The sequence below is a fragment of the Pseudomonas sp. MM227 genome, assembly GCF_947090715.1.
In the GTDB taxonomy this organism is placed as follows: Bacteria; Pseudomonadota; Gammaproteobacteria; order Pseudomonadales; family Pseudomonadaceae; genus Aquipseudomonas; species Aquipseudomonas baltica.
The window spans coordinates 2,865,001-2,919,838 of the sequence record NZ_OX352319.1; the positions used below are offsets into that span (position 1 = coordinate 2,865,001).

Annotated in this window: 60 protein-coding genes (2 of these 60 running past the window's edge); 30 read left to right on the top strand and 30 right to left on the bottom strand. The window is 63.1% G+C overall.

Annotated elements, in window-relative coordinates:
- Positions 1–1,308 carry the 5' portion of an aminopeptidase P family protein gene (locus tag ONG87_RS12890; protein ID WP_264381395.1) on the bottom strand. Its footprint begins 501 nt before the window's first position, so only the first 1,308 of its 1,809 coding nucleotides appear in the window; its start codon is at positions 1,306–1,308; its stop codon lies off the left edge, out of view.
- 155 nt (positions 1,309–1,463) lie between these two features.
- Positions 1,464–2,027 (bottom strand): helix-turn-helix domain-containing protein, encoded by a 564-nt coding sequence (locus tag ONG87_RS12895; protein WP_122475781.1) that lies wholly within the window; start codon positions 2,025–2,027, stop codon positions 1,464–1,466.
- A gap of 190 nt (positions 2,028–2,217) precedes the next feature.
- Between ONG87_RS12895 and ONG87_RS12900 the strand changes: the two genes are divergently transcribed.
- Genes ONG87_RS12900 through ONG87_RS12925 form a run of 6 tightly spaced genes read left to right on the top strand, consistent with a single transcriptional unit; the run spans position 2,218 to position 8,281 of the window.
- On the top strand, positions 2,218–5,136 hold the full coding sequence (locus tag ONG87_RS12900; RefSeq protein ID WP_122475783.1) for a monovalent cation/H+ antiporter subunit A: 2,919 nt from the start codon (positions 2,218–2,220) through the stop codon (positions 5,134–5,136).
- The gene (locus ONG87_RS12905) at positions 5,136–5,480 is read left to right on the top strand and encodes a Na+/H+ antiporter subunit C (protein ID WP_043186251.1); all 345 of its coding nucleotides are present in this window, start codon (positions 5,136–5,138) and stop codon (positions 5,478–5,480) included. The genes ONG87_RS12900 and ONG87_RS12905 overlap by 1 nt, the downstream gene beginning before the upstream one ends.
- A complete protein-coding gene (locus ONG87_RS12910) occupies positions 5,477–7,156 on the top strand; it encodes a monovalent cation/H+ antiporter subunit D (RefSeq protein WP_192058267.1) in 1,680 nt (559 codons plus the stop codon). Before ONG87_RS12905 ends, ONG87_RS12910 begins: the two co-directional genes overlap by 4 nt.
- Positions 7,153–7,641: a Na+/H+ antiporter subunit E gene (locus ONG87_RS12915; RefSeq protein ID WP_264381396.1), complete on the top strand. Its 489-nt coding sequence runs from the start codon at positions 7,153–7,155 to the stop codon at positions 7,639–7,641. The genes ONG87_RS12910 and ONG87_RS12915 overlap by 4 nt, the downstream gene beginning before the upstream one ends.
- A complete protein-coding gene (locus tag ONG87_RS12920) occupies positions 7,638–7,916 on the top strand; it encodes a K+/H+ antiporter subunit F (protein WP_122475789.1) in 279 nt (92 codons plus the stop codon). The genes ONG87_RS12915 and ONG87_RS12920 overlap by 4 nt, the downstream gene beginning before the upstream one ends.
- The gene (locus ONG87_RS12925) at positions 7,913–8,281 is read left to right on the top strand and encodes a Na+/H+ antiporter subunit G (protein ID WP_264381397.1); all 369 of its coding nucleotides are present in this window, start codon (positions 7,913–7,915) and stop codon (positions 8,279–8,281) included. Before ONG87_RS12920 ends, ONG87_RS12925 begins: the two co-directional genes overlap by 4 nt.
- Here ONG87_RS12925 and ONG87_RS12930 read toward each other — a convergent pair whose 3' ends face one another.
- Positions 8,282–9,298, bottom strand: coding sequence for an ABC transporter substrate-binding protein (locus tag ONG87_RS12930; protein WP_192137908.1), 1,017 nt, complete (start codon positions 9,296–9,298; stop codon positions 8,282–8,284).
- A 70-nt stretch (positions 9,299–9,368) separates the two neighbouring features.
- Complete coding sequence (locus ONG87_RS12935) at positions 9,369–9,836, bottom strand: hypothetical protein (protein ID WP_122475794.1); 468 nt, start codon at positions 9,834–9,836, stop codon at positions 9,369–9,371.
- Between the two features lie 511 nt (positions 9,837–10,347).
- Here ONG87_RS12935 and ONG87_RS12940 point away from each other — a divergent pair.
- Entirely contained in the window at positions 10,348–10,584 is a 237-nt protein-coding gene (locus ONG87_RS12940) for a DUF2789 domain-containing protein (RefSeq protein WP_122475796.1), read from the top strand.
- 21 nt (positions 10,585–10,605) lie between these two features.
- Here ONG87_RS12940 and ONG87_RS12945 read toward each other — a convergent pair whose 3' ends face one another.
- Entirely contained in the window at positions 10,606–11,010 is a 405-nt protein-coding gene (locus ONG87_RS12945) for a TraR/DksA C4-type zinc finger protein (RefSeq protein ID WP_122475798.1), read from the bottom strand.
- Positions 11,011–11,308: 298 nt separating this feature from the next.
- Here ONG87_RS12945 and ONG87_RS12950 point away from each other — a divergent pair, with 298 nt between their 5' ends.
- Positions 11,309–11,953, top strand: coding sequence for a YceH family protein (locus ONG87_RS12950; protein ID WP_122476751.1), 645 nt, complete (start codon positions 11,309–11,311; stop codon positions 11,951–11,953).
- Positions 11,954–11,961: 8 nt separating this feature from the next.
- Here the strand turns inward: ONG87_RS12950 and ONG87_RS12955 are convergent, their stop codons facing one another.
- A complete protein-coding gene (locus ONG87_RS12955) occupies positions 11,962–12,780 on the bottom strand; it encodes a shikimate 5-dehydrogenase (protein WP_264381398.1) in 819 nt (272 codons plus the stop codon).
- 183 nt (positions 12,781–12,963) lie between these two features.
- On the opposite strand from ONG87_RS12955, the gene ONG87_RS12960 reads away from it, so the two are divergent.
- The 3 genes from ONG87_RS12960 to pbpG all read left to right on the top strand — a co-directional run bounded on the left by ONG87_RS12960 (position 12,964) and on the right by pbpG (position 14,774).
- Complete coding sequence (locus ONG87_RS12960) at positions 12,964–13,350, top strand: hypothetical protein (RefSeq protein WP_264381399.1); 387 nt, start codon at positions 12,964–12,966, stop codon at positions 13,348–13,350.
- 112 nt (positions 13,351–13,462) lie between these two features.
- Complete coding sequence (locus ONG87_RS12965; protein ID WP_122475803.1) at positions 13,463–13,651, top strand: hypothetical protein; 189 nt, start codon at positions 13,463–13,465, stop codon at positions 13,649–13,651.
- Between the two features lie 202 nt (positions 13,652–13,853).
- Positions 13,854–14,774, top strand: coding sequence for a D-alanyl-D-alanine endopeptidase (gene pbpG, locus ONG87_RS12970; protein WP_122475805.1), 921 nt, complete (start codon positions 13,854–13,856; stop codon positions 14,772–14,774).
- A 9-nt stretch (positions 14,775–14,783) separates the two neighbouring features.
- On the opposite strand, the gene ONG87_RS12975 is transcribed toward pbpG, so the two are convergent.
- Both ONG87_RS12975 and ONG87_RS12980 read right to left on the bottom strand, forming a co-directional pair.
- The gene (locus ONG87_RS12975; protein ID WP_185794544.1) at positions 14,784–15,749 is read right to left on the bottom strand and encodes a sensor domain-containing diguanylate cyclase; all 966 of its coding nucleotides are present in this window, start codon (positions 15,747–15,749) and stop codon (positions 14,784–14,786) included.
- Between the two features lie 75 nt (positions 15,750–15,824).
- Entirely contained in the window at positions 15,825–16,271 is a 447-nt protein-coding gene (locus ONG87_RS12980; protein ID WP_264381400.1) for a hypothetical protein, read from the bottom strand.
- A gap of 227 nt (positions 16,272–16,498) precedes the next feature.
- Between ONG87_RS12980 and ONG87_RS12985 the strand changes: the two genes are divergently transcribed.
- The 3 genes from ONG87_RS12985 to ONG87_RS12995 are packed head-to-tail and all read left to right on the top strand — an operon-like array spanning position 16,499 to position 19,216.
- Positions 16,499–17,182, top strand: a complete 684-nt coding sequence (locus ONG87_RS12985; RefSeq protein WP_122475810.1) for a response regulator transcription factor — start codon at positions 16,499–16,501, stop codon at positions 17,180–17,182.
- Positions 17,160–18,551, top strand: coding sequence for a HAMP domain-containing sensor histidine kinase (locus ONG87_RS12990; protein ID WP_122475812.1), 1,392 nt, complete (start codon positions 17,160–17,162; stop codon positions 18,549–18,551). Before ONG87_RS12985 ends, ONG87_RS12990 begins: the two co-directional genes overlap by 23 nt.
- Positions 18,552–18,553: 2 nt before the next feature.
- Positions 18,554–19,216, top strand: coding sequence for a response regulator transcription factor (locus tag ONG87_RS12995; protein WP_264381401.1), 663 nt, complete (start codon positions 18,554–18,556; stop codon positions 19,214–19,216).
- Between the two features lie 15 nt (positions 19,217–19,231).
- Here ONG87_RS12995 and ONG87_RS13000 read toward each other — a convergent pair whose 3' ends face one another.
- A complete protein-coding gene (locus ONG87_RS13000; RefSeq protein ID WP_264381402.1) occupies positions 19,232–20,335 on the bottom strand; it encodes a DUF1615 domain-containing protein in 1,104 nt (367 codons plus the stop codon).
- 102 nt (positions 20,336–20,437) lie between these two features.
- Between ONG87_RS13000 and ONG87_RS13005 the strand changes: the two genes are divergently transcribed.
- The 3 genes from ONG87_RS13005 to ONG87_RS13015 all read left to right on the top strand — a co-directional run bounded on the left by ONG87_RS13005 (position 20,438) and on the right by ONG87_RS13015 (position 23,889).
- Positions 20,438–20,836, top strand: coding sequence for a hypothetical protein (locus ONG87_RS13005; RefSeq protein ID WP_192047882.1), 399 nt, complete (start codon positions 20,438–20,440; stop codon positions 20,834–20,836).
- An 89-nt stretch (positions 20,837–20,925) separates the two neighbouring features.
- A complete protein-coding gene (locus ONG87_RS13010; protein WP_264381403.1) occupies positions 20,926–21,696 on the top strand; it encodes a YkgJ family cysteine cluster protein in 771 nt (256 codons plus the stop codon).
- Between the two features lie 81 nt (positions 21,697–21,777).
- A complete protein-coding gene (locus tag ONG87_RS13015) occupies positions 21,778–23,889 on the top strand; it encodes a TonB-dependent siderophore receptor (protein WP_301335537.1) in 2,112 nt (703 codons plus the stop codon).
- Positions 23,890–23,952: 63 nt separating this feature from the next.
- Here ONG87_RS13015 and ONG87_RS13020 read toward each other — a convergent pair whose 3' ends face one another.
- Positions 23,953–25,845 (bottom strand): methyl-accepting chemotaxis protein, encoded by a 1,893-nt coding sequence (locus ONG87_RS13020; protein ID WP_192053379.1) that lies wholly within the window; start codon positions 25,843–25,845, stop codon positions 23,953–23,955.
- A gap of 236 nt (positions 25,846–26,081) precedes the next feature.
- On the opposite strand from ONG87_RS13020, the gene ONG87_RS13025 reads away from it, so the two are divergent.
- Positions 26,082–26,615 carry a cytochrome b gene (locus ONG87_RS13025; protein WP_122475824.1) on the top strand — a complete coding sequence of 178 codons (534 nt, stop codon included), beginning with the start codon at positions 26,082–26,084 and terminating at the stop codon, positions 26,613–26,615.
- Between the two features lie 22 nt (positions 26,616–26,637).
- Here ONG87_RS13025 and ONG87_RS13030 read toward each other — a convergent pair whose 3' ends face one another.
- A complete protein-coding gene (locus tag ONG87_RS13030) occupies positions 26,638–28,125 on the bottom strand; it encodes a YdgA family protein (protein WP_192058238.1) in 1,488 nt (495 codons plus the stop codon).
- Positions 28,126–28,450: 325 nt separating this feature from the next.
- Between ONG87_RS13030 and ONG87_RS13035 the strand changes: the two genes are divergently transcribed.
- Entirely contained in the window at positions 28,451–28,816 is a 366-nt protein-coding gene (locus ONG87_RS13035; protein WP_122475828.1) for a response regulator, read from the top strand.
- Between the two features lie 13 nt (positions 28,817–28,829).
- Here the strand turns inward: ONG87_RS13035 and ONG87_RS13040 are convergent, their stop codons facing one another.
- The 3 genes from ONG87_RS13040 to ONG87_RS13050 form a co-directional block, all read right to left on the bottom strand.
- Positions 28,830–29,522 carry a GNAT family N-acetyltransferase gene (locus ONG87_RS13040; protein ID WP_264381404.1) on the bottom strand — a complete coding sequence of 231 codons (693 nt, stop codon included), beginning with the start codon at positions 29,520–29,522 and terminating at the stop codon, positions 28,830–28,832.
- Between the two features lie 120 nt (positions 29,523–29,642).
- Entirely contained in the window at positions 29,643–30,395 is a 753-nt protein-coding gene (locus ONG87_RS13045; RefSeq protein ID WP_122475831.1) for an SDR family oxidoreductase, read from the bottom strand.
- A 22-nt stretch (positions 30,396–30,417) separates the two neighbouring features.
- Positions 30,418–30,792 (bottom strand): hypothetical protein, encoded by a 375-nt coding sequence (locus ONG87_RS13050; protein WP_122475833.1) that lies wholly within the window; start codon positions 30,790–30,792, stop codon positions 30,418–30,420.
- A gap of 180 nt (positions 30,793–30,972) precedes the next feature.
- Here ONG87_RS13050 and fnr point away from each other — a divergent pair, with 180 nt between their 5' ends.
- From fnr to ONG87_RS13075, 5 genes are all read left to right on the top strand, one after another.
- Positions 30,973–31,707, top strand: coding sequence for a fumarate/nitrate reduction transcriptional regulator Fnr (gene fnr / locus ONG87_RS13055; protein WP_122475835.1), 735 nt, complete (start codon positions 30,973–30,975; stop codon positions 31,705–31,707).
- Positions 31,708–31,783: 76 nt separating this feature from the next.
- On the top strand, positions 31,784–32,332 hold the full coding sequence (locus ONG87_RS13060; RefSeq protein ID WP_122475837.1) for an adenine phosphoribosyltransferase: 549 nt from the start codon (positions 31,784–31,786) through the stop codon (positions 32,330–32,332).
- Positions 32,333–32,439: 107 nt separating this feature from the next.
- Positions 32,440–33,501 carry an SDR family oxidoreductase gene (locus tag ONG87_RS13065; RefSeq protein ID WP_264381405.1) on the top strand — a complete coding sequence of 354 codons (1,062 nt, stop codon included), beginning with the start codon at positions 32,440–32,442 and terminating at the stop codon, positions 33,499–33,501.
- A gap of 52 nt (positions 33,502–33,553) precedes the next feature.
- The gene (locus tag ONG87_RS13070; protein WP_264381406.1) at positions 33,554–34,276 is read left to right on the top strand and encodes a CatB-related O-acetyltransferase; all 723 of its coding nucleotides are present in this window, start codon (positions 33,554–33,556) and stop codon (positions 34,274–34,276) included.
- A 100-nt stretch (positions 34,277–34,376) separates the two neighbouring features.
- Positions 34,377–35,174 (top strand): SDR family NAD(P)-dependent oxidoreductase, encoded by a 798-nt coding sequence (locus ONG87_RS13075; protein WP_264381407.1) that lies wholly within the window; start codon positions 34,377–34,379, stop codon positions 35,172–35,174.
- A gap of 76 nt (positions 35,175–35,250) precedes the next feature.
- Here the strand turns inward: ONG87_RS13075 and ONG87_RS13080 are convergent, their stop codons facing one another.
- Both ONG87_RS13080 and ONG87_RS13085 read right to left on the bottom strand, forming a co-directional pair.
- Positions 35,251–36,132 carry a manganese catalase family protein gene (locus tag ONG87_RS13080; protein WP_192104629.1) on the bottom strand — a complete coding sequence of 294 codons (882 nt, stop codon included), beginning with the start codon at positions 36,130–36,132 and terminating at the stop codon, positions 35,251–35,253.
- Between the two features lie 372 nt (positions 36,133–36,504).
- Positions 36,505–37,404, bottom strand: coding sequence for a DUF808 domain-containing protein (locus tag ONG87_RS13085; protein WP_264381408.1), 900 nt, complete (start codon positions 37,402–37,404; stop codon positions 36,505–36,507).
- A 159-nt stretch (positions 37,405–37,563) separates the two neighbouring features.
- On the opposite strand from ONG87_RS13085, the gene ONG87_RS13090 reads away from it, so the two are divergent.
- From ONG87_RS13090 to ONG87_RS13100, 3 genes are all read left to right on the top strand, one after another.
- Positions 37,564–38,169: a TetR/AcrR family transcriptional regulator gene (locus ONG87_RS13090; protein WP_122475848.1), complete on the top strand. Its 606-nt coding sequence runs from the start codon at positions 37,564–37,566 to the stop codon at positions 38,167–38,169.
- Positions 38,170–38,255: 86 nt separating this feature from the next.
- Entirely contained in the window at positions 38,256–39,071 is an 816-nt protein-coding gene (locus tag ONG87_RS13095; protein ID WP_122475850.1) for an ion transporter, read from the top strand.
- 97 nt (positions 39,072–39,168) lie between these two features.
- Positions 39,169–40,167 carry a sulfate ABC transporter substrate-binding protein gene (locus ONG87_RS13100; RefSeq protein WP_264381409.1) on the top strand — a complete coding sequence of 333 codons (999 nt, stop codon included), beginning with the start codon at positions 39,169–39,171 and terminating at the stop codon, positions 40,165–40,167.
- 42 nt (positions 40,168–40,209) lie between these two features.
- Here the strand turns inward: ONG87_RS13100 and ONG87_RS13105 are convergent, their stop codons facing one another.
- The 10 genes from ONG87_RS13105 to ccmA all read right to left on the bottom strand — a co-directional run bounded on the left by ONG87_RS13105 (position 40,210) and on the right by ccmA (position 47,553).
- Positions 40,210–40,608: a hypothetical protein gene (locus tag ONG87_RS13105; protein WP_122475853.1), complete on the bottom strand. Its 399-nt coding sequence runs from the start codon at positions 40,606–40,608 to the stop codon at positions 40,210–40,212.
- Between the two features lie 9 nt (positions 40,609–40,617).
- Positions 40,618–41,817 (bottom strand): c-type cytochrome biogenesis protein CcmI, encoded by a 1,200-nt coding sequence (ccmI, locus tag ONG87_RS13110; protein WP_122475855.1) that lies wholly within the window; start codon positions 41,815–41,817, stop codon positions 40,618–40,620.
- Positions 41,814–42,305 (bottom strand): cytochrome c-type biogenesis protein, encoded by a 492-nt coding sequence (locus ONG87_RS13115; protein WP_301335538.1) that lies wholly within the window; start codon positions 42,303–42,305, stop codon positions 41,814–41,816. The genes ccmI and ONG87_RS13115 overlap by 4 nt, the downstream gene beginning before the upstream one ends.
- Complete coding sequence (locus tag ONG87_RS13120) at positions 42,302–42,838, bottom strand: DsbE family thiol:disulfide interchange protein (RefSeq protein ID WP_192102298.1); 537 nt, start codon at positions 42,836–42,838, stop codon at positions 42,302–42,304. Before ONG87_RS13120 ends, ONG87_RS13115 begins: the two co-directional genes overlap by 4 nt.
- The gene (locus tag ONG87_RS13125) at positions 42,835–44,805 is read right to left on the bottom strand and encodes a heme lyase CcmF/NrfE family subunit (RefSeq protein WP_192102547.1); all 1,971 of its coding nucleotides are present in this window, start codon (positions 44,803–44,805) and stop codon (positions 42,835–42,837) included. Before ONG87_RS13125 ends, ONG87_RS13120 begins: the two co-directional genes overlap by 4 nt.
- 11 nt (positions 44,806–44,816) lie before the next feature.
- On the bottom strand, positions 44,817–45,260 hold the full coding sequence (gene ccmE, locus ONG87_RS13130) for a cytochrome c maturation protein CcmE (protein WP_264381410.1): 444 nt from the start codon (positions 45,258–45,260) through the stop codon (positions 44,817–44,819).
- Positions 45,257–45,433 carry a heme exporter protein CcmD gene (ccmD, locus tag ONG87_RS13135; RefSeq protein WP_122475865.1) on the bottom strand — a complete coding sequence of 59 codons (177 nt, stop codon included), beginning with the start codon at positions 45,431–45,433 and terminating at the stop codon, positions 45,257–45,259. Before ccmD ends, ccmE begins: the two co-directional genes overlap by 4 nt.
- Positions 45,430–46,194 carry a heme ABC transporter permease gene (locus ONG87_RS13140; RefSeq protein WP_185794566.1) on the bottom strand — a complete coding sequence of 255 codons (765 nt, stop codon included), beginning with the start codon at positions 46,192–46,194 and terminating at the stop codon, positions 45,430–45,432. The genes ccmD and ONG87_RS13140 overlap by 4 nt, the downstream gene beginning before the upstream one ends.
- Before the next feature lie 61 nt (positions 46,195–46,255).
- A complete protein-coding gene (gene ccmB, locus ONG87_RS13145; protein WP_122475867.1) occupies positions 46,256–46,924 on the bottom strand; it encodes a heme exporter protein CcmB in 669 nt (222 codons plus the stop codon).
- Positions 46,921–47,553, bottom strand: coding sequence for a cytochrome c biogenesis heme-transporting ATPase CcmA (ccmA, locus tag ONG87_RS13150; protein ID WP_264381411.1), 633 nt, complete (start codon positions 47,551–47,553; stop codon positions 46,921–46,923). Before ccmA ends, ccmB begins: the two co-directional genes overlap by 4 nt.
- A gap of 171 nt (positions 47,554–47,724) precedes the next feature.
- Here ccmA and ONG87_RS13155 point away from each other — a divergent pair, with 171 nt between their 5' ends.
- The 3 genes from ONG87_RS13155 to ONG87_RS13165 all read left to right on the top strand — a co-directional run bounded on the left by ONG87_RS13155 (position 47,725) and on the right by ONG87_RS13165 (position 52,554).
- Positions 47,725–49,290 (top strand): flagellar hook-length control protein FliK, encoded by a 1,566-nt coding sequence (locus ONG87_RS13155; protein ID WP_264381412.1) that lies wholly within the window; start codon positions 47,725–47,727, stop codon positions 49,288–49,290.
- Complete coding sequence (locus ONG87_RS13160; RefSeq protein ID WP_122475872.1) at positions 49,287–49,607, top strand: EscU/YscU/HrcU family type III secretion system export apparatus switch protein; 321 nt, start codon at positions 49,287–49,289, stop codon at positions 49,605–49,607. Before ONG87_RS13155 ends, ONG87_RS13160 begins: the two co-directional genes overlap by 4 nt.
- A gap of 196 nt (positions 49,608–49,803) precedes the next feature.
- Positions 49,804–52,554: a DUF6543 domain-containing protein gene (locus tag ONG87_RS13165; protein WP_264381413.1), complete on the top strand. Its 2,751-nt coding sequence runs from the start codon at positions 49,804–49,806 to the stop codon at positions 52,552–52,554.
- A 41-nt stretch (positions 52,555–52,595) separates the two neighbouring features.
- Here ONG87_RS13165 and ONG87_RS13170 read toward each other — a convergent pair whose 3' ends face one another.
- The 4 genes in view from ONG87_RS13170 to ONG87_RS13185 are tightly spaced (at most 40 nt apart) and all read right to left on the bottom strand, a layout consistent with a single transcriptional unit that may run on beyond the window.
- On the bottom strand, positions 52,596–52,988 hold the full coding sequence (locus tag ONG87_RS13170; protein ID WP_049858773.1) for a DUF2802 domain-containing protein: 393 nt from the start codon (positions 52,986–52,988) through the stop codon (positions 52,596–52,598).
- The gene (locus tag ONG87_RS13175; RefSeq protein WP_043186096.1) at positions 52,989–53,468 is read right to left on the bottom strand and encodes a chemotaxis protein CheW; all 480 of its coding nucleotides are present in this window, start codon (positions 53,466–53,468) and stop codon (positions 52,989–52,991) included.
- 40 nt (positions 53,469–53,508) lie between these two features.
- A complete protein-coding gene (locus ONG87_RS13180; RefSeq protein ID WP_192053352.1) occupies positions 53,509–54,378 on the bottom strand; it encodes a CheW domain-containing protein in 870 nt (289 codons plus the stop codon).
- Positions 54,378–54,838, bottom strand: the 3' portion of a protein-coding gene (locus ONG87_RS13185; protein WP_122475877.1) for a ParA family protein. The gene runs 328 nt beyond the window's last position; 461 of the gene's 789 nt are visible here — the last part of the coding sequence; the start codon falls outside the window, past its right edge — the gene reads right to left on this strand; the stop codon is at positions 54,378–54,380. The genes ONG87_RS13180 and ONG87_RS13185 overlap by 1 nt, the downstream gene beginning before the upstream one ends.

Below are 54,838 nucleotides of genomic sequence, written 5' to 3' on the forward strand. Positions count from 1 at the left end.
CAGCACCCTGGTGCAATCCGCCCGCTGTTGTGCCGTGGGCGCACCGACCGGAATCATCCGGGTTATGTCGGTAGTGCCACCTAGATACTGGCCACCGGAGTCGATCAACAGCAGACCGTCACCCTCGATCACGGAATGAGCCTGTTCGGTGGCGCGGTAATGCGGCATTGCACCGTTGGCGTTGAACGCCGCGATGGTCGAGAAGCTGAGCGAGACGAAGTTGGGTCGACGCGCGCGCGCAGCCGTCAGCCGCTCGTCGATGGTCAATTCGGTTATACGTTCGCGGCCCCAGGCACCTTCCAGCCATGCGAAGAACTCGCACAGTGCCGCCCCGTCCTGCTCCATGGCATGGCGGATATGTTCCGCTTCGGGTTCGGTCTTGCGCGATTTGCTCAGGGTGGTTGGATTGAGTGCTTCTACCAGGGCCACACCCGTCCCGAGGTTTTCGATGATGCCAACGGTGACGCGGGCCGGGTCGAGCAACAGCTTTTCGTCTACCGGCACAGCGGCCAGCGCCGATGCGATGTCGGTGTAGTCGCGAACCTCGATGCCGTCCTGCTCCAGGCTGTCGCGCACGCTGCTATCGACCCTGGACAGCGCAGTGAACAGCGTGGCCGAGCGCTCGCCGATCAAGGCGAATGCGACGAATACCGGGTTATAGGGTACGTCCGACCCGCGCAGGTCAAACAGCCAGGCGATGTCGTCAAGGGTTGCCAACAAGTGCCAATGGGCGCCATGCGCCTGGATCTGCTCGCGCAGCGTCTTCAGTTTTTCGCCGCGCTCGCGCACAGCGTAGGGTGCGGCATGTGCGTAGATCGATTGCGCAGGCAATGCCGGGCGATCGAGCCAGACCTGAGCGAAAAGGTCGGTATCGGTACGCAGTGACGCACCTGTCTGCTGGAGCTTTTCTCGCAACTGCCGTGCGGCGGCGATTGCCATGACCGCGCCGTCGACTGCAACCGTGCCGCCTGCGCGCACCTGAGTACCCAGCCAATCCAGTGGGCCCGGTTGCCCGGCGATCAGCTTGACCAATTCGATGCCGCTGTCGACGAGTTCGACCCGTGCCTGCTCCCAGTAGCGGCTGTCGGCCCAGAGACCGGCGAACTCGGCGGTCACGATCAGGGTTCCGACCGAGCCCTGGAACCCGGACAACCATTGGCGGGCCTGCCAGTGCTCCGGCAGATATTCGGATAGATGCGGGTCCGCCGAAGGTATCAGCAAGGCATCTATGCCCTCGCGGAGCATGAGCGCGCGCATGTCGCGCAAGCGCTCGGCAACGGGAAAGCGGGCGGAAGGTGTCAGGCTCATTCGGGCTCCGGTTCGGGTGCTGGATCTTTTAGGCAGATGTTGGAGGCAGATCGTGTGGACGGATAATGGCGAAGGCAGCAGCGCGGGGCAACCTCGAGAAAGGACGCTTCGCACCTGCTCGACGGCGTTGCGGCCACCTTGCAGCCTGGAGGAGTTCAGATGACGACGTTACGTACGAAGCGGACAGCCGTTTCGCTGTCGTTGCGGTACGCGTAGGGCTGATTGCTCGGGTAGACGAAAAACTCGCCGGCCGCGAGTTCGCGGGTGCGGCCCGCCAATATGATGGTGAGGCGTCCCTCGCAGACGTAGATCTGCTCGCTCCAACCTTCGGCGTCCGCCTCCGATGCATAGGATTCGCCGGGCTGCAGCAGCCATTCCCAGAGTTCTACCTCCTTGCTGGCCACCGTACTGGCCAGGAGTACAGCCCTGCTGCCCGGCAAGGTGCCGACCCACGCCAGTTCGTTGATACGGCTGGGGTCGCGATTCTCGCCAGGCTGGATGAGGTCGCTGAAGGCAACCTCCAGCGCTTGCGCGACGCGATCCAGAGTGGTCAGGCTGACGTTGTTGTCGCCGGCTTCGATGGCCACCAGCATGCGGCGACTGACACCGGACTGTTCCGCGAGAGCCGCTTGGGAAAGTCCAGCGGCCTGACGCAAGCGCCGCACGTTATGGCTGACATGCTGAAGCACCGAAGCTTTGGAACTGGGGTCTTTGACCAAAGGGTTTCGCGCTCGCTGTGAGTAGTCCCGCTGATCGACGCAATTGTGGCGGAGCTAACGGTGGTAAAAATTTGTCATAAAAAAACAAGTCGTTACAGCATGCCTGTACGATTCTGCCACAGCTTGCGGGTTGGTGATCACCCTGTGAGCCCGTATGATCGTTTTCAATATTCCTGCAGATTAGAAGCCTATGTCCTTGATAGTACTATTGCTTCTGCCCTTCGTAGGCAGTTGCGTGGCAGCCATTCTGCCGCACAACGCGCGCAACGCCGAATCGCTTCTGGCTGGACTGGTAGCCTTGGTCGGCACGGTACAGGTAGCCATGCTGTATCCGCAAATCGCCAACGGCGGTGTGATACGCGAGGAATTCCTCTGGCTGCCCAGTCTCGGGCTCAACCTGGTGCTGCGCCTGGACGGCTTCGCCTGGCTCTTTTCCCTGCTGGTGCTGGGCATCGGCACGCTGGTCGCGCTCTATGCGCGCTACTACATGTCGCCGCAAGATCCAGTACCACGCTTCTTCGCCTTTTTCCTGGCCTTCATGGGCGCCATGCTCGGCCTGGTGATCTCCGGCAACCTGATCCAGATGGTGTTCTTCTGGGAATTGACCAGCCTGTTCTCCTTTCTTCTGATCGGTTACTGGCATCATCGCGCCGATGCACGCCGCGGCGCCTACATGGCGCTCATGGTGACCGGCGCAGGTGGCCTGTGCCTGCTGGCCGGCGTACTGCTGCTGGGTCATATCGTCGGCAGCTACGACCTGGACAAGGTGCTCGTGGCGGGCGACGTCATCCGCGCGCACGGTCTGTATCCGGTCATGCTGACCCTGGTCCTGCTGGGTGCGCTTACCAAGAGCGCACAGTTTCCATTCCATTTCTGGCTACCCCATGCGATGGCCGCGCCTACACCGGTTTCCGCTTATCTGCACTCGGCAACCATGGTCAAGGCCGGGGTGTTTCTGCTGGCGCGGTTGTGGCCATCGCTTTCGGGCAGCGAGCAATGGTTCTGGATAGTGAGTGGAGCGGGAGCATGTACCCTCGTGCTGGGTGCCTATGCGGCGATGTTCCAGAACGACCTGAAGGGCCTGCTTGCCTACTCGACGATCAGCCACCTGGGCCTGATCACCCTGCTGCTGGGGCTCAACAGCCCGCTGGCAGCCGTGGCGGCGGTGTTCCACATTCTCAATCATGCGACGTTCAAGGCTTCGCTGTTCATGGCAGCGGGCATCATCGACCATGAGAGCGGCACCCGGGACATACGTCGCCTGAGCGGGCTATTCCGTCTGATTCCGTTCACGGCCACGCTGGCCATGGTCGCAAGCGCATCCATGGCCGGTGTGCCGTTGATGAACGGCTTCCTGTCCAAGGAAATGTTCTTCGCCGAAACGGTGTTCATAAGCTCCACCGCCTGGGTCGAGATCGCTCTGCCCGTGGTGGCGACGCTCGCCGGTATCTTCAGCGTCGCCTATTCATTGCGCTTCACGGTGGACGTATTCTTCGGTCCGAAAGCGACCGATCTACCCCATGTGCCCCACGAACCACCGCGCTGGATGCGTGCGCCGGTTGAGTTGCTCGTGCTGACCTGCCTGGTGGTCGGCATCTTTCCCGCGCAATCGGTGGCGCCGTTCCTTGCTGCCGCAGCATTGCCGGTAGTGGGCGGCGAGCTGCCCGAATACAGCCTGGCTATCTGGCATGGCTGGAACGCGCCGATGGTCATGAGCCTGATCGCAATGGGCGCGGGGGTGCTGCTCTACGTACTGTTGCGCAATCAGTTCCGTCACGGTCGCCTGCGTTATCCGCCAGTGATCGAACGCTTCAATGGCAAGCGCCTGTTCGAGCGTTCGCAGGTGGTGATGATGCGGCTGGCGCGAAGGGCGGAGCTGCTGTTGACTACCCGACGCCTGCAGGCGCAGTTGTTCATGCTGGTGCTGGTCGCCGTACTGGCGGGGATGGCGCCGATGCTCTACAGCGGCCTGAGCTGGGGTGATCGACCGAAAATTCCAGGTTCGGGCGTGTTCGTGATTCTCTGGATGATTGCCATTGCCTGTGCGCTGGGCGCCGCCTGGCAGGCGAAATACCACCGGTTGGCTGCGCTGACCATGGTCAGCGTGTGCGGGCTGATGACCTGCGTCACCTTCGTCTGGTTCTCGGCGCCTGATCTGGCGCTCACTCAGTTGGTGGTGGAAGTGGTCACCACGGTATTGATATTGCTGGGCCTGCGCTGGCTGCCTCGGCGGATCGAGGAAGTCGCACCGTCACGAGCCACTCTCGACCGCGCCAAGCTGCGGCGCCTGCGCGATCTGGTGCTGGCCCTGGTCGTGGGCGGCGGCATGGCGCTGTTGTCCTATTCGATGCTCACCCGTGCAACACCCAACTTCATTTCCGAGTTCTACCTGAGCCGTGCCCTGCCCCAGGGCGGCGGGACCAACGTGGTCAACGTCATGCTGGTGGATTTCCGCGGTTTCGACACCCTGGGCGAGATCACGGTCCTTGCCGCCGTGGCACTGACCGTGTTCGCCCTGCTGCGACGCTTCCGCCCACCCAAGGAGAGCATGCAGTTGCCTGCGCAGCAGCGCTCGTTGGCACCCGACGTGGTTACCGACCTCATCAACCCACGTGGCGCGGACGATACGGCGCTGGGTTTCATGATGGTTCCAGCGGTTCTGGTCCGCCTGTTGCTGCCGGTGGCCGTGATCGTGTCGATGTACCTGTTCATGCGCGGACACAATCAACCGGGTGGGGGCTTCGTCGCCGGCCTGGTGCTGTCGGTGGCGTTCATCCTGCAGTACATGGTGGCAGGCACGCAGTGGGTCGAGGCCCAGATGCGACTGCGTCCCTTGCGCTGGATGGGTACCGGGCTGCTGTTCGCGACCGTCACCGGATTGGGTGCTATTGCACTGGGCTATCCATTCCTGACGACGCACACCGCGCACCTGCACTTGCCGCTGCTGGGTGACTTGCACGTGGCCAGCGCGCTGTTTTTCGACATTGGTGTATTCACCGTGGTAGTGGGTTCGACCCTGCTGATCCTGACCGCCCTGGGCCACCAGTCGGTGCGCGGTCATCGCCCGTCGAGCCTGCCCAAGGGCATCGCCCCCAAAGGAGCCGTCTGATGGAAGAAGTGATTGCAATCGCGATCGGCGTCCTGGCTGCGTCAGGTGTCTGGTTGATCCTGCGTCCGCGGACGTTCCAGGTGGTCATGGGCCTTTGCCTGTTGTCCTACGGGGTGAACCTATTCATCTTCAGCATGGGCAGCCTGTTCATCGGCAAGGAGCCGATCATCAAGGAAGGTGTGCCGCAGGACCTACTCAACTACACCGACCCCCTGCCCCAGGCACTGGTGCTGACGGCCATCGTCATCAGTTTTGCGATGACTGCGTTGTTCCTGGTGGTGTTGCTGGCATCGCGGGGCCTCACCGGCACTGACCACGTAGACGGCCGGGAGCCCAAGGAATGAGCTGGATGCCCCATCTGATCGTCGCGCCCATCGTGCTGCCGTTGTTCACGGCAGCAGTGATGATGCTGCTCGGAGAAAAACACCGTCCGCTGAAAGCGCGGATCAACGTCATTTCCAGCATGCTGGGACTGGCAATCGCCTGTTACCTGATGTGGTGGGTGCAGGATCAAGGCCAGGCCAGTTCGATTGGCGTGTACCTGCCCGGCAACTGGCAGGTGCCATTCGGTATCGTGCTGGTGGTGGACAGGCTCTCGGCATTGATGCTGGTGCTGACGGGCATCGTCGGGGTCTGCGCCCTGCTGTTCGCCATGGCGCGCTGGGATCGGGCCGGCGCCAGCTTCCATGCGTTGTTCCAGATTCAGCTGATGGGGCTCTACGGAGCGTTCCTGACGGCTGACCTGTTCAATCTGTTCGTGTTCTTCGAAGTGCTCCTGGCCGCGTCCTACGGCCTGATGCTGCACGGCTCCGGCAGAGCCCGAGTATCGGCAGGGCTGCACTACATCGCCATCAACCTGCTTGCCTCGTCGCTGTTCCTGATCGGCGCGGCGATGATCTACGGCGTCACCGGCACCCTGAACATGGCTGACCTGGCGTTGAAGATTCCGCTGGTGCCCGAGGCGGATCGCGGCTTGCTGCATGCCGGTGCGGCCATTCTGGCGACGGCCTTCCTGGCCAAGGCCGGCATGTGGCCGTTGAATTTCTGGCTGGTGCCGGCCTATTCCGCCGCCAGTGCCCCGGTTGCGGCCCTCTTTGCGATCATGACCAAAGTGGGTTTCTACACCCTGCTGCGGCTGTGGACACTGTTGTTCTCCGGACAGGCCGGGGCCTCGGCGCACTTCGGTGGCCAGTGGTTGATCTACGGTGGGCTGGCGACCATCGCCGTGGCCGCAGTGTGCATCGTTGCCGCGCAGCGCCTGGAGCGCATGGCCAGCCTGAGCATCATGGTGTCGGCCGGTATCCTGCTGGCGGCCATCGGTTTCGGGCAGAGTGGACTGATCGGCGCTGCGCTGTTCTATCTGGTCAGCTCGACATTGGCGCTCAGCGCCCTGTTCCTGCTGGCCGAGTTGATCGAGCGCTCGCGTTCGGCCAACGAAATCCCGCTGGAGTACGATGCCGACCCGCTGCCAGCAGCAGTCGAGGCCTTGCATCCACCCAAGGGCATCAACCTGGACGACGAGCAGAAAGCCGTGGTGGGTCAGGTGATCCCATGGACCATGGCCTTCCTGGGTTTGAGCTTCATTGCCTGCGCACTGCTGATCATCGGCATGCCACCCCTTTCCGGGTTCATCGGCAAGCTGAACCTGATTTCCGCACTGTTCAACCCGCAGGGTCTGGGTGTGGCCAGCGAGCAGACCTTGAGCGCGACAGCATGGGCCTATCTGGCGTTGCTGATCCTTTCCGGACTCGCCTCGTTGATCGCGCTGGCGCGGGTCGGCATGCAGCGCTTCTGGACGCCCCACGAGCGGCCTTCGCCGTTGCTGCGGCTCAACGAATGCGTGCCGATCATGGTCTTGCTGGGGCTTTGCGTCGTGTTGGCGATGCGCGCCGAGCCACTGTTGCGGTACACGGCGGACACGGCGGCGATGCTCGACGATCCCAAGCAATACGTGATGACCGTGCTGGGCGCTCAGCCAATACCCAGCCCGACTGCTGCCAGCCTGGAGGGTGAACCATGAGCCGCCTGTTCCCCGCCCCCCTTTTGTCTATGGCCCTTGCCGTACTATGGCTGCTGCTCAATGTGTCCCTGAGCGCCGGGAACCTGTTGCTGGCCGCGCTGCTTGGGTGGCTGGCGCCGTTGCTGATGTCGCCCTTGCGGCCTCAGGCGGTACGGATCCGTCGGCCCATGGTGATGCTGCGACTGCTGCTGCGCGTAGGTGGCGGCGTGCTGGTTTCCAACGTGCAGGTATTCTGGCGGGTATGGACAATGGACGTTCGCGCGCCCCGCTCGGCCTTCATCGAGATTCCGCTGCAGTTGCACAATGCCAACGGCCTTGCCGCCCTGGCGGCCGTCGCCACCGTCATTCCCGGCACCGTGTGGTCCGAGCTGGCGCTGGATCGCAGCGTGCTGCTGATGCATGTGCTGGATCTGGATGACGAGGCGCAGTTCATCAAGGAATTCAAAGACACCTACGAACGCCCGCTGATGGAGATTTTCCAATGAGCGCATTGCTGTCCAATGCCATTGTCGCGAGCCTGTTCATCTTTGCCCTGGCCATGTTGCTGACCCTGGTGAGACTGTTCCGGGGGCCGTCGGCTCAGGATCGGGTACTGGCCCTGGATTACCTGTATATCCTGGCGATGCTGGTCATGCTGGTGCTGGGTATACGCTACGCCAGTGACACCTATTTCGAGGCAGCGCTGCTGATCGCCCTGTTCGGTTTCGTGGGCTCGTTTGCGCTGGCCAAATTCCTGCTGCGCGGAGAAGTCATCGAATGAATTCGGTACAGACACTGCCGTTCTGGGTGGAGGTGGCCACAGCGGTATTGCTGCTGGCCAGCAGCGTGTTCGCCTTCACCGGCGCCTTGGGGCTGCTGCGCTTCAAGGACTACTTCCAACGCATGCACCCGCCCGCGCTGGCGTCGACATTGGGCGCCTGGTGCGTGGCGCTGGCTTCGATCCTGTACTTTTCCTGGCTCAAGCACGGGCCAGTGGTGCATGCCTGGCTCATCCCGATTCTACTGTCGATCACCGTGCCAGTGACCACGCTGCTGCTGGCTCGGGCCGCGCTGTTCCGCAAGCGTACCGCGGGGGAAGCGGTGCCTGCCGAAGTCAGCAGCCACCGCAGCGACAGTGGTCACTGACTACTTGAGGCTGGAGCTGACCTTGCTGGCGACCTCTTCAGGTAGCCATGCCTTCCACACGTCTGGATGATCTTTCATGAACGCCTCGCTGGCCTGGCGAGGCGATGTGCGGGCTTCGCTCATGTCGGCCAGGGCCTTGTTCAGGGGATCGATGGGAAGATCGACCTTGGCGAAGAAATCGACCAGCTGCGGATACTCTTGCTGGAACGCCTTCGACACCCCTATGGACAGCTTGGAAGGTAGAGAGCGGCTCGGCAGCGGCGCAGGGTTGTCGGCATCGGTAAGAGTGCCCCAGGCCTTGGCATCGAAAGGCGGTTCTTCGAGCTGGATAAGCTTGTAACGCCCCAGCAGCGGCGTCGGCGACCAGTAGTAGAAGAGCACCGGTTTGCCGCGGCGGATCGACGACGCGATTTCGGCATCCAACGCAGCGCCGGAGCCAGAACGGAAATTGACATAATCGTCAGTCAGCTTGTAAGCCTTGAGTTTCTGCGCGTTGACGACTTCGGACGTCCAGCCGATCGGGCTATTGAGAAAGCGGCCCTTGTCGGGACTTTCCGGGTCCTTGAAGACGTCCTTGTAGCGCGCCAGGTCGGCGACGCTGCGCAGCTCTGGCGCGAGCGGTTTGATGCCCTTGGCGGCGTCACCCTTGACCACGTATTCGGGAACGAACCAGCCCTCGGTGGCACCCTTGACGGTATCGCCCACACCGATGACCTTGCCCTCGGCTTCGGCCTTGACCCATACCGGGCTGCGCCCCGCCCACTCTTCGGCAATGACCTGGATGTCGTTCTTGGCCAGGGCCGTTTCCAGAGTGATGGTCGTGCCGGGCTGGGTGTCGGTGGGCAGCTCGTAGCCCTTCTCGACGATGTAGCGCAGCAGTTCGGTGATGAAGCTGCCGCTTTCCCAGTTCAGATCGGCGAAGTGTATGGGCGCCGGCTGCGCGTGAGCCGGGATGGCTGCAGTCGATAGCCAGAAGCCGGCGCCACAAGCGGCCAGCCAGGCACGTAGTCCTTTCATGCGGGGTTCCTCGGTAAACAGTCGATGACTTGGGTAAGTCAACTTACTGTAGCGCAGGTTCCCCGAGGCGTTACTCGCTGGCCTTGAAGGCCAACTCACCCTTGCGCCACTTCGCCGCCTTGGCGGTTGCCGCCTTCAAGGTCTTGCCTAGGTTTTCCTCGATGCGCTCGTGGGCGGCGAATACCAGCATCACCGTCTGGCCTTCCTTGAACACGATGCCCTCGCCCTGCGCCATGCTGACGAAGGCATACTCGCCGAGCCCGTAAACGGTAAGCTTGATGTCGCGAAACTTGAGTTCGAACTTGCCACCTTCGCGACTGGGCAAGACCGCGGCGCGAAAATGGTCGCCTACTTTGAGTTCGAGCCTGGGTTTGTCATCGACCACCAGTGCGGACTCGGTATCGAGTTCGGCCATATAGATGCCTTCAGCGCTTTGTTCGGTGACATAGACGAAACGCGACTGAAAGAGTTTGACCAACTTCGCACGCAAGTCGCCGAGCACAAACAGTGCGTGCATATCCAGATTACTTACTGCCAATGAAGAATCCTCAAATCGAAACACAGACTACCGAACGCTGTTCGCGTGGTAATAACCTGAAGACGCGGGGAGCGCCGAACGGTCGGCGGCACGTGCAATGACTGCCACCGACCTGCTAACGAAAGACTAAAGGATCGAACCTTGATCCGGGATGCGCAGCGTCGACCCTGCAGCAGGGAAAATTGCCGATGACCGCGAAGGAAAAAGGCAGGCCTGGCCATGTGTGGCTGAGCGGCGCCGGAGCTGCATCGAGCAGCCGGCGACCAACATGATCCGAGCGATGATGCGCATGACGGTGATCTGCCGCGAATAGTACCGAATCGAACCCCGCCGCGGTCAAGAAGTTTGTTGCATGGCTGCGGCCTGGACGGAAAACGGGGCACCGGCCAGTGCTTCTGTCCGTCAGTACTGCAGACAAATCCGGCATCGCAAGCGAACTCTGGCGAGGGCCTCGCCTCAGATACTGGGTAACCTTTCAATCATGGCTGGAAACGGCCGCAGAGGAGTCATCATGGATCTGCCGAACCCAAGCCTTACTGGCCTTTTCGATCAACTGGGCCTGGCCAGCGACGAGGCCGATATTCAGAAATTCATTGCCGAGCATCAGCTGGATCAAGACACCAAGCTGATAGATGCGCCCTTCTGGAGTGAACAGCAACGCAACTTCTTGAAAGAAGAGCTGCACAGCGACGCAGAATGGGCGCCCATCGTCGATGAGCTCAACGTGGCATTGCATCCGCAGGCGTAAGAGGTGCCTGCGCGGGCGTGATCATGCCTGACGCTGATGCTTGTCGATCTGCTCGTGTCGCTCTTGCGCCTCGATGCAGTATTTAGTGGTGGGGCTGATCAGCAGACGCTTGAGACCGATCGGCTCGCCACTGTCGTCGCACCAGCCGAAGCTGTCGTCGTTGATCCGGCCCAGGGCCATTTCCAATTGCGGCAGCAGGCGCTGGTCGCGATCGATGACATTGACCAGCCAGTGGCGCTCCTCTTCCACGGAAGCGGCATCGGCGGGATCGGCCGGCGTATCCAGGCTTTCAATGGCTACACGGCTTTGCTCGATACGCTCTTGGGTCTCGATCTTCATGGCCTGCAACAGCTCGGTGAAGTAGGCCAGTTGCTCGGCGTTCATGTAGTCATCAGCCGGCATGGCCAGCAACTTTTCCTTTGTCATTGATTTCTCTGCAAACGAATAATGCGCTAGGGCAAAACAGGAAGCTCGCGACGCCGGAAGCGACGCAGGCAGAATTCTTCAAGCACCACAGGGCACATGGTCAAGAGGGGCGGCAGTCTAAGGCCGGTTTTGACGCGCAGCAACCCCAAATTTGGCGCCCGCCCGGGTGATGACGTGCCGTCGCGCGCATAGCCGCGCCACGGGCGGCGGCGGGCAGCCGGGCAGACGTCTTTTCGCGCGGCTTTTATAGCATACTGGCCGTCTATGATTGCCTGCGATGATTGCTTGGGGTTTCGCCATGACCGACGTTGAAACAAACGCTTCCGAACCACTGCAGCTCGATGCCGTCGAGATCCGCGTGCTGGGCGCACTGATCGAGAAGCAGGCCAGCAATCCGGAAACCTATCCGCTGACGCTCAATGCGCTGGTACTGGCCTGCAACCAGAAGACCAGTCGCGAGCCAGTGAGCCAGTACACCCAGGGGCAGATCGGGCAGAGCCTGCGCGCTCTGGAAGGCCGGCAGATGACCCGACTGGTGATGGGCAGCCGTGCCGATCGCTGGGAACACCGGCTGGACAAGGCACTCGAGCTGGTGCCCGCCCAGGTCATCCTGATGGGCCTGATGTTCCTGCGGGGACCGCAGACCGTTGGCGAGCTGCTGTCGCGCAGTGCCCGCCTGCACGACTTCGAGGACAGCGAGCAGATCTTGCATCAACTCGAGCGATTGATCAGCCGCAGTTTCGCGGTGCATGTGCCGCGCCAGGCAGGCCAGCGCGAAGATCGTTACTCCCACGCCCTGGGCGATCCGGCTGCCATTGACGCAATCATGAACGCCCGTGCTGTGACACCCGAGCGCGGCGGTTCGCGGCCTGACGATACCCGCCTCGACGAGCTGGAGGCACGCATCGCCGTACTCGAAGAGCGCTTGTCGCGGCTGGAATGACGCGCTGATCAGTTGCGGGCGTACTCGGTGGCCAGACGCAGTTGCTCGGCCGATGGACGCACACCGGTGTAGAGCACGAACTGTTCCAGGGCTTGGATGGCAATGACTTCCAAGCCTGTGATCACCGGTTTGCCCAGTTCGCCCGCGGCCTTGATCAATGGTGTCTGCCAAGGCATCGCGACCACATCGAATACCCGCTGCGCCGCTTCTATGGCGGCGGTTTCAAACGACAGCTCGTCGGCCTGCTCGCCGCCGGCCATGCCGATCGGTGTGACATTGACCAGCAGTTGCGGGCGCGAATCGCCCAGCTCGGCCTGCCAGGGATAACCGCAGGCGTCGGCCAACGCGCGGCCGGTTTCGTAGTTGCGAGCGATGATCAAGCCATTGCGCAGACCAGCGTCGCGAAATGCGGAAGCCACGGCCTTGGCCATCCCGCCGCTGCCACGCAGGGCAAAGGTGGTTTCGGGATCGACGCCGTGCGTGTCGAGCAGTTGGCGGATGGCCAGATAGTCGGTGTTGTAGGCCTTCAGGTGACCGTTGTCATTGACGATGGTATTGATCGACTCGATGGCCGCTGCCGACGCATCCAGCTCGTCCACCAGGGGTATGCAGGCTTCCTTGAATGGCATCGACACGCCGCAGCCACGGATGCCCAGGGCGCGCATGCCGCCGATGGCGGCTGGCAGGTCGCGTGTGGTCATGGCCTTGTAGTAGTAGTCGAGACCCAACTGGTCGTACAGGTGATTGTGGAAGCGCACCCCGAACGTTCCGGGACGCGCGGCGAGGGACATGCACAGGATGGTATCGCGGTTGGGAGAAATGGACATCGGTGGCCTCCGGGCAGCGTGTGACGTATGAAAGCGGGCTGACGACGCCATGCCCTTACACAAAATTTACCCATGGACAGGGACGCTTTCGACTGATTTTTTGTCATAGTCGTGTCCCCGGCGAAATGCTCTGAACCTATCGCAGGTTCGGACGCCAGGGGTGCGAAACACGAGGAATCTATCATGATGCGTCAACTTCCCAAGATCGCGCTGTTGGTCGGCACGTTGGCGATGGCCAGTCAGGCCTCGGCACATGGCGGCGGCTGGCATGGCGCCGGGCCGGGTATATTGGGCGCGGTACTGGGTGCGGCCGTGGTCGGTGCGGTGGTCACATCCAATGCACCGCAGCGGGTCTATGTGGAGCAGCAACCGGTTTACGTGCAAAGCCCGCCACCGGTGTATGTGCAACAGCCTGTCTATGTACAGCAGCCGGTGTATGTCCAGTCGCAGCCGGTGTATGCACAGCCCTACCCGGTGTACGCGGCACCACCGCCGCCGCGTGGTTACTACGGGCCGCCGCGCGGCTACTATGGGCCACCGCCGGTCTACTACGGCCCGCCGCGCTGGTGAGTCGCGCGGTGTGAGCGCGATAGGGATTGTCGATGGTGACTATCGAGCAAGGTGATTTCTAAGGTGCGGGTCGATTTCGTAAGGTGGTCGGCAGGAACCACGGAGGTCTCTCATGCCTGTATTAAGAATCATGTCGGTAGTCGGCAGTGCAGTCCCGGAAAAGTTGCGCGATCTGGGCCTGCTGGCGTGCTGGTACGTAGTGCGCGACGGCGAGGCAATCAGCGGCCCCCTGCCCTCCCTGCCCCATGCCAAGCAAGCGTACGCCACACTCACTGCGGCGCAGCACCCTCAGTTGGCCTGAGTCATTGCGCTTCCGACAAAGCCTCGCCTTGCGGGGCTTTTCATTGGACATCGAGCTGGATGAGCTTTTCTTCACGCGGTGCATCCCGACAAGCGCGACAATCGGCAGGCGCTTTGCCATACTTCCGATGTGTGACATTCGACACTCTCGACCCCGCCTCGATCATCAGCCCGATCTACCTCTTTTTCAGTGAGCGCTCCGCGTGAAGACCCCGCTATCTCTTTTCAGCCTGTGGCTGGCCTTGACCACCTTCGTCGTCGCCCCGAACCTGCAAGCGGCGGAAAAAGCCGCCATCCCGCGTGACCCATCGCAGTTGCACCTGGCCTCGGGCAGTGCCCTACTGATCGATCTGCAGACCAACAAAGTGGTCTACGAGAACAACGCCGACCATGTGGTGCCCATCGCGTCGGTGACCAAATTGATGACGGGCATGGTGGTGCTGGATGCCAAACAGTCCATGAGCGAAGTGATTTCGGTGGACATCAGCCAGAACAAGGAAATGAAGGGTGTGTTTTCGCGGGTCAAGCTCGGCAGCGAGCTGAATCGTCGGGACATGCTGCTCATTACTTTGATGTCTTCCGAGAACCGTGCGGCGTCGAGCCTCGCGCATCACTATCCGGGTGGCTACGGTGCGTTCATTGCGGCGATGAATGCCAAGGCTCGCTCGTTGGGCATGACCCACACCCGCTATGTCGAGCCCACCGGGCTGTCGACCAGCAACGTCTCGACCGCACGCGACCTGACCAAGCTGCTGGTGGCGGCGCAGCAGTATCCGCTGCTGAGCGAGCTGAGCACCACGCGGGAAAAGACCGTGGCGTTCAAGAAACCCAGCTATACATTGGGCTTTCACAACACCGACCACTTGATCAACAAGGACGACTGGGACATCAAGATCACCAAGACCGGCTTCACCAACATGGCCGGCCACTGCCTGGTGCTGGTGACGCGAATGGGAGGTCGACCGGTGGCCATGGTGATCCTCGATGCCTTCGGCAAGTACACCCACTTTGCCGACGCCAGCCGCCTGCGCAAATGGGTGGAAACCGGCAAGAGCAGTGCACCGCCGGCGGTGGCGATGGACTACAAGGCGCAGAAGAAGCAAATGCGTCAGGCCGCGGACTGACCGCGCCGATCACGAACGCCGAGCGGCCTGCTTGCGGGCATACATGGCGCCGTCGGCATCGGCCAGCAGACGCTTTACGCTGTCGTGACGCCCGGGGTCGTACTCGATGCGACCCACGCTGTAGGTGATCGAATAGCGCCCTTGCAGCTCGGCGTTGGCGTCAGCCAGGGCTCGGCCCAGGCGCTCGATGACCGCATCGCCTGCGGCGGCATTGGAGCCCAGCAGCAGCGCGACGAATTCGTCCCCGCCCATTCTTCCGACGATGTCCATTTCCCTGAGCACTCTGCGCAATACCTGGGCGAACGTGACCAGGGCGCGGTCGCCTTCGGCGTGGCCAAAGGTGTCGTTGATGACCTTGAAGCGATCGAGGTCGAAGAACAGCAGCGACGCCGGCGTGCCCATGCGCCTGCACATGCTCAGGGCATGCTCGGCGAGGGCTTCGAACCCGCGCCGGTTGGACAGCTGGGTGAGGTCGTCGATGCTGGCCAACTGCAAGGCGGCGATCTCGCGCTCGGCCATGCTCGCCAGGTCCAGCAGCAGGCCGCGTTCCTCGGCGTCGAGGACTCGCGGCCGGGTATCGAGCAGACACAACGTCCCGACGTTGCTGCCATTGCCCACTTTCAGCGGGCAGCCGGCATAGAAGCGGATCCTGGGTTCACCGGTCACCAACGGGTTGTCGTGAAAACGCTCGTCGCTGCCGGCATCGGGGATCATGAGGATCTGGTCGCTGAGGATGGCATGGGCGCAGAACGAGACATCTCGCGGCGTTTCAGTGGCGGCCATGCCCTGGCACGACTTGAACCACTGGCGGTCGCTGTCCACCAGGCTGACCAAGGCAATGGGCACGTCGAACAGCCGCCTGGCCAGGCGGGTAAGACGGTCGAAACGCTCCTCGGGCCGAGTGTCGAGAATGTTCAGCGCATGCAGGGCGTGTACGCGCTCTTCTTCATGCACAGGCTTGGCAGGCGCCAGCATTGGGGAGCTCCTCGGTGATGTCTGCCCCTAGCCTAGCTCATGGGCCAGGGGTTTATAAGTAGCCTGGGGTGGACTTCACGCCGTGGTGCTGACCATGGACCCGGCGGTGCTGCTGCCGGATTCCTGCATGGCCTGGAGCAGCCCAGCGGTGGCGGTCTGCAGCGCCGCAGAGGTGGCGACCACCTGCGCCTGGATGGCGGCCACGGAGGCCGCTTTGCTTTCTTCGCTTTGCTGGCTGGCCTGGATGCGGGCCATCTCCTGCTGCTGTTCCTGAAGCTGCTTCTGCAACTCGGCAATCTGCTTTTGCAGCGCCTTGATCGTGTCCGATGTACCACTGCTGCCCTGGGCTGCGCCCGCGCCGCCAGCGCCACCGGCCGGCGCGCCTTTCTCGGTCGCGGCGGGCGCGGCAGCGGTCTGCGTCGCCTCGCTGTCGGCGACCGCCGTGGGCGCCGGCGCGGCAGTGTTGATGGGGGCAGACGGGCGAATGCTCAAGGTGCTGGCGATGTTGTTCAAGGCGTTCATGACGAGTGCGTCCCCATAGGCTGTGACCGTTGCATCGGCCGGAAACAACCAGGCTTTAGCAACCTGCATAGCGAACGTGCTATCCGTCGGCCTGCGGCCTCGGAACTGCCTTGGGGTTACCCAGAAAGGAGGAGGTGGCGCAAGATGAAAAAAACTTCAACGAGCCGTGCGCGGATTGTTGTCACAATGCCGCCATCCTCAGCAGACATCATCGGGTAGAGACCAACATGACGCGCGTACTGACCATCGAAGACGATGCCGTGACCGCCAGGGAGATCGTGGCGGAACTGAGCAGCCATGGCCTGCAGGTCGACTGGGTGGACAACGGCCGCGAAGGGCTGGTCAAGGCGGTGAGCGGCAACTACGACGTGATCACCCTGGATCGCATGCTGCCCGAGCTGGACGGCCTGGCCATCGTGACGACCCTGCGCACTATCGGCGTGAGCACGCCCATTCTGATGATCAGCGCGTTGTCGGATGTCGACGAGCGCGTACGCGGACTGCGTGCCGGTGGCGATGACTACCTGACCAAGCCGTTCGCCTCGGACGAGATGGCGGCTCGGGTCGAGGTGCTGCTGCGCCGCAACAACCCCGTGGCCGCTGCCGACAACACGCTGCGCGTCGCCGACCTGACCCTGGATTTGATGACCCGCGAAGCACGCCGTGGCGAACAGGCGCTGAACCTGCTGCCCACCGAATACAAGTTGCTGGAATTTCTGATGCGCAATGCCGGGCAGATCCTGACGCGCATGATGATCTTCGAAGAAGTCTGGGGTTATCACTTCGATCCGGGCACCAACCTGATCGACGTGCACATTGGCCGCTTGCGCAAGAAGATCGACCCACCGGGCACCGCACCGTTGATCAAGACCGTGCGAGGCTCCGGCTATGTCATTGCCGAACCTGTCTAAAGGCTGGCGTTCTTCCAGTAGTCGGCTGCTGGCGCTCTACAGCTTTCTGTTCGTGGCCTGGAGCAGCATCCTCATGGGGGTGTTGTACTACGAGGTCTCGACCTACCTCGCCGACTTGGCGCGGCACTCCCTGATGCAGCGTCAACATCTGTTCTCGCGGTTCCACGGTGAAGCGCTGAACGAGGCGCTGGCTGCCAGCGAAGCATTCGATGATCGCACCTTCGATGCCTATGGCCTGTTCGACCTGCAACTGCGGCCGTTGTCCGGCCAGCTGCTGCAAGTGCCGCGGGGCCTGCCGCTGGACGGTCGCATCCACGACCTGGACAGCTGCGTGGACAGCGCCAACCCGCAGATGCCGCAGAACAGCTGCGACGCGGTGGCCATGCGTACGCTCGATGGTCGCTGGCTAGTGCTGGTACGCGACAACGGTTCGTTGTTCGCGGTGACCCACATCATTCTGCGCGCACTGCTGTGGGGGATTTCGCTGACTATCATTCCCGGGATCGCCGGCTGGCACCTGCTGCGACGCAGGCCATTGCGGCGCATCCGCGCCATCGAGGCCCGTGCCGATGCGATTGTTGCCGGTGATCTGACCACTCGCCTGCCGCTCTCGGACCGCCGGGACGAATTGGACATGCTGGCGGCGATCGTCAATGCGATGCTCGAACGCATCGAGCAACTGATGATCGAGGTCAAGGGCGTCTGCGACAACATTGCCCATGACTTGCGTACCCCCCTGACCCGCCTGCGCGCCCAGTTGTATCGCATCCAGCAGGAGGCGCCGGCGGATTCGCGCCAAGCGTTGCAACTGGACGATGTGATCGCTGAAGCCGACACGCTGATGGCGCGTTTTCGTGGGCTGTTGCGCATCTCGGAAATCGAAGACCACCGCCGACGTTCCGGCTTCATTTCCTTCGACCCGCAACCGCTGCTGCACGAACTGCACGACTTCTATCTGCCTTTGGCCGAGGACGAGGGCATCAATCTGCGTCTGGACGTGCCCGACACGCTGCCGATGCTGCATGGCGATCGCGCGCTGCTGTTCGAAGCCGTGGGCAACCTGCTCAGCAATGCCATCAAGTTCACTCCGGCGCACGGTCTGGTGGTGCTTGGCGCCACGGCGGAAAACGGCGCCACACGTTTGGAAATCAGCGACAGCGGACCGGGTATCGCACCAGAGGAGCGCGAAGCGATCTTTCAACGCTTTTATCGTTGCGAAGCCGACGGCCAGCACAGCGGCTTCGGCCTCGGGCTGTCGATCGTTGCTGCGGTGGTCAAGCTGCATGGGTTCACCCTCGAAGTGGGCAGCAGCGAACAAGGTGGCACGCGGATGACCCTGTGGTGCCGACAAAGCAAGGCATTGGTGTGAACATGAACCTGCTCTATATCAGCGACACGCCCGACAACGCCCTGCAACGCGCATTGGCGGAACACGCCACAACGCTGCACACGGTCGATACGGCCACAGCGGCGCAGGCGCTTGTGCCAGGCCAATATGGGTTCATCGTGCTGGCACTGGAACGCTCTGGCCAGGACGCGTTGGAGCACTGCCTGGCGCACCGGGGCAGCGCTGCGCTGATGGTGCTGCTGGCCGGCGACGACCGTCAGGCCCGTATCGCCGCCCTGCGCGCCGGGGCCGATGCGTGCCTGGCGCAGCCGGTTGCCTCGGCCGAGGTGCTGGCGCGTCTGCAGGCACTGTCCCGTGCGCGGCCGCGCGCCCCTGCCCTGCCGCCTTCACGCCTGTGGTTGTCGCCATCGCGGCTGATGGTCGGACGCGGCAAGCGCCAGCAGAGCCTGACCGTCAGCGAGCATCGCTTGCTGGCGATGCTGGCAAGCAACCCTGGCGCGGTCAGCCGGCAGTCCATCGAGCAGCAATTGTGGGGCGCAGGCCAGGCGCCGAAGACGGCGCTGATCGAGCGACACGTGTGCAACCTTCGTCGCAAGCTGGCCCAGCTCGATTGCCCCGAAGCCCTGCAGACCCTGCGCGGCTTTGGCTACAGCCTGGCCGAGCCGCTGCTGCTGCGCGCCGACTAAGCGAACCCGGGGCCCTCAGCGGGCGCGCAGCATGCAGCGGGCGTAGCGCTCGTCCACCCGTTGGGCAAACCAGGCCGTGGTCAGGTTGCGGGTGATCTTCGGGCTCTGCAGTTTGATGCCCGGAAGGATTGCCCGCGGAACCGGCTTGCCGGCAGCCTTGTCGGCCAGGGCGAAGGTACGCTCGAAGAGCGTGGTCTTTTCGAAATCCAGGGTTTCACCTTCCTCGAGGGCACGGCGAATGTCGCGGTCGTTCATGTTCAAGCGGTTGCCAAGATTGCGTACCGCCAGCTCGGTGTTGCTGGCGGCGCTGGAGTCGTAGCGAATCAGGTCGCCGTCGAGCGCCAGACGGCCGCCGGACAACTGGTTCACGGCATTCTGGAACGCCGCGTTGCGGCTTGCGTACCAGCCGGCGTTGAAATCGGCGAAGCGGTACAACGGACGTTCGTAGCTGGCCGGATAGCCAAGCAGATGGGCAATGCCGAAATACATGCCGCCGCGCCGGGTGAACACTTCGCGGCGAATCGAACCGTCTACGGTGTAGGGGTAGCGCGCGCGGTGCTTCTCGGCGAAGTCGATGCTGACCTGCATCGGTCCGCCGGTGCGGACTGGGTTGAACGTGCCGAACAGCTGCCTGCCCAAGGGCACCATGCCGGTGAAGTCGTCGAAGATTTCGCTGAGCTGTTTCTCCGAGCGCGCAGCCTCCAGTCGTTGCGCATAGGACTTGCCGTCGACCGAGCGAATGCCCAGCGCAGCGTCGACGAGAAAGCCCGGTACATGCACCCGGCCGGCGCGGCGGTCGATTTCCTGGCGGGCGATCTTGCCCAGCCCCGGCACGCTGGGGTCGACCTGGAAGGTGGATTCCTGCTCGGCCACGGCCAGCACCGCGCACAGGTTTTCATCGCTGCCCGGGACGCCCTGCACGTTCAGGGCCGTTTCGATATCGGCAGCCCAGCCCTCGCGGTCGGTGACCTTGGCGGGCAGCAGCTGCACGAGCTTGGCACGCACCTGTTCGGGCGAGGGTGCCGGGGGTTGGTTGCTGCGTTGGCTGGAGCAGGCGGCGAGCAATACAAAGAGGATGCTCAGTGCGCCATGGCGCACGGCGAGCCGGCTTCTGGACATGTAAGGCCTTGGGAACGGATGGATTTGCGCCAGTATGGACGAGGCCCCGGCATGTCGACAGCCCCAGTGCAAATACCCCGCAGTCTGGCTATGCTTGCGCTCATGACCATGGCCCCTGCCACTCGCCAACCCTGCCCACCCGGCGCTTGCATCTGCGAGCGCGAACGCCTGCACGCGGTCCCCGATGCCGACCTGCGCATCCTGCGCCTGACCCGCGATGAAGAAAAGCGCCTGCTCGAACGACTCGAGAACCTGGAAAGCCTGGACGACCTGCGGCGCTTGCAGCAGCGCATCTTCGACCAGCTTGGCCTGCGTGTCGAAGTCACGCCCGGCTCAGGCACCGTGCGCAGCATGCGTGGCATCGCTATCCACCTCGACGCGCTGCCGGGACTGTGCCGCAAGACGCGGCAAGCGATCCCGGCCGCTATCCGTCGCGGCCTGGAAAAGAACCCCCAGGTGGCCTACCGGCTGCTCGACGCCCACGACCTGCTGGGCGGCTGAAGGGAGCTGGCACGGAATCTGCTCCGGTCCAGTTCATCAGTGTCGAAACGCCATGTTTTCGTCACTCTTTCCGAACAGACGGGGTTGGCATGGACACACGTTTTTCTTGCACCGGTTGTGGCAAATGCTGCAGCGACCATCACGTACCGCTGACGCTGTCCGAGGCGCGCCATTGGGCGGAAGACGGCGGCCAGTTGATCGTGTTGCTCGAAGCCTTCCTGGAAAACGGCCCCGGGCTGCACAGCCTGAACCTCAGCCACGCGCAACAGGAACATGCCAGACGGCGTTCGCTGCCCGTGCTGTGCGGCAGCGCGCCCGCCTACGTCTCGATCACCTTCGCCGCCTACAACGTCGGACCTTGCCGCAACCTGGATGCCGACAATCGCTGCGGCATCTATGCCGAGCGGCCGCTGGTGTGCCGGATCTATCCGATGGAGATCAACCCGCACATTCCACTGCGTCCGGACATGAAGGATTGCCCGACCGAAGCCTGGGCCACTGGACCGGCGTTGATTGCCGGTGGGCATTTGGTCGACGCGCCGCTGGCGGCGTTGATCGAGCAGTCGCGCCAGGCCGACCGTGACGACATCGCTGCCAAGGCGCAGGTGTGCGCGCAGCTGGGTATCCACACCGCTGCGCTCAAGGGTGATGGCTTCACCACGTACCTGCCGCCGCCTGCCGCTTTCCTCGCGGCGCTGCGCGAGGTCGACACCATGCCGATGCTGACGAACAACCCGACGCGCTGGGACCTGCACGTCCCGGATGAAGACCTGGCACGGCGCCTGGCCGAAACCGGCGCGATGATCGCCGCCATCCTGGCCGACGACGCCATGTTCATTTCGCTGCGCCGGGTGGCCTGAGCAGCGCAAACGCGCAGATGGGAGATGCACGTCGCGAATCATTACGTTATATTATAACTATAACATTATGGATCGTTGCACATGCGCTCAACTCGTTTTGCCCCCATGGCCGGCCTCGCCTTCAGCGTACTAGGCATGCCCGCCTACGCTGAAACCGCGCCCGAAACCCTCGAACTGGAAGCCATCAGCGTTACGGCGGGTGGCGATATGGAAACCGCGACCGGTCCTGTCACCGGCTACCGCGCGACCCGTTCGGGCAGCGCGACCAAGACCGATACCGCGATCAAGGACATTCCCCAAGCGGTCAGCGTGATCCCGGTCCAGGTGCTTCAGGACCTGGGCAGTAGCAATGTCGAACGTGCCCTGCAATACGCCGGGGGTGTGTCCCAGCAGAACAACTTCGGCGGACTGACGCTGTACGAATACAGCGTGCGCGGCTTCAGCACCTCGGAATTCTACCGCGACGGCTTCAGCGCCAACCGCGGCTACCCTGCGACCCCGGACGTTTCCAGCATCGAACGCATCGAGGTGCTCAAGGGCCCGGCTGCCAGCCTGTACGGACGTGGCGATCCCGGCGGCACGGTCAACATCGTCAGCAAGAAACCCCAGGCCGAATCCTTCGCGCGCCTGTACGGCAGCGCCGGCTCCTGGGACCGCTATCGCACCAGCCTTGACCTGAACACACCTCTGGATGCCGAAGGCCAGGTGCTCAGCCGGGTCAACCTGGCGGTGGAAGACAACCACAGCTTCCGCGACCATGTGCAGAGCAAGCGGGTGTACGTGGCACCTTCGCTGAGCTGGCAGCTGGACCCGGACACCTCGTTACTGGTGGAGACCGAGCTGGTGCGCCACCAATCGGTGTTCGACCGCGGTGTGGTAGCGCCGGGCAATGGCTGGGGTGGAGGCTCGCGCCGGACCTTTCTCGGCGAGCCGAACGACGGCTTCATCGACAACGACAACAACCGCGTCCAGGCCGCGCTGGAACACCGGCTCAACGACGACTGGCAACTGCGCGTGGCCAGCCACTACAAACAGGGCGAGCTGAGCGGCGATGCCAGTGAGGCACGCGCGCTCAACGCTGACGGCCATACGGTCAATCGGCGCTTTCGCGAGCGCGACATGGATTGGCACGACAGCATCAGCCAGGTCGAGCTGCGCGGTTTCCTCGACACGGCCAGCGTGCAGCATGAACTGTTGATTGGCAGCGAATATGAGGATTACCGCAAGAACGAACGGGTGACCGCTACCGCAGGTGCCTACCGAATCGACATCTTCGACCCGGTGTACGGCCAGCCCAAACCCACAGGCGCGCGGTCGGGCTCGGATTTTCGCGAGCATGTGCGCAGCCACGCGCTGAACCTGCAGGATCAACTGGTGTTCAGCGACAAACTGCGCGGCATGCTGGGCATGCGCTATGAACATTTCGAACAGCGCATCGCCGACTACACCACCGGCAATCGCAACCTGCAGCGCCAGGATGCTTTCACCCAGCGCGCCGGGCTGCTCTACCAACTCACGCCGCAATGGGGGCTGTTCGCCAATGCCTCGACGTCGTTCAAGCCCAACAGCGGGCTGGATGCTGGCGGCAAGTCGTTCGATCCTGAAGAAGGCATGGGCTACGAGGCGGGGCTCAAGGCCGAGTTGTTCGACGAGCGCCTGAGCGCGACCCTGGCGGCGTTTCACATCGACAAAGAGAACGTGCTGGCGCTGGACCCGGCGAGCAACCTCAATCGCGCCATCGGCAAGGCACGCAGCCAGGGCGTCGACTTGCAGTTCAGTGGCCAGCTGACCGATGCACTGCGCGTGATCGGCGCCTACGCCTGGATCGATGCCGAGGTCACTGAGGGCGACGCCAGCGTGCCCAAGGGCAGCCGCCTGCTTGGCGTGGCACGCAACAGCGCCAGCCTGCTGGGCGTCCATGAGTTTCAGGACGGGCCGTTGCGCGGTTCCGATATCGGCGCCGCGTTCACCTATGTAGGGGATCGGTCCGGCGAGTCGGGGGGTCGTTTCGAGTTGCCCGCCTATCACACGGTCGATTTGCTCGCGCATTACAAGGCCAGCGACAAGGTCACCCTGGGGGTCAACCTGAACAACCTGTTCGACGAAAAGTACTTCGAGCGATCCTACAGCAACTACTGGGCGATGCCCGGCGAGCCGCGCAACCTGACCTTGAGCGTTGCCGTGGATATGTAGAGGGCGGTTGCCCGTACGACGGCCTCATCCCTGAAGGCCGCCCTACCGGCGCACACCCAGGCGTCAGATGCGGAAACTACCGACCAGTTGCTTGAGCCGCAGAGCCTGCTGTTCGAGGTCGGCGCACGCCCGCAGGGTGGACTGCAGGTTTTCCACACCTTCCTGGTTGAGGGTGTTGATCTCGGTGATATCGACGTTGATCGATTCCACCACCGCAGTCTGCTCCTCGGTAGCGGTGGCCACCGACTGGTTCATGCCATCGATTTCGCCGATGCGCTGGGTCACGCTGACCAGACGCTCACCGGCCTGATTGGCGATGGTGACGCTGGACTCGCTCTGGCCCTGGCTTTCGTTCATCAGGATGACCGCCTGGCGAGCGCCCACCTGCAACTGCTCGATCATGCCCTGAACCTGCTGGGCCGACTCCTGGGTGCGGTGCGCGAGGTTACGGACTTCGTCGGCGACCACGGCAAAGCCCCGCCCGGCTTCGCCGGCGCGCGCCGCTTCGATCGCCGCATTGAGCGCAAGCAGGTTGGTCTGCTGTGAAATGCTGGTGATCACTTCCAGGATCTGACCGATGTTGACGGTGCTGGCGTTCAGGCTTTCGATATTGCTGCACGAGCCGCTGATCTTTTGCGACAGTACGTTCATGGCGCTGATGGTCTGGCCGACCACCGCCTGGCCATCGGCGGCCAGGTTGCGCGCGGCACTGGAGTGCTGCGAAGCCAGGGCGGCGTTCTGGGCAATTTCCTGCGCGGCGGCGCCCAGTTCGTTGATGGCGGCGGCCACGCTGCTGGTGCGGTTGACCTGCTGATCGGAGTTGAGCATCGAGGAGTTCGAGGCACTGACCACGCGCAACGCCACTTCGTTGACCTGGCCAGTGGCCGAGGCTACCTCGCGGATCGAGTCATGGATGCGTTCGACGAAACGGTTGAACGAAAGCGCCAGGGCGCCGAACTCATCGGCGCTGTGCAGGGTGAGCCGACGGGTCAGGTCGCCCTCGCCTTCGGCGATGTCGTGCATGGCCCGGCCCATTGCGTGCAAAGGCTGCATCAGCAGGCGAATGAGCATGCCAAGCAAGGCGATGGTAAGGACCACGGCAATGACCGTAGCGATCACCGCCGAGCTGCGAAACTGGCTGAGCATCGAGTAGGCCTTGGCCTTGTCCATGCTCAGACCGATGTACCAGTCGACCGAAGGCAGCCCCTCGACCTTGGCGAAGGTCACGATGGACGGACGGCCATCGCGTTCGACCTCGGTGACGTCGCTGCCGATGCGCGGTGTGTGCTGAGGGTACACGTCCTTGAGTGACTTCATCACCAACTGGTTGTCGGGGTGGACCAGGATCTTGCCGTCTGCGCTGACCAGAAAGGCGTAGCCACTGCCGTCGAAGTCCAGCGAGTTGATGGTCTTGACCAGCGTCTCAAGGCTCAGATCCCCGCCCACTACACCGACCGGCTGACCATTGGCGCTCAGCGATGGGGTGGCGATAGTGAGGATGGTCTTGCCGTTCGCGGCATCGACGTAAGGTTCGGTGAGGATGGTCCGGCGCGCGTTCATGGCGTCGGTGTACCAGGGACGGGTGCGCGCATCGTAGCCTTCGGGCATGGTATCGGGCGGCTCGAGGAAATAACCTCCCGAGACATTGCCCAGATAGGCAAACTCGAAGTTGGCCAGCAAGGTCTTCTGCTTGAGCAAGGCGCCTATGGCCTCGGGACTGGGGTTGAGGGCAACGCTCTCGGCCAGGGTTTCGGCCAGCAGGATGCGTCCCGAGAGCCAGTGCTGGATGTTCGTGGCAGTGCCACTGCCCATTTCGTGCAGGTAGCTTTCAAGGTCGGCACGAATGGCATTGCGCTGCAGGTAATCGTTATAGAACGTGAACAACGCGAAGGCTGCGGTCACGATGAGCGAAGCGGCCAGGAGAATCTTGTGGCTGAATTTCAGGGTTTTTTGCATGGCCGGTAGGTCCGCTGTGATGTTGCACGGGCTATCGGCAAATATGTGACAGTATTTAGCGTGGATCCAATAATAGCCTGATGCCACTAGTCATTTCCGACTGTCGGTAGTTATTTCCATAACAGGATGTGTCGGATTTGACTGACGGTTGGGCTTTGACCAACAGTGAGCAGCGCTCGGGTCGATCGGTCCAACCGGGCACTGCAGGTGAGTGTCACGTATTGAGGAGTGAGTGCATGGCAATCGAACGCTACAACGGCTTTGCCCAGGCCCTGCATTGGCTGACGGTCGCCGCGCTGTGCCTGGTGCTGCCGTGCGTGTGGGTAGCGGAGAATTTTCCGCCCGGTCCGGTACGGGTGCTCTGGTACCTGGCACATGAGTCCATGGGCATCAGTGTCGCCCTTCTGGTGCTGATCCGGCTGACCTGGCGCTGGCGCCACAGGGCGCCAGCCTATCGAGCGGAGATCGGTGCCGGTACGCGGGTATTGGCCCATCTGAATCATGGCTTGCTGTACGCCGTGTTACTGACCATGCCAGTGACCGGCTACCTGATGGCCGGCAATGGCCAGGACGTGCCGTTTTTCGGGCTGGTGTCGCTGCCTGGGTTCGTCCAGAACGAGGCGCTGGGTAAATTCGCCAACACCGTACATGTCTGGGGGCAATTCGCGCTGTACGGATTGATCATCATGCATGTCGCCGCCACGGTATGGCACGTGGCGGTGCGCCGGGACGGCATGCTCGAGCGGATGCTGCCGCCGCAACGCGACTGACGCGTACGGCGGCCGCCTGCCGTCAGCGCTGACCGATGCTGCTGAACTGTCCGAGCATCTGCGCGAACTGCGACAGGGGCATCTTCTGGCCGTTGAAATCCACCACGGCATCGCTGTAGCGCAGGCTGGCACGTAAATGCTCGCCTTCGTCCTTGACCAGCCCGAGCATCTGCCCCAGCCCGGCGACGGTAGCGCTCAGATCCCGTCCGGCCTGTTCCACACGGGCCGGATCCGTCTGCCCCTGGAGCCTGGCCTGCAGGCTGCCGACGTCTGCCAGCATCGGCTTGGACAGTTGCAGATCCGCCTGCACATTGGCGATGAGTGCGGGCCAATAGGCTGGCGAGCCAGGTTTGGCCGGCGCGGGATTGGCCAGGCGAGCCGTCATGCTCAAATGACTTTCGCCGTGGTCGGTGGCCAGGCTCAAGCGTTCCAGTTGCAACTGGGGCTTGGCATCCAGCAGCCTGCCGATGAGCGCTTCCAATTGCTGCCGCTGGGCAATGCTCAAGCGCAAGGGTGGCAATGTTCCGTCTGGCAAAGGTGTCTGCCACTGCGGCGCGATGACCGTTCGATAGAAATCACCGAATTCCCGACTGGCAACGATATCGAGGTTGGCCAGCTTGATGCTCATCTGCAGCGCGCCGACCGGTCGGCTGGCATAGTTCACGGCGCCGATACTGTAGCTGGCCTGGACGTCAAGCTTGCCCTCCACTTCCTGCATCAGGCCGGAAGCGGCAAGGTTTTCCACCTGGACGGGGGCGATCTCGGCGCCCTGCAGACTGGCCTGGGCAAGTTTGAGTTCCGAGTGCCCCAGGTACAGGCCAGAGGTACCCAAGGTGCCGCCGGTATCGAAGCTCAAGCCTTTGAATTGCGCCTGCAGGCGACCTGCCTGGCCTTCGATGTCGGCCAGCAGTTCTTCGCTGCGGCCGGTCAGGCTGTAATGGCTGGCGTCGGCGCTCAACACCAGGCGGGCGTTCAAGCCGGAAAATTTCACGGTGTCGTTGCCCTCGCGGGCGTCGAGCGGCAACAGTTGCAGGCGCGTGTCACTGGCACCGTCGTAACCGATGCTGGCCTGACCGCGCAACGGCGGCTGCTCCTGACTCATGGCAAACCAGGCTTGGGTGTCGGCGTTGCGCTCGAGGGCGAAGTTGCTCGCGGCCATCACTGGCATCAACCTGAATGTTTTCAGGTGTGACCAGGGCAGCGGCCCGTGCTCGATATGATCGATCAGCAACAACTCGCGGTTTTCGGGCCTGCCCTCGGCCTGCATGCCGTGAAGTCTGATTCGGTAGTGCGCGGTGCTGGTGAAGAAATGCCGCTCCAGGGACAGCAATTCGATCTGCATGCCCGGCTGGCCGTCGACGCTGAAGGAGGCAGCCAATTCGCGATTGGCCTGCTCGATGGCATTGCCGAGGACCGGCTCCAACTGGGTGCCAGTATACCAAGCGCCACCCAGGGTGGCGGCCGCAGCCATGACGACGATGCCGGCAATGATGCCTGTTGCTTTGTTCATGATCGGACTCATTCGAAAGAATACCGCTGCACCCGGAGCACTGCCGCCCAGGGCGCGAGCAAAACGGCCACGGCGCAGCGCCGGGCCGCAGGTTAGCACCTGCGCTTAGTTACCGGCCAGCCAGGCAGTGGCTCGTCCGACGGCAAATTGCTACCGATGATGACTTTGGTCGCGGCCGCGGAAACGCGCCGTTTTCTTTGCATATCCGTAACTTGTGCGCAACAGTTTATGCCCTTTCGTCAGTCTTTTTTTTAAGGCACAGAACCCTTGGGCGTTGCGTCAGTCGACTGTTCAGACGCTTACGCATCATTGAAGGGACGCCCCCATGACTACCGCCTCCATTCTAGTCCTTGAAGATGAGGACCTTATCCGCCTCCTGCTGACGACGGTGCTCGAAGATGCAGGTTTCGAGGTGACGGCATTCGCAACCGCCGACCAAGGCTACGACTTTCTCGAGACGCATCCGGGAGAAGTCAACATGGTCGTCAGCGATATCCGTATGCCGGGGCATATGGACGGCTACGACTTGAGCAAGATGGCCGCCGAGCGCTGGCCTACCCTGCCGATTCTGTTGACCTCCGGTTACTCGGGTCGCGACCTGGATCTGGGGCCGAATGTTCAGTTTCTGCCAAAGCCGTGGACCAACGAACGGCTGTTGAGCAAGGTGACGACCTCACTGCACATGCATTGATGGGTAAAGCACCTCAACATGGCTTGCCTTGCAGGGCATCCCTGGCGAACGTCGCTGCCTGGCGCGTCATCTGGTCGAGCTGGCGGTCGCGTTTTCTTTCGGCCTCAAGCATGGCTTTGCGCCCATGCTGATTGAGCAGATAGGCATGAATCTGTCGGACCTCCAGCGAAGCGTAGACAGGTGCGACATCCAGCACGGCAATGGGCTGGTCGGTTGCCCCGCCATCGCTGCTCAGCTTGACCTGCGGGCCCTGCGCGCCGATCACCTGAAAGCCCAGATTCTCGAACCAGGGCACCTTGCCCACCACGCACGCCAGCTCGACGTGGGCATGACGCACCCGGATGGCCTCGAGTAACGCCCGCGCCACTCCTTGCCTGCGCCGCGCCATGCGCACTGCCATGTAGGCCACCGTGCACACTGCGGGGTCATGGGCGGCTCGCAGGAACAGGGCGAAGCCGTCGAGCGTTTTCGGTCGGGCAGGGTCGAACGCCAGCACCAGCTCCGGTTTTACCTCACGCCCTCCGGCCATCGCTTCCAGGTACAGATGCACTTCATAGCCGACGCCGTATTGGTACAGCTGGTACAAAGGGTTGCTCGGGGTAATGCCCAGGCTGCTGATGTCGGTAAGGTAGTCGACCACCATCTGCAGCAATTGGCTCTTGACGTCTTCGGACGGCGCGCAGGTGGAGTGATGGATCAGTGACATCGGTAGCAAGGCTCCGGCAGGACGCACACAGGTGAAAGAGCACGAATGATAAACCGTACCTTGCCTGGATCGACAGTGGAACGTGCCCGCCAGCCAGGCGACGGGCTGGCAGAGCGCACTTCAGCCGCGGCCAACGAACGGCATGTTGGTCGCCATGACGGTCATGTTGAGTACGTTGGCCGATAGAGGCAGCTTGGCGATATAGCGAACCGCGTCGACAACGTGAACCATATCGACCATGGGTTCGACGGCGATGTCGCCATTGGCCTGGCGAACACCTTTGGTCATGCGCGCCGACAAATCGGTGAGGGCATTGCCAATATCGATCTGGCTGCAGGCGATGTTGAACTCGCGACCATCGAGCGCAAGGCTTTTGGTAATGCCCAGCACGGCGTGCTTGCTGGCGGTATAGGGCATGCTGAAACTGCGTGGCGTGTGCGCCGAGATCGACCCGTTGTTGATGATCCGGCCACCTTGCGGCTGCTGTCGGCGCATCAACCCGAACGCCGCGCGACAACACAGAAAAACCCCGGTGACGTTGGTCTGCAGTACGTCGGCCCATTTGGCCACGTCCAGCTCGTCGATGGGCACTGCGGGCGCGCCGATACCGGCATTGTTGAAGATGACGTCGAGGCGCCCGTAAGTCTCTTCGACCCTGGCGAACAACGCATCCACGCTGGCACTGTCACGCACATCGGCCGCCACGGCCAGGGCTTCACCGCCTTGCTCGGCGATCTTCTGAGCCACGGCCTGCACGGTCTCCAGGCGTCTGCCTGCCAGCACCACGCAGAAGCCGTCGGCTGCCAAACCGAGGGCCGTTGCCTGGCCAATGCCGCTGCCGGCACCTGTCACCAACGCTATCTTCTTCGACATACTTGTCTCTCCGGTTTCGGGATCAATTACTGTCCGCTGCGCGCCCCTTGCGTTCCTGGATCATCTGCTCACCGCTTTGCTGGCGCTGCTGCTGGAGCATATCGCCGCCTTCAGGCGATGCCGAGGGCGCAGGCCTTGGGATCGTACTCGAACTTCGAGTGGCCGGCGCGCGATTCATGCCGCTGGAGGGGTTGCGCGTGGTGTTGGCCTGGGGCTGCGCAGTGCCGGGTGTCGAGGCGGTGCCAGGTGCCGGGGCCGTGGTACTTGCGGGGCTGGCAGCGGAACCCGGCGCCGGGCTCGAGGCACTGACGCCCGGCGCAGCCCCCACACCGCACGAGGCAGCGAAGAGCATTCCAACCAGGCCGGTGTACTTCAGGGCATGCAAGAGCGCTTTCATGGATGTCTACCTCGGGCAATGACGTGATGGGTTTCCTGTTGTAGCTGAGCCCGTTGGCCACCTGTAGTTCCCTGGGTGCGCCGAGCGTGGGGGCGGTTGTTGGCTTGCAGGCGCGCGGCTGGGTTACCCTTGCAGGGATGAACTTGCACTTATCAATACGTTTCAACAAGGATCGAAGCAATGTCCGAGCCGGCGAAAAACCGCGCCCCTCATCAGGCCCACTGCAAGGACTGCAGCCTGGCGCCGCTGTGCCTGCCGCTGTCACTGGAACTGGCCGACATGGATGCGCTGGACGACATCATCAAGCGCGGCCGCCCGCTGAAGAAGGGTGAGTTCCTGTTTCGCCAGGGGGAAGCCTTCGCAGCCGTATATGCCGTGCGTTCCGGTGCCTTGAAGACTTTCAGCCTGAGCGACAGGGGTGAAGAGCAGATCACCGGATTTCATTTACCCAGCGAACTGCTGGGGTTGTCCGGGATGGACCGCCTGGTGTATCCGGTGACCGCGCAGGCACAGGAAACCACGTCGGTGTGCGAGATTCCTTTCGAACGCCTCGACGAGCTGTCGGTGCAACTGCCGCAGCTGCGTCGCCAGCTGATGCGGGTGATGAGTCGCGAGATCCGCGACGATCAACAAATGATGCTGCTGCTGTCGAAAAAGACCGCCGAGGAGCGTATCGCGACCTTTCTGGCCAATCTGTCGGCCCGGCACACTGCACGCGGCTACTCGGCGGTGCAGTTTCGTCTGAGCATGTCGCGCAACGAGATCGGCAACTTCCTGGGCATGGCGATGGAAACAGTGTCGCGGGTGTTCACTCGGTTCCAGCACGGTGGGCTGCTCGAAGCGCACGGCAAGGAAGTACGCATCCTCGATGCGCAACGCCTGTGCGCCGTGGCCGGTGGCACGGTGCTCGAATGAGCACGGCAGGTGGGGCAGTACTGGCCACCACTGAGGGTTATACTGCACGACCCCTGCCCTGCCAGAGCTACGACCGATGGTTTTCGACGAACACAGCTTCAAATCCCTGATCCGCCCTGTGCCGGATTTCCCCAAGCCCGGCGTGGTGTTTCGTGACATCACCCCGCTGTTCCAGTCGCCCAAGGCTCTGCGCCTGGTGATCGACAGTTTCGTGCATCGCTACATCGACGCCCCGTTCAGCCATATCGGTGCCATGGATGCGCGCGGTTTTCTGATCGGTTCCATCGTTGCCCACCAGCTGAACAAGCCGCTGATCCTGTTCCGCAAGCAAGGCAAGCTGCCCGCCCATGTGCTGAGCGAGGGTTACCAGACCGAATACGGCGAAGCGTTTCTGGAAGTGCATGCCGACAGCCTGTGCGAAGGCGACTCGCTGGTGCTGTTCGACGACTTGATCGCCACCGGCGGCACCCTGATCGCCGCGGCCAATCTGGTTCGGCGCATGGGGGCCGAGGTGTTCGAGGCCGCCGCGATCATCGACCTGCCCGAGTTGCAAGGCTCGCAGCGTCTGCAGGACGCCGGCGTAGGTACCTTCTGCCTGACCCGCTTCGCGCTCGACGAGCGCTAGCGCTCGTTGCAGCACCACTGCGACGTCGCACCACAGGCCATCCGATGCAGTCCCCGACGGAATGTTGCGGTCCACATCCACAGCATCCACTCACACCTGGAGACGACATGACTCATTCTGCATTGGTAGTAGGCGCAAGCGGTATCGTCGGCAGCGCGACTTCGCGACTGCTGCTGGATCAGGGTTGGCAGGTTGCCGGACTGGCGCGCAAGCCCAACGTGGCCGAAGGGGTTACCCCTGTGCAGGCCGACCTGATGGACCCAGCCTCCCTGGCCACGGCACTGGCCGAGCTGAAGCCCAGCCACGTGTTCTTGACCACTTGGGCTCGCCAGGATACCGAAGCGGAGAATATCCGTGTCAACGCCGCCATGGTGCGCAACGTGCTCGATGCGCTGCGCGCGGCGGGCAGCGTCAAGCATGTAGCCTTGGTGACCGGCCTCAAGCACTACCTGGGCCCGTTCGAAAACTACGGCAAGGGCAGCCTGCCACAGACACCCTTCCGTGAAGAACAAGGCCGCCTGGACGTCGAGAACTTCTATTACGCCCAGGAAGACGAAGTGTTCGCCGCCGCCGAGCGCGATGGCTTCACCTGGAGCGTGCATCGCCCCCACACCATCACCGGTGTCGCGGTGGGCAACGCCATGAACATGGCAACCACCCTGGCGGTGTACGCGTCGATCTGCAAGGCCACCGGGCGGCCGTTCGTGTTCCCCGGATCGCGCGTGCAGTGGGACAGCCTGACCGACATGACCGATGCTCGGCTGCTGGCCAAGCAACTGCTGTGGGCCAGCACCACGCCTGCCGCGGCCAATCAGGCGTTCAACGTGACCAACGGCGACGTGTTTCGCTGGAGCTGGATGTGGCAGCAGATCGCCGACTGGTTCGGTGTGCAGGCTTCGCCTTTTCCGCAGCAGGTTACGCCCCTGTCCGAGCAGATGGCCGATGATGCGGCGGTGTGGCAGCAACTGGCACAGGAGCATGGCCTGCTGGAAGCCGATATCGACCGCCTGGTTTCACCGTGGCACACCGACGCCGACCTGGGCCGGCCCATCGAAGTGGTGACCGATGTTTCCAAGAGCCGTCGATTGGGCTTCAAGGAGTTCCAGGCGAGTGACCAGGCGTTCTTCGACGTGTTCGAGAAGCTGCGCAGCGAGCGCCTGATTCCCTGAGGCGGTGTATGCGATATGCTGGCGGTCTGCCTGACTGATCCGGACCCCCGCAATGAACGTTCTCAAACGCGCCCTGCTCGACCGCAAGCTGAAGAAGGCCCTGACGGCACGCAAGTGCCGCCTCGACTGCGGCAGCCGGGGCCTGCGCAATGGTATCGAGCTGACCCTGGAAGAAGGCGTCAAGCTGCACGACGTCAAGCTGTTCGGGCAGCGCCTGAGCATTGGCGCGCATACTGCTGTCATGAGCGGTGCCGAATTGCATGAAGTGTCCGAGATCGGTCGCTACTGCTCAATTGCGGCCGGCACGGTCATCGGTCACAGCCGCCAGTCCCACCCGCTGGGCTGGCTGTCTACCCATAGCAAGCTCTTTGCCCTGCGGGCGGCCCGTACTCCCGAAGTGGCCGGCTACTACGTCAGTACCCCGACCACCTTGGGCCATGACGTGTGGATCGGGCGCGACGCCATGCTCATGGACGGCATCAGCATCGGCACGGGTGCCGTGGTTGGGGCTCAGTCGCTTGTGAACAAGGACGTACCGCCTTACGCCATCGTCGCCGGCACGCCGGCACGGGTTATTCGCTACCGCTTCGACCCCGAAACCATCGAGCGGCTGCTGGCCAGCCAGTGGTGGGAACTGCCGCCCGAGGCACTGGCGGAACTGCCAATGGAACAGCCCCAGGCGCTGCTCGAGACGCTGGCCGACACGCCTCCAGCCAGCCTGAAGCCGCGCAGGATCAAGCTGCACAGCGCAACATGGCGCATCGAAACGCTCTGACCTGCGGCAGCTGCCGGCTCTCATCCATGAAGAATGATTGAATCCCGGCTATGACGTGCCTGTCTCAACTGCACATTCATTGCGCGAACGAGAGGCCGGTATGGACCTGGGAATCAAGGGGCGTGTGGCGCTCATCACTGGCGGCAGCGGCGGCCTGGGCCTGGCAACTGCGAGGCTGCTGGGCGAGGAAGGCGTTTTTGTCGTGTTGAGCGACAACGATGCAGACAAGCTCGAGCAAGTAGCCGCCCTGTTGCCCGAGACAGTGCTGAGCGTGGTAGCCGATGTGACCGACCAGCAGCAGGTCGACCATCTCGTGGCTCAAGCCGAAGCACGCTTTGGCCAGATCGACATTGTCGTCCACACCGCTGGCGTCACCGGGGCCAAGGGCGACCCACTGGCTTTGTCCGACGCCGATTACCAGGAAGCCTGGAGCACTGACTTCTTTTCCGCCGTCCGCGTGGCGCGGGCCACCATTCCGAAAATGCGTGAGCGAGAGTGGGGACGTTTTGTCTGCATTACCTCGGAGAATGCGGTGCAACCGTACTGGGAGGAAGCGGTGTACAACGTGGCCAAGGCTGCGCTGGCGGCGTTCGTCAAGAACCTGTCCTACAAGGAAGCCGGATTCGGCGTGCTGTGCAACACCGTCGCGCCTGCTTTCATCGAGACGCCCATGACCGATGGCATGATGGAACAGCGCGCGCAGCAGATGGGCACCTCATTCGAGGAGGCGATCGACAGTTTTCTCGAAGAGGAACGCCCTGGCATCGTGCAAAAACGTCGGGGCAAGGCCGAGGAAGTCGCTGCCGTGATCGCGCTGCTGGTGTCGGAGCGAGCGTCATTCGTCAATGGCAGCAATGTGCGCGTCGACGGTGGCTCGGTGACAGCCGTGCAGAACTGAAACCTGTGATGAAAAAACCTCCCGGCAGGCGTACTGCAGGGAGGTTTTTTCTTGCAGCGCGATAGCCGAGTGGCAATCAGGCCAAATCGTTCTGCGCCTTGCCAGAACCCAGGTCTGCGCCGGTAACCGGGTTGGCGTCCGGATCGGACTCGGTACGCAACTTCAACGCTTCCAGCACCTTGGCATCCTTGGCGCTCAATACCACCGAAGCACTGCCGTCACCGCCGTCCACGGCCGGTTCCGGCTCGGCCACGAACTCCCACTCTTCACCCTGGTTCCACGGGCCGCGTACATTGGGTTCGCCGGACATATTGAAGTACTTGTTGGTGAACTCCGGCATGCCTGGCAACTTGCCTTGGGGAAAGTTGGGTTGAATGGCATGCAATGCGTTTTCGAATGACAGTTGGTGGGCGATTTCCCGAGTCATCAAGAATCCCAATGCTTCTTTCACGCCTGGATCGTCGGTGACATTCATCAAGCGCTCGTAAACAATCTTTGCCCGTGATTCAGCGGCAATATTGGAGCGCATATCGGCAGTCGGTTCGCCGATGGTATCTATATAAGCAGCGGTCCAAGGAACGCCTGCGGAGTTCGTCAGGGGAGCACCGGCACCATACAGCAGGCTGGTGATATGGGAATCGTTGCCCGCGCCATTGATTGCACGATACAACTCGCCTTCTTCCTGAACACCTTCTGCCAACTGGCCTTTTGCGCCCTTGTTGAGCATGACGATGATCGAACCGACGATCTCCAGATGGCTGAGTTCCTCAGTGGCGATGGACATCAGCAGATCCTTGCGGCCCGGATCATCCTCGGCCAGGGCCTGGGTAAAGTAACGTGCCGCCGCGGCCAGTTCGCCCTGGGCACCGCCGAATTGCTCCAGCAACAGGTTGGCCAAACCTGGATTGGGTGCAGCGACACGCACGGTGTATTGCAAACGCTTGTTGTGCAAAAACATTGTGGTTTCCTCAGGCTGATCTAATTATGAATCGGCACACGCTCGCTTCCGTTGGAGAGGAGACTTCGGAACAGCACCGTCATAGGTAGGAAACAACAACACCCCGTTAATCCCATTTAATTATCGCAACCGGATCAATGGTTGTACTTGCAGAGAATAACTACTGGCCTATTGATTTGACCCACAGCACTCATAGTTTGCGTACGATATACTGGATAGTTTAAAACTTTACGCAAAAACCTCTATTACCAGGCAGCAATCGCAACCCTGTAGCAGCGGCGCAAGCCGCGTCGGCGGCCCACACGGTGAGCCGGGAGCACACTGTCGCGCCCAGACTCAGCATGCCCCGCCGCCACGATGACATTCGACCCGTCAGTGGGATTTCCCGAAGAGTTTCTTGCCCAGACTGACCACTGCCAATACGGCGGCGCCGGTAAGAATGCCGGTCAGCGCGTCGACCAGAGTGCTGGCCACCGTGCCCATCAGACCACCGCCAGCCACCGCCACCGCCGCCTCACTGAGGTGATGCACGAACGGCAGGCCATGCGCGATGATTCCGCCGCCCACCAGAAACATGGCAATGGTGCCCAGTATGGACAGTACCTTCATCAGCACGGGCGCCAACCACAGCAGCCCGTTGCCCAGCGCCTGACTGGCCGCGCCGGTCTTCTGCTTGAGGTAGAGGCCAACGTCGTCGAGTTTGACGATGCCGGCCACCAGCCCATATACACCTACGGTGATCAGCACAGCAGTGATCACCAGCACGCCGACCTGGTCCAGGAAGGGCCTCGTGGACACCACGCCCAATGCCAGCACGATGATCTCCGCCGAAAGAATGAAGTCGGTGCGCACCGCACCTTTGATCTTGTCCTTCTCGAACGCCACCATGTCGACCTTGGCATCGGCCATGGCGGCCTTGCGCTGCTCGAGGTCGGCGGCCGAATCCTTGTGCAGGAACTTGTGCACGACCTTCTCGAAGCCTTCGAAGCACAGGTACGCGCCGCCGATCATCAACAGCGGCGTGATCAGCCAGGGCGCGAATGCGCTGATCAACAGCGCTGCCGGTACCAGGATCGCCTTGTTCAGCAGGGAACCCTTGGCCACCGCCCAGACCACCGGCAGTTCACGATCCGCCTTGACCCCGGTGACCTGTTGGGCATTGAGCGCCAGATCGTCGCCCAGCACCCCGGCGGTTTTCTTCGCGGCCAGGGAAACGTCGTCGAGCAGAGTCGCGATATCGTCGAGAAGCGTCAGCAAATTGCCTGCGGCCACGGGGAGCATCCTCATGAGTAAGTTAGGTGGCTGACGCACGGGGGTCGGCTAAGTTCCCTGCCGGGCCATTGTTGAGGGCCCGGCAACGCCGGTGCTACCATCGCGGACCCTGCAGCACAGCCGGGGTCCACTGCGCAGAAACAAGGACTTTTGCCCACCATGAGCAGTATTCGCGAGCGCAACAAGGCACTGATTCTGCGCGCGGCCAGTGAGGAATTCGCCGACAAGGGTTTTGCCGCCGCCAAGACCCACGACATCGCCAGCAAGGCCGGCGTGCCCAAGCCCAACGTCTACTACTACTTCAAGTCCAAGGAAAACCTCTACCGCGAGGTGCTGGAAAGCATCATCGAGCCGATCCTGCAGGCGTCCACGCCGTTCGATACGGCAGGCGAGCCGCAGGAGGTGCTGCGTGCCTATATCCGCTCCAAGATCCATATCTCCCGCGCCCTGCCCTTCGCCTCGAAAGTGTTCGCCAGTGAAATCATGCACGGCGCGCCGCACCTGAGCGCCGATCAGGTGGAGCTGCTCAATGCCCAGGCCCGGCACAACATCCAGTGCCTGCAGAGCTGGATCGATCGCGGCCAGATCGCCCCGGTCGACCCCCATCACCTGATGTTCAGCATCTGGGCCGCAACCCAGACCTACGCCGACTTCGATTGGCAGATCGCTTCGATCACCGGCAAGGCGAAACTGGACGACGCCGATTACGAAGCCGCCATCGACACCATCACGCGCCTGGTGCTCAAAGGCTGTACGCCGGATTAGCCCAGCCTGGGCAAGGCTTGGCGCACGGCCTTGCACCCGCGCGGCAAAGCTCCTACGCTGTGCGCCTCTTCGGGAAGCACCTTTCTATGACCACTCTGCGTGATCGCCTGTACGTCGTCGTTTTTCAAAGCGACACTCCTGCCGGACGGCGCTTCGACAAGACCTTGTTGCTGATCATTCTCGCCAGCCTGCTGGTGGTGATCATCGACAGCGTCGAGACCGTCCACAGCCAGTATGCCGACCTGTTCGCCTGGATCGAATGGGGCTTCACTTTCATCTTCGCCGTCGAATACCTGCTGCGCCTGTACTGTTCGCCCAAGCCGCTGCGCTACGCGTTCAGCTTCTACGGCCTGATCGACCTGCTGGCGATCGTGCCCGGCATCCTGGCCATCTACTACAGCGACGCCCAGTACCTGATGATCGTGCGCGTGGTGCGCATGCTGCGGATCTTCCGCGTACTCAAGCTCAGCCCTTATCTGAAGCAGGCCAACTACCTGCTGGCAGCGCTGCGCGGCAGCAAGCAGAAGATCATCGTGTTTCTGGTCAGCGTCAGCACCCTGGTCACGGTATTCGGCACTTTGATGTATGTGGTCGAAGGGCCGCAGAACGGCTTCGCCAACATTCCCACCGGCATCTACTGGGCCATCGTCACCCTGACCACCGTCGGCTACGGCGACATCGTGCCGACCACGCCGATCGGCCAGGTGCTCTCGGCCATGGTGATGATCACCGGTTATTCGATCATCGCAGTGCCCACCGGCATCTTTACCGCCGAACTGGCCAACGCCATGCGTGGCGAAGGCCTGCAGCACGAGTGCGCGGTGTGTCATAAAGGCAGCCATGAGCAGGCAGCGTCCTTCTGCTCGCAATGCGGCAATGCCTTGTTCAAAAAAGCGCTATAAGCACAGCAGTTTTTGATCTAACCGTGCCCATCATGTCGAGGTAGCCGCGCAGGCATAATGCCGCCTATTTCCAAGAACGCTCGAAGAGGGAACTGCAGTGAAGAAATTGATCGGTGCCTCGCTGTTGGCGGCAGGCTTGACCCTGACCGGCCTGGCCCAGGCCGCCCCCAGCCTGCTCAACGTCTCGTACGACGTGATGCGCGACTTCTACAAGGATTACAACAGCGCCTTCCAGAAACACTGGCAGGCTGAACACAACGAAGCGATCACCGTGCAGATGTCCTTCGGCGGTTCGAGCAAGCAGGCGCGCTCGGTGATCGATGGCCTGCCGGCCGATGTCATCACCATGAACATGGCCACCGACATCAATGCCTTGGCCGACAATGGCAAGCTGGTACCTGACAACTGGGTCACGCGCCTGCCAAACAACAGCGCACCGTTCACCTCGGCGACCGTGTTCATCGTCCGCAAGGGCAACCCCAAGGCGCTCAAGGACTGGCCCGACCTGCTCAAGGACGGCGTGCAGGTCATCGTCCCCAACCCCAAGACGTCCGGCAACGGCCGCTACACCTACCTGTCGGCGTGGGGCTATGTGTTGAAGAACGGCGGTGACGAAAACAAGGCCCGCGACTTCGTCGGCAAGCTGTTCAAGCAGGCGCCGGTACTCGACACCGGCGGCGGCGGTGCGACCACCACGTTCATGACCAACCAGATCGGCGATGTGCTGATCACCTTCGAGAACGAAGCGGAAATGATCGCCCGCGAATTCGGCCGCGATCAGTTCGAAGTGGTCTACCCCAGCGTGTCCGCCGAGGCCGAGCCGCCGGTCAGCGTGGTCGACAAGGTGGTCGACCGCAAAGGCACGCGCGCCGCAGCCGATGAATACCTGAAGTACCTGTGGTCGCCCGAAGGCCAGGAGATCGCCGCCAACAACTACCTGCGCCCCCGCGACCCTGCGGTGTTGGCCAAGTACACCGACCGCTTCCCAAAGGTTGAATTCCTCTCGGTGGAGAAGACCTTCGGCGACTGGCGCAGCGTGCAGAAGACCCACTTCAACGACGGCGGCGTGTTCGACCAGATCTATACCGGCCAGTAACGGCGGTCAACGCTGGCTGGCCTGCTTCACGCCGGCCAGGGTTCAGGGATGCTTGCGGCCCAATCCGGCCGGCACGCCGGTGGTGTCGGTGGCTTCCCAGGGCCCCTTGGGACTGGTGGCCCAGCTCCAGCCATCATTCCACCGGTAGTAGGTACGCTGCCGGTAGTAGGTGTCGGGCTGATCCTCAAGCACATAGACGCCCAGGCTCGGGTCCCAGTGACTGGCACCACCGGGCGGCGGCGCGAAACTGGCCGAGGTGCGTGGCAGGGGCTTGGGTGCAGGCGGTGCGGGCGGCGCAGGCGGGGTCGGCGCCGTGCTCGGTCCGGCTGGTGGCAGGGTCTGCACCGGCGGCCGGGGCTCCGGTTCGGACGGGCGCTGCACGGCGCAGGCACTCATGCCCAGGGCCAGGCCGATCACGGCCATTCGAGCTAAACGGTTCATGGCATCTCTCTAAAGGTCGGGACTGTCGATCATCAATTGCTGCACGGCGGCGCTGTCACTGGCAATCGGCGCACCGCGTGCCAGCCATTCGCCCTGAGTGGGCTGGCCGGCCCTGGATATCCGGGCGATGAGTTGGACTTCGGCAAAGTTCGACAGTTTCAGCTGTGGCATCATCGCGTCGCTGTCCGCCAGCTCGACCTGCGCCGGGAGGTCAGCGACCGTCAGCCGCTTGACCGCCAGCGGCATCGGTGGCCCGGACACCGCGCGAGCAAAGACGAACACGCTGTCACCCGGCTGCACCTTGGCGACCAGCGCGGGCGCCAGCGTCACCCGCACCTTCAACCCGGCGCGCGCTGGCGTGGGCCGCGAGGCTGGCGGTGTGTCGGCGGACGCCAGTTGGCTACGAGCGCGCGCGATTCCAGCCTGCAATGCCGTGCGTGCCGGGTCCGCATCCGGCAACGTTGCCAGCAGCCGCTCCCAGTAGCCGATGGCTTGTTCGAAGCGCTGGCTCTCGAAGGCGGCGATGCCGAGCAAGCCAAGGCTGGTTGGCTCCTTCGGATCGCCCAGCAGTGCTTCGTCGGTCAACGCCTGGATGGGTTCGGACCACTGCTTGCCCGCAGCAAAATACAGCGCCTGCGCCCACTGCCCCAATACCTCGGGCTGCCGCCCGGTCAGAGACGCCGCACGCTCGAACAGCGCGGCTGCTTGCGCTGGGCGATTCTGCGCCATGTAGGTTCGTCCCAGGATATAAATGCCTTCTACGGCCTCTGGCTGCATCTGCACCGCCTGCTCCAGGCGCGCCGTCATCTGCGCCACGGACGTGGGCGGCACGGCGAACTCGCGGCTCAACTCGACCTGGTCGCTGGCGCCGTAATGCAGGTACAGCACCAGCCCCACGACCGGCACCAGCAGCGCCGCAGCCAGCGGAACCGCGCGGCCCAGGCGGACATCCGACGCCGTCTGGCTGCCGTCGGTATCGGTGAGCAGCTCACGGGCCGCTTCCGCCTGGCCGCTTTCCAGCTGTGCGGGAGTCAGTACACCCGCCCTTTGCTGGGTGTTCAGCTCGGCCAGTCGCTCTTGGTACAGCGCCACGTTGAGTGCCGTACGGTCTTGCTCGGGCTGCTCGCGACGAGCCCGCAGCAACGGCACCAGCACGAAACTCAGTGCAACCAGCAGCAACAGCCCGGCAGCGAGCCAGAAATCGATCATGGGCGGTCTTCATCCAGCGGTTTTTGGGCAAGCAAGTCAGCCAGGCGAGCCCGCTCGCCCGGGTCGAGATCGCGCGGGCTGGTGGCCGGTTGCCGACGTCGGCGGCGCACCGTCACCGCGATCACCCCCACGCCGGCCACGAGCAACGCCGCCGGGCCGAACCAGAGCAGCCCGGTGCGCGCGGTCAGCGCCGGTCTGTAGCGGACGAATTCGCCATAGCGGTCGACCATGAACTCGATGATCTGCTCGTCGCTCTTGCCTTCGGTCAACAGCCGATGGATCTCGCGGCGCAGGTCGCCGGCAATGGGCGCATTGGAATCGGCGATGTCCTGGTTCTGGCACTTCGGACAACGCAACTGCTGAGTCAACTGGTGAAAGCGCTCGCGCAAGTCGTCATTGGCGAACCTATAGGTGTCGATGGCGGCGTGCGCCGCTCCGGCCAGGCTCGACAGCAGCACGCAGGTCAGCAGCCAGCGTTTCAGGTTCATGGTCGGGCCTCGTCGAGCAGCGCCTGGTACAGCGGCGCCAACTGCTCGCGCCATACGGTCTGGTCGATGACACCCACCCACTTGTGGCGAATCACCCCGCGGGCGTCGATAAGAAAGGTCTCCGGCGCGCCGTAAACGCCCAGATCAAGGCCCAGAGTGCCGTCCTTGTCATTGATGTCCAGCGCGTAGGGGTTGTGATAGTCCGCCAACCAGCGGCGCGCGGCTGCGTTGTCATCCTTGTAGTTGATGCCGTAGATCAGCACGCCCTGCCGGGCCAGCGTGTTGAGCAGCGGATGCTCGACCCGGCAGGCTACGCACCAGGTGCCCCAGACATTGACCAGTGCGGGTTTGCCCAGCAGGTCGGCGCGGGTCAATGTCCGTCCGCCCTGGGTATCGGCCAGGCTGAACGCGGGAAACGGCTTGCCGATCAGCGCCGACGGCAGCTGTGCCGGGTCCAGGTGGAGGCCGCGGTAAAGCAGCACCGCCACTATCAGGAATGCGCCCAAGGGCAGCGCCAGCAGCCAACGCTTCATGCCGGGGCTCCTTTGCCGAGTACGTCACGCACGCGCGCTTTGACCTTGAGCCGATAGCGCTTGTCCAGCGCGGCGAGCAATCCCCCCAGCCCCGTCAGCAACCCGCCCAGCCAGATCCAGCGCACAAACGGCTTGACGTGGATGCGTACGGCCCACGCACCGTTTTCCAGCGGTTCACCCAGGGCAACGTAGAGGTCGCGGGTAAAACCGGCGTCGATGCCTGCCTCGGTCATCACCGATTGCTGAACGGTGTACAAACGCTTTTCGGGATGCAGCAAGCTGACCTGTATACCCTCGCGCAGGACCTGGATGCTGCCACGCTGAGCGGTGAAATTCGGCCCGCGATGAGACTCGGCACCGTTGAAGATGAATTGATAGCCACCCAGTTCCACTGCATCGCCCGGTGCCATGCGCAGGTCGCGCTGGGCACTGTCGTGGCTAGACAGCACCACGCCCAAGGCACAGACGGCGATGCCCAAGTGGGCCAGTTGCATGCCCCAGTAGCTGCGCGGCAAGCCAGCCAGGCCTCGGCGAAAGCCCGTGTGACGGGTCTTGTCGTGCAGGTCGCGGGCACCGGCCAGCAGCACCCAGGCAGCCAGGGCAAAGATGGTCAATACCGGCCAGGCAAAATCCCCCAGGCACCACGCTGCCAGCGGCGCCAGCAAGGCACTGCCGATCAATACCGGCACCAGCATGCCCCGCAACCAGGCCGTTGGCGTGTGTTTCCAGCGCACCAGCACACCGACCGCCATGGTCAGCATCAGCAGCGCCATCAAGGGCACGAACAGCGCATTGAAATAGGGTGGGCCGACCGACAGCTTGGCGCCGGTCAGGGCATCCAGGGCCAGCGGATACAACGTACCCAGCAGAATCATGGAGGCGGCTACCAGCAGAATCAGGTTGTTGCCCAGCAGCAGGGTTTCGCGCGACCACAGGCCGAAGCCCACGTGACTCTTGACCACCGGCGCGCGCAGCGCGAACAGGGTCAGCGAACCACCCACCACGAACAACAGGAAGATCAGGATGAACACCCCGCGCGTTGGGTCGGAAGCGAACGCGTGCACCGAGGTCAGCACGCCCGAGCGCACCAGGAACGTTCCCAGCAGGCTCAGGGAAAACGCGGCGATGGCCAGCAGCACCGTCCAGCTCTTGAACACGCCGCGCTTCTCGGTGACCGCCAGCGAATGGATCAGCGCGGTACCCACCAGCCAGGGCATGAACGAGGCGTTCTCCACCGGGTCCCAGAACCACCACCCGCCCCAGCCCAGTTCGTAGTACGCCCACCATGAGCCCAGGGTGATGCCGATACCCAGAAAGCTCCACGCCACCATCGTCCATGGACGTGACCAGCGTGCCCAGGCCGCGTCCAGCTTGCCGCCCAGCAGCGCGGCAATGGCGAAGGCAAAGGCCACCGAAAAACCGACGTAGCCCATGTACAGCATGGGCGGGTGAACGATCAGGCCGATGTCCTGCAGCAAGGGGTTGAGGTCGCGGCCGTTGGCGGGAATCTGCGGCAGCACCCGAGCGAAGGGATTGGACGTCAGGATCAGGAACAGCAGGAAGCCGACGCTGATCATGCCCATCACTGCCAGCACCCGCGCCAGCATCACCTGCGGCAACTGCCGCGAGCCGATCGACACGGCGAAGGTCCAGCCGCCCAGGATCAGCGCCCACAGCAGCAACGAGCCCTCGTGGGCACCCCATACCGCGCTGAACTTGTAGTACCAGGGCAAGGCGCTGTTGGAGTTTTCGGCCACGTAGCGCACGGAAAAGTCGTCGTTGAGGAAGCTTGCGGCCAGGCAGGCGAACGCCAGCACCAAGAACGTGAACTGGCCCCACGCAGCTGGCCGCGCCAGGCCCATCCACAGCCGGTCGCCGCGCCAGGCACCAACCAACGGCACACTGGCCTGCACCAGAGCCAGACACAGCGCCAGGATCATCGACAATTGGCCCAGTTCGGGCACCAACAGCGCAGCGATCATGGCGAAGCTTCCATTCGGCCGGAGTCTTTCAAGGCTTTGGTGACTTCCGGGGGCATGTATTTCTCGTCGTGCTTGGCCAGTACCTCGTCCGCCTGCACCACGCCGGCAGCGTTCAGGGTGCCGAGGGCGACGATGCCCTGCCCCTCGCGAAACAGGTCGGGGAGGATGCCGCGGTAGGTGATGGTGACGCTGCGCTGGAAGTCGGTAACCACGAAGCGGACATCCAGCGAGTCGCCGGAACGCTGCAGCGAGCCCCGCTCGACCATGCCGCCGGCGCGAATGCGCGTGCCCACCGGCGCCTCGCCATTGGCGATCTGGGTCGGCGTGTAGAACAGGTTGATGTTCTGCTGCAATGCACCCAGGGCCAGGCCCACGGCAAGCGCGACACCTGCCACCAGGGCGAGGATGAGCGTCAGGCGTTTTTGGCGTAGCGGATTCACGGTCGACCCTCCCGGCGCAGACGTCGCGCTTCCTGTTGCAGGTGACGTCGCCGGGCCAGCAGCGGTCCGGCCACGTTGACCACCAGCACCAGCAGGCACAGGCCATAGGCCGACCAGACGTAGACGCCGTGGCGCCCCATGCTCAGAAACTCGCCGAACGAATCGAAGCTCATGGCGCGGCCTTCGTTTTCAAGGCACCGGCCAGGTACTCCCGGACCCAGCGGCTGCGAGCTTCGCGTCTGAGCACTTCCAGGCGCATGCGCAACAACAGCACGGCGCCGAAGAAACAGTAGAAGCCGAGCACCGTGAGCAGCAGCGGCAACCACATCTGCGCGGGCATCGCCGGTTTTTCGGTCAGGCTGAACGTGGCGCCCTGATGCAGGGTGTTCCACCACTGCACCGAATACTTGATGATCGGAATGTTGACCACGCCGACGATGGCCAGTACCGCACAGGCCTTGGCCGCGTTCTCGCGGTTGCCGATGGCCTGCCCCAGGGCAAGCAGCCCCAGGTAGAGAAACAGCAGGATGAGCATGGAGGTCAGGCGCGCATCCCAGACCCACCAACTGCCCCACGTCGGTTTGCCCCAGATGGCGCCCGTGGCCAGCGCCAACACGGTCATCCAGGCGCCCACCGGTGCGGCGCATTGCAGCGCGATGTCGGCGATCTTCATCTTCCACACCAGCCCCACCACGCCGGCCAGCGCCATCATCACGTAGCAGGACTGGGCAAGCATGGCTGCTGGCACGTGAATGTAGATGATGCGAAAACTGTTGCCCTGCTGGTAATCCGGCGGCGCGAAAGCCAGCCCCCAGACAACGCCCGTGCCGATCAGCAGTGCCGCCGCCGCGCTCAACCACGGCAGCAGGCGTCCGCTCAGGGCATGGAATGCCTTGGGCGAGCCGAGCTTGTGAAACCACGTCCAGTTCATCACCTTGTTCTTCATGACCCCGTATCCAAAAGCATGAGCCAGACGCACACGCGGCCTGGCCCGTTCATTCGCCGACACTGATCTTCAGCCCCGCCGCGATGGCGAAAGGCGCCAAGGTCACCGACAACGCTGTCAGGCTGCCCAGCCACAACAGGTAACCCGTGGCTGGCAACTGCTGCAACGACGCCTGCAGGGCGCCACTGCCCAGAATCAGCACCGGGATGTACAACGGCAGCGTCAGCAGCGCCAACAGCAGGCCGCCGCGCTTGAGCCCGACCGTCAACGCCGCCCCCACTGCGCCGAGCAGGCTGAGCACCGGGGTGCCGAGCAGCAACGACAGCAACAGCACCGGCAGGCAGCGCTCGGGCAGCCCGAGCATCAGCGCCAGCAGCGGGGAGACGAGCACCAGCGCCAGCCCGGAAAACAGCCAGTGCACCAGCACCTTGGCCAGCACCAGCAAGGGCAGTGGATGTTCGGACAATATCCATTGTTCCAGCGAACCGTCCTCCAGATCGCTGCGAAACAGGCCGTCGAGTGAAAGCAGCACGGCCAGCAGTGCCGCTACCCATACCAGGCCGGGGGAAAGACCTTGCAGCACTTGCATCTGCGGACCCACGGCCAGCGGGAACAGCGCGATGACGAGGGCGAAAAACACCAGCGGGTTGGCCAGCTCGGCGGGCCGTCGACACAGCAGCCGTGCTTCGCGCTTGAGCAACAGGACGAAAACACTCATGCCGCCTGCGCGTCCAGTTCCAGCCGCCGGTAGCTGCCGGGGGTCTGCGCCAGCAGATGGTGGGTGGTCAGCACGACCATGCCGCCTCGCTCGCAGTGTCCGACCAGGTGCCGTTCCAACTGCTCCACTGCCTGTGCATCGAGTGCAGTGAACGGCTCGTCGAGAATCCACAGCGGCGGGCCGGGCAGATGCAGACGAGCAAGCGCCACGCGGCGCCGCTGGCCGGCTGAAAGCCGGTGACACGGCACGTCTTCGAAACCGCGCAGGCCGATCGCCGCCAATGCCGCCCAGATGCGCTCGCGACTGGCCGGAGTGTGCAGCGCGCAGAGCCAGGCCAGGTTTTCCTCGGCGCTGAGTGTCTCGTTGATGCCGGGCGCGTGGCCGATCCATACCAGCGGGCAGCCACGTTCGCCCCGGTGTGCGGTCTGCGTCTGCGCCGTCAGCGCGACCTGCCCTTCAGCGGGCTGCATCAACCCGGCCAGCAGGCGCAGCAGGCTGGTCTTGCCACAGCCGTTGGGGCCGCACACCTGAAGCATGTCGCCGGCTGCCACCTGCACCTGCAGACGCTCGAACAGCAGCCGCCCATCGCGCTCGCAGGATAGATCGGTGGCATCCAGGTATGGGGTCAAGACTCGGCCTTATGAAATCGGATCGCACGTCACGGCGTCGAGCCGTGTTCAAGTTCTGCAGGGCATGGCCGCTATACTTCCATGGCACTGTATAGCAGAGCCGGCCGCAGTGGCCGCGCATTATACATGCGCAGCTCACGCCCAAGGGCGCAACCGACACAGGTTTCATCCATGCCTGACCTGATCAGCAACCTAGCCGCGCTGCCGTCTGCCAGCGGAGCCGCGCGCGCCAGTGCCTCGAACACCGAGATGGTGAAGATCACCCAGCCACTGGACAACCTGTTGGCCCTGGGCGAGACAGTCGACGCCGAGGTGGTGTCGGTCAAGGCCGGCGCCCAGGACTTTCAACTGCTGCTGCGCCTGAGCCTGGCCGGTGGCGGGGTGGCGACGATCACCGCTAGCAGCCTGCAACCGCTGCCCCAGGGCACTGCATTGCTGGTTTCGCACCTGGCCGGCGGCGCGGCCCTGGTCGCCACCCAGGAGCGCGGCAACGGCGCCCCGCTGACCCTGACCCGAATCGACACCCAGGCATTGCCGGTGGGCACGCTGTTGCAGGGCAAGGTCAGCAGCAGCCAGATGCTGCCGCAGATCGCCGGGCAGCCAGCGGTGTATCGGGCAATGGTGACCCTGCTCAACACCGCTCAGGCGGGCAATATCCTCGCCATCGAGAGCCCTCAGCCGCTGCGCCTGGGCAGCCTGCTCAGCGCCCAGGTGATGAGCGACCGCAGCCTGAGTTTCGTGCCCTTGAGCGGGCGCATGGACCAACTGGCCGTGGCCCAGCAATTGGGCGCCCAGCAAGCTCGGCAGGGTTCCTTGGACAGCCTCCTGAGCGCGGTGCAGAGCCTGCGGCAGAACCCGGAACTCGCGCCACCGACGCGGGCGGGCCTGGAGCGCCTGTTGGCCAGCTTGCCGGACATCCAGCAAATGGCCGACCCGAAAACCGTTGCACAGGCCGTGGTCGCCAGCGGCGCATTCCTGGAAGCCAATCTGCTCAACGGTCAACCGGCACCCGATCTCAAGTCGGCGCTGTTGCGCCTGATGGCGCAGATTGCACCCACTGCGTTGCCCGGCGCGGCGGCGCAACCGGCGCTGGCGGCCAATGTGCTGGCACAGGTGCTGCCGGGGCGCGTGCGCAATGCCCTGAATGCCTGGGGGCAGGTCAGCGAAAAAATCGTCCCGGCAAGCTTTCCCCTGCCCGCCCGCACGGCGCAGAAAAGCGAAGGCGAAGACGATCTCGAACACCTGCTGCGCCTGGCCGGTGCGGCGGTGGCGCGCCTGCAGAGTCATCAGCTGGCTGGCCTGGAACAGACCGGGCGTACCCCAGATGGCGCCACGCAGACCACCTGGCAACTGGAGATCCCCATGCGCCACCTGCACGATTTCATCCCGCTGCAGGTCAAGGTGCAACGCGAAGACCCACCACCGGACCAAAAGCCCCACGACAAGAACGAGCCCCGGCCCGCCCAGGAAAAGATCTGGCGCCTGGACCTGGCCTTCGATCTGGATGCACTGGGCCCGCTGCAGGTGCAGGCGCAACTGGCTCACGGCAGCCTTTCCAGCCAGTTATGGGCGCAACGGCCAGCCACCGCCCTGCTCATCGAGAACCAACTGGACAATCTGCGGCAGCGCCTGCAGGCCAGCGGCTTGAACGTCGCCGACCTGCAGTGCCACCAAGGCACCGCTCCGCAAGGCGCCCGTACGCGTCTGGAACAACGCTGGGTGGATGAAACCGCATGAACGAACGAGCCCCACGCCAAGCCATCGCCCTGCGCTACGACGGCCAGAAGGCACCTACCCTTACCGCCAAGGGCGACGATGAGCTGGCTGAAGCGATTCTGGCCATGGCGCGCGAATACGAAGTACCGGTGTACGAAAATGCCGAGCTGGTGAAGATGCTGGCACGCATGGAACTGGGCGACAGCATCCCCCACGAGTTGTACCTGACCATCGCAGAGATCATCGCCTTTGCCTGGCACCTGCAAGGCAAGACCCCTTCCGGCTTCGAACTGGCGCCTGCGCCGGCCGAGCGAGACATCACGCCCAACGCCTTGTAGCGCCTGGGCCAGAAGGCTTTTTCCACCCCTCGAATCGAGTCTACGGCGATCGCGTCGATAGCCTTTACCGGGCCGGTTTGCTATCGGCACCGGCGGCGGCCGCCCTAAACCGCCCTAAATAGTTAACACGTCCCCCCGATGCGCCGAACGAATCATGGCCTGGCACGACTTTCCGTGCTCTGAAAGGAATACCGCCATGACTTCCCGATTCATCAGCCCGCAGGGTGTGCAAGCCGTCCGCGACGCCCTCCAGGATTACCCCAGGCCCGATCGCGCCGCTGCCGATGCGGTACGCAAGTGGGCGTCGAAACAGGGCCTGGAGCTGAATCCGGACAAGGTCGACGCCGTTACCCTGCACTATCAATTCAAAGGCCAGCGCTGCATCGCCAAGGTCGTGCGCAAGCTGACCATGACCCAGGCGCTGCTGTCGAACTGGCAGGGCGAATCGAACAATGATCTGATCGGCGCCGCCCTGCATGCTGCCTGGGCCGGCACCCCGCCGCCCTACCCGATCACCCTGGTCGACCATCTGGATGAAAAGGGTTTGTTCGACTATGGCAGCGAGTACCTGGTGTACAACGGCCTGTACCGGCAGACATCGTCGGCGGGCTACGACCCGGCCAACCATGTACGCCTTCCTGCCGAAGAGTTTCAACGCTTCATCTGGCACATGGACTTCCAGACGCCCTACAAGCACATGCTCAAGGGCTACTGGAAAAACGGACTGCAAGCCTACCGCGACGCGGCCAAAGTCAATTTCATCGCGGCCTGCAACAGGCAGACGAGCCACGCGAGCCTGAGCGATGCCGGTCGGATTCTGGCCTGGCAGATTGCAGGCCTGCTGCCGCGGCCCCATGCCGTACACGTCGCCTGCCTGAATATCTACGGCTATGCAGCGACCAATCTGCTGTGCCTGAAAAACACTGCGACCGGGCTGACGGTGCTGTACATACCCGGCAACAGCTCGCCGTTCCACGAATTCACCGACGAATCGTCGATGAAGCGGTGGGTGGCCAAGCACTGCAAGCATCCACACACGCGTCGAGCGCTCGAAGCACACTTTCCACCCGGCGACGAAGCCGACACGCTGGGTTTCAGTGGCCTCGCCACCGCGCTTACGGGTCTGGGCCTGTACCCCGCCTACCACCATTTCGATCCCGACAGACATCCCGGTTTCGCCACCAGCGGTTTGTGGGTACCCGAGGATACGGTCAACTACCGGACGAGCCACTACAGCCCGCCCATCGAAGGCGACCTGTTCATGGCCATGGCCCGCCAACAGAAGAAACGCAGCGAGCAGGACGCCGCGTTCATCATCGACACCGACAGCTCGGTAACCCAGGAAAAGTGGCGCGGCTACTTCACTTCGGCCATCAACACCCTGGCCCCGATCGCGATGGTGGTGCCGGAACTGGCGCCAATCTTTGCCTTGGGCGGCCTTGCTCAACTAGGCCTTGGGCTGGATCGGGCAATCAACGGCAAAAACCTGGAGCAGCGCGCCGCCGGCGCCGGCGATGCGGTCTGGGGGATGCTCAATGCAACCCCACTGCTGCACCTGCAGATTCCCCAAAGACCGGCAATCTTCCGCTTCAAGCGTGCCGAGTTCGTCATCCCGGCACGCATCAACGGCCAGCTCGGCTACCCGCTGAGCCCGGTGCAGGCCCCGCACCTTGCGGCCCTTGAGCCAGTTCTGGAGACCGCCTTCAGCCTGCCGCAATCGGTACAACCCGTGGCCGGGGCGGACCAGGCGCTTAGCGATGCCATCATTCGCGTGCCCAGCTACAGTGGCAGGCACGACCTTCTGGAATGTGAAATAGACGGATACGTCGCTGCCGTTCACTACGATGTGGAGCACGACGCCTTCGTCCAGAGCACCGACCTCAACGAGATCGATCCGCCGTGCTACGTGGCGCCGCAGCCTGGCGGGCGCTCGCTGTCGCGGTTGCCGAACGTCGCGCGGCCCGTCACCGACGCCCAGCGCGCGCAGACCCTACGGGCGCTGGGGGTCGATCTGACACTGCCGCTGAGCCTTGGCGAACTGCGCCCACCGGTCATGAAAGCCATTGCGAAGAAAATCTCCTGCCTCTGGGTCGGCGACAAGGTCATCAGCGCTGCCTTGCTGGAAAACGTAGGACGCAATGCCGCCCTGCTGCGCGACAGCAGTTACCAATACCGCCTGTTCCTTTCCACGACCTCACCGCAAGCCTATGCGCGCAACGTCGAGCTATTGGCCCAGCATGCGCCCTCGCTGCGGGTCATCCCGCTCGAACCGCATCCGCTGTACACGGCGTTCAAACGCAGTCGCTATTTTCGGCAATACCAGGCGGCCATCGAAGGCAACGGCGGAATCGCCACCAACTACGCTTCGGCATCCGACGTGCTGCGCTATCGAATTCTGAAAAGCGAAGGCGGCCTGTACATGGATATGGACGACAGCATCCTCGCACCCGGAGAGAAAACCCCCATGGGGCAGCTGGCCGAACCCATCGATAGCGTACCGCTGCGCACGTCGGACCGAGGCCTGATCCTTTCGGTGCCCCTGTCCAATGAAACCCTGGGCATGAACATCCAGTTCGGCAACAGCATGATCGGCAGCCACGCGGGCAATCCGACCCTGGATGCAGTGTCGCAAACGATGCTGGAGCGCTTCGAGGCGCAGCCACGGTTCTACGATAGCCGTCCGGATCGGGCAACCGATCCCGAAGGCTTCCAGCGTTATGCCATTACCTTGAACCACATCAGCGGGCCCGGTGCACTCAACCACACCATCAGCCAGCGGTTGCTTGAGCTGGCGCAGTACCGCGAGGCGTGGAACCTGGCGGCGTTGCCGATCCGCGACATCAACGGCGTCCTCGACTGGTCGGGGTTCAACGATGCGTATCGGACACTCACACCACTCAACCGCTTTTCGCGGGTAGGCAGCAGCCTGAGCTGGACCCACACCTGAGTGACACCGCCGGATGCTGACGAGCAACAGGCGCTGGGCGATCAGCCGCGGTGCAGTTTGCTCATCAGCTCGGCCTCGGCCTGGGTGAGGCCGCAGGCCTGGGTCAGCTCATCCACCGACGCGCCCATGGCCACCAGCTTGCCCGCCTGGGCAAACGACAGGCTGCCGGGGTCGCGTTGCTCGAGCTGGGCCAGCTTCTCCGGCAATGGCCCAACCACCGCGCGCAACTCGTGCAGTGCTTCGCCCAGGCGCACGTTGAGATTCTGGTAATCGTCCAGGCGCTTGGTCAGCTCGCGCAGCCGCTGATCGCGCAGCGCATCGCCTGCCGCCTGTTCAGCAGCCAGCAGGCGCTGGCTTTTCTGGTAGGACAGGAACAGCGAAACCGTTCCAACCCACAGCACCGCCAGCAGGACGACTGCAACCTCGAAGATCAATCAGATATTCTCCAGCTCGGACCACTCTTCTTCGGACATCATCTTGTCCAGCTCGACAAGAATCAGCAGTTCGCCATTCTTATTGCACACGCCCTGGATGAACTTGGCCGACTCGTCGTTACCGACGTTGGGCGCCGTTTCGACTTCGGACTGGCGCAGGTAGACCACCTCGGCGACGCTGTCGACCAGAATCCCTACCACCTGCTTGTCGGCCTCGATGATGACGATGCGCGTATTGTCGCTGACATCGCTGGAATCCAGACCGAAGCGCTGACGCGTATCGATCACCGTGACCACGTTACCGCGCAGGTTGATGATACCCAGCACGTAGCTGGGCGCACCCGGCACCGGTGCGATTTCGGTGTAGCGCAACACTTCCTGCACCTGCATCACATTGATGCCGTAGGTTTCATTGTCCAGACGGAAGGTGACCCACTGCAGGATCGGATCTTCGGAACCTTGGGCGGACGACTTCTTCATGCTACTAACCCCTCAAATGCCATGACGGCGGCGTGTTCATTCAATTCTTGACGATAGCGGTGGTGGCGGCAGGCTTGCCTGGCGCCGAGGCGACTGGACGCAGATGGCGTGCGCCGCCACTGGCGATCAGCTCGGCCAGTTCGGCGACGTCCAGCAGCGCGCACATGTGTTCGATGACGGTTCCCGCCAGCCATGGCCGCTGGCCGCGCTGACTGCGCCACTTGATCTCGTTGGGGTCCAGGCGCAGCGAGCGGCTGACCTGATGCACGGCCAGACCCCACTCGTAGCCCTGCACCGAAATCACGTACTGCAACCCCTGGCGGAAATCGTCGCGGTAGCGATCGGGCATCACCCAGCGCGCGGTGTCGAGCACTTTCAGGTTGCCACTGTTGCTGGGCAGGATGCCGAGAAACCAGTCGGGCTGGCCGAACAATGGCGTCAGGGTCTGGCCAGCCAATGCATAGATCGAACCCAGGCACACCAGCGGCACGGCCAGGGTCAGCCCGGCAACGTCGAACAGTAGGCACTCGAACGGCTCGGCGGCCCAGCTGGGGCGGCCATCTACGGTTACCGAGAGCGGCTGCAGACTTGCCGACGGCAGATGGACATCGACCACCGGTGCGACCAGCGCCGACTCGGCCGACGGGATTAAGTCGGCAATGGGCGTGGGCACCTGCCCCTGCACCGGCGGCGAAAGCACTGGCACCGGCACTGGCACTGGTACCGGCTGCAGGCTTGCAGCATCGCGCACCTGTTCCTCGAGCACGGCTGCCTGGAACTCGTCGAGTCTGTCCAGGCCGGCGTCGAGATCCAGCGCTTCGAACGCCTCGGTGGCTTCATGCAACAGGCCGTCCAGGTAGGACTGCAAGGCCACCTGGGGCCGTTGGGCAATATCGACGGGACGGTTCATCAGGCTACCTGCGCGACGAGTTGTTGGGCCAGCAAATGCTTGAGCAAGGCCCGGTAGGCGACCACGGCCCGGCTCTTGCCGTCGAAGCGCGAGGGTGTCTGTCCGGCCCGGCTGGCGTCGCGCAGACGCGTGTCGACCGGGATGTAACCCGGCCATATGTGCTGCGGGTAATCGTCGCGCAAGGTGCGCAGGGTGCTCAGCGACGCCTGGGTACGACGGTCGAACAACGTCGGAACGATGCTGTATGGCAGGGCCTGACGGCGCGAACGGTTGATCATGGTCAAGGTGCTGACCATGCGCTCCAGGCCTTTGACTGCCAGGTGCTCGGTCTGTACCGGGATTACCAGTTGCTGGCTTGCCGCCAATGCATTGACCATGAGCACGCCCAGCAGCGGCGGGCTGTCGATCACGGCGTAGTCGAAATCCTGCCACAGTTGCGCCAGGGTCTTGGCAATCACCA

Coding starts and splice junctions, on each gene's coding strand:
- ONG87_RS13175 (WP_043186096.1), bottom strand. CDS start 53,468: ATGAAGAAGTCGTCCGCCCAAGGTTCCGAAGATCCGATCCTGCAGTGG.
- ONG87_RS13090 (WP_122475848.1), top strand. CDS start 37,564: ATGAGCAGTATTCGCGAGCGCAACAAGGCACTGATTCTGCGCGCGGCC.
- ONG87_RS12915 (WP_264381396.1), top strand. CDS start 7,153: ATGAGCCGCCTGTTCCCCGCCCCCCTTTTGTCTATGGCCCTTGCCGTA.
- ONG87_RS12980 (WP_264381400.1), bottom strand. CDS start 16,271: ATGAACGCCTTGAACAACATCGCCAGCACCTTGAGCATTCGCCCGTCT.
- ONG87_RS13035 (WP_122475828.1), top strand. CDS start 28,451: ATGACTACCGCCTCCATTCTAGTCCTTGAAGATGAGGACCTTATCCGC.
- ONG87_RS12975 (WP_185794544.1), bottom strand. CDS start 15,749: ATGCTGGCGCCTGCCAAGCCTGTGCATGAAGAAGAGCGCGTACACGCC.
- ONG87_RS13005 (WP_192047882.1), top strand. CDS start 20,438: ATGACCATGGCCCCTGCCACTCGCCAACCCTGCCCACCCGGCGCTTGC.
- ONG87_RS12950 (WP_122476751.1), top strand. CDS start 11,309: ATGACCGACGTTGAAACAAACGCTTCCGAACCACTGCAGCTCGATGCC.
- ONG87_RS12900 (WP_122475783.1), top strand. CDS start 2,218: ATGTCCTTGATAGTACTATTGCTTCTGCCCTTCGTAGGCAGTTGCGTG.
- ONG87_RS13160 (WP_122475872.1), top strand. CDS start 49,287: ATGAACGAACGAGCCCCACGCCAAGCCATCGCCCTGCGCTACGACGGC.
- ccmB (WP_122475867.1), bottom strand. CDS start 46,924: ATGAGTGTTTTCGTCCTGTTGCTCAAGCGCGAAGCACGGCTGCTGTGT.
- ONG87_RS12940 (WP_122475796.1), top strand. CDS start 10,348: ATGGATCTGCCGAACCCAAGCCTTACTGGCCTTTTCGATCAACTGGGC.
- ONG87_RS13025 (WP_122475824.1), top strand. CDS start 26,082: ATGGCAATCGAACGCTACAACGGCTTTGCCCAGGCCCTGCATTGGCTG.
- ONG87_RS13040 (WP_264381404.1), bottom strand. CDS start 29,522: ATGTCACTGATCCATCACTCCACCTGCGCGCCGTCCGAAGACGTCAAG.
- ONG87_RS12960 (WP_264381399.1), top strand. CDS start 12,964: ATGATGCGTCAACTTCCCAAGATCGCGCTGTTGGTCGGCACGTTGGCG.
- ONG87_RS13010 (WP_264381403.1), top strand. CDS start 20,926: ATGGACACACGTTTTTCTTGCACCGGTTGTGGCAAATGCTGCAGCGAC.
- ONG87_RS13115 (WP_301335538.1), bottom strand. CDS start 42,305: ATGAACCTGAAACGCTGGCTGCTGACCTGCGTGCTGCTGTCGAGCCTG.
- ONG87_RS13015 (WP_301335537.1), top strand. CDS start 21,778: ATGCGCTCAACTCGTTTTGCCCCCATGGCCGGCCTCGCCTTCAGCGTA.
- ONG87_RS12955 (WP_264381398.1), bottom strand. CDS start 12,780: ATGTCCATTTCTCCCAACCGCGATACCATCCTGTGCATGTCCCTCGCC.
- ONG87_RS13095 (WP_122475850.1), top strand. CDS start 38,256: ATGACCACTCTGCGTGATCGCCTGTACGTCGTCGTTTTTCAAAGCGAC.
- ONG87_RS12925 (WP_264381397.1), top strand. CDS start 7,913: ATGAATTCGGTACAGACACTGCCGTTCTGGGTGGAGGTGGCCACAGCG.
- ONG87_RS12905 (WP_043186251.1), top strand. CDS start 5,136: ATGGAAGAAGTGATTGCAATCGCGATCGGCGTCCTGGCTGCGTCAGGT.
- ONG87_RS13075 (WP_264381407.1), top strand. CDS start 34,377: ATGGACCTGGGAATCAAGGGGCGTGTGGCGCTCATCACTGGCGGCAGC.
- ONG87_RS13070 (WP_264381406.1), top strand. CDS start 33,554: ATGAACGTTCTCAAACGCGCCCTGCTCGACCGCAAGCTGAAGAAGGCC.
- ONG87_RS12910 (WP_192058267.1), top strand. CDS start 5,477: ATGAGCTGGATGCCCCATCTGATCGTCGCGCCCATCGTGCTGCCGTTG.
- ONG87_RS13060 (WP_122475837.1), top strand. CDS start 31,784: ATGGTTTTCGACGAACACAGCTTCAAATCCCTGATCCGCCCTGTGCCG.
- ONG87_RS12945 (WP_122475798.1), bottom strand. CDS start 11,010: ATGACAAAGGAAAAGTTGCTGGCCATGCCGGCTGATGACTACATGAAC.
- ONG87_RS12995 (WP_264381401.1), top strand. CDS start 18,554: ATGAACCTGCTCTATATCAGCGACACGCCCGACAACGCCCTGCAACGC.
- ONG87_RS13180 (WP_192053352.1), bottom strand. CDS start 54,378: ATGAACCGTCCCGTCGATATTGCCCAACGGCCCCAGGTGGCCTTGCAG.
- ONG87_RS13165 (WP_264381413.1), top strand. CDS start 49,804: ATGACTTCCCGATTCATCAGCCCGCAGGGTGTGCAAGCCGTCCGCGAC.
- ONG87_RS12985 (WP_122475810.1), top strand. CDS start 16,499: ATGACGCGCGTACTGACCATCGAAGACGATGCCGTGACCGCCAGGGAG.
- ONG87_RS12920 (WP_122475789.1), top strand. CDS start 7,638: ATGAGCGCATTGCTGTCCAATGCCATTGTCGCGAGCCTGTTCATCTTT.
- ONG87_RS13045 (WP_122475831.1), bottom strand. CDS start 30,395: ATGTCGAAGAAGATAGCGTTGGTGACAGGTGCCGGCAGCGGCATTGGC.
- ONG87_RS13105 (WP_122475853.1), bottom strand. CDS start 40,608: ATGAACCGTTTAGCTCGAATGGCCGTGATCGGCCTGGCCCTGGGCATG.
- ccmD (WP_122475865.1), bottom strand. CDS start 45,433: ATGAGCTTCGATTCGTTCGGCGAGTTTCTGAGCATGGGGCGCCACGGC.
- ONG87_RS13020 (WP_192053379.1), bottom strand. CDS start 25,845: ATGCAAAAAACCCTGAAATTCAGCCACAAGATTCTCCTGGCCGCTTCG.
- ONG87_RS13120 (WP_192102298.1), bottom strand. CDS start 42,838: ATGAAGCGTTGGCTGCTGGCGCTGCCCTTGGGCGCATTCCTGATAGTG.
- ONG87_RS13050 (WP_122475833.1), bottom strand. CDS start 30,792: ATGAAAGCGCTCTTGCATGCCCTGAAGTACACCGGCCTGGTTGGAATG.
- ONG87_RS12930 (WP_192137908.1), bottom strand. CDS start 9,298: ATGAAAGGACTACGTGCCTGGCTGGCCGCTTGTGGCGCCGGCTTCTGG.
- ONG87_RS13030 (WP_192058238.1), bottom strand. CDS start 28,125: ATGAACAAAGCAACAGGCATCATTGCCGGCATCGTCGTCATGGCTGCG.
- ONG87_RS12990 (WP_122475812.1), top strand. CDS start 17,160: ATGTCATTGCCGAACCTGTCTAAAGGCTGGCGTTCTTCCAGTAGTCGG.
- ccmI (WP_122475855.1), bottom strand. CDS start 41,817: ATGATCGATTTCTGGCTCGCTGCCGGGCTGTTGCTGCTGGTTGCACTG.
- fnr (WP_122475835.1), top strand. CDS start 30,973: ATGTCCGAGCCGGCGAAAAACCGCGCCCCTCATCAGGCCCACTGCAAG.
- ONG87_RS13065 (WP_264381405.1), top strand. CDS start 32,440: ATGACTCATTCTGCATTGGTAGTAGGCGCAAGCGGTATCGTCGGCAGC.
- ONG87_RS12965 (WP_122475803.1), top strand. CDS start 13,463: ATGCCTGTATTAAGAATCATGTCGGTAGTCGGCAGTGCAGTCCCGGAA.
- ONG87_RS13000 (WP_264381402.1), bottom strand. CDS start 20,335: ATGTCCAGAAGCCGGCTCGCCGTGCGCCATGGCGCACTGAGCATCCTC.
- ONG87_RS13080 (WP_192104629.1), bottom strand. CDS start 36,132: ATGTTTTTGCACAACAAGCGTTTGCAATACACCGTGCGTGTCGCTGCA.
- ONG87_RS13155 (WP_264381412.1), top strand. CDS start 47,725: ATGCCTGACCTGATCAGCAACCTAGCCGCGCTGCCGTCTGCCAGCGGA.